The 45,328-nt window shown below is 65.1% G+C and carries 50 protein-coding genes and 1 pseudogene (1 of these 51 only partly in view); 20 read left to right on the forward strand and 31 right to left on the reverse strand.

Annotated features, from left to right (window positions below; genetic code table 11):
• Positions 1 to 217, reverse strand: the 5' portion of a protein-coding gene (gene aspA, locus H292_RS0120325; RefSeq protein WP_020112574.1) for an aspartate ammonia-lyase. 1,223 nt of this gene lie to the left of the window's left edge; 217 of the gene's 1,440 nt are visible here — the first part of the coding sequence; its start codon is at positions 215 to 217; the stop codon falls past the left edge of the window.
• A 121-nt stretch (positions 218 to 338) separates the two neighbouring features.
• Between aspA and H292_RS0120330 the strand changes: the two genes are divergently transcribed.
• Positions 339 to 1,034: a FadR/GntR family transcriptional regulator gene (locus tag H292_RS0120330; protein ID WP_020112575.1), complete on the forward strand. Its 696-nt coding sequence runs from the start codon at positions 339 to 341 to the stop codon at positions 1,032 to 1,034.
• Here H292_RS0120330 and H292_RS0120335 read toward each other — a convergent pair.
• The 3 genes from H292_RS0120335 to groL all read right to left on the reverse strand — a co-directional run bounded on the left by H292_RS0120335 (position 1,031) and on the right by groL (position 4,586).
• Positions 1,031 to 1,723, reverse strand: coding sequence for a hypothetical protein (locus tag H292_RS0120335; protein WP_231383880.1), 693 nt, complete (start codon positions 1,721 to 1,723; stop codon positions 1,031 to 1,033). The genes H292_RS0120330 and H292_RS0120335 overlap by 4 nt on opposite strands.
• A gap of 109 nt (positions 1,724 to 1,832) precedes the next feature.
• On the reverse strand, positions 1,833 to 2,786 hold the full coding sequence (ligD, locus tag H292_RS0120340; protein WP_020112577.1) for a non-homologous end-joining DNA ligase: 954 nt from the start codon (positions 2,784 to 2,786) through the stop codon (positions 1,833 to 1,835).
• A 174-nt stretch (positions 2,787 to 2,960) separates the two neighbouring features.
• Positions 2,961 to 4,586, reverse strand: a complete 1,626-nt coding sequence (gene groL / locus H292_RS0120345) for a chaperonin GroEL (RefSeq protein WP_026348058.1) — start codon at positions 4,584 to 4,586, stop codon at positions 2,961 to 2,963.
• Between the two features lie 432 nt (positions 4,587 to 5,018).
• On the opposite strand from groL, the gene H292_RS0120350 reads away from it, so the two are divergent.
• On the forward strand, positions 5,019 to 6,506 hold the full coding sequence (locus H292_RS0120350; protein ID WP_019666610.1) for an amino acid permease: 1,488 nt from the start codon (positions 5,019 to 5,021) through the stop codon (positions 6,504 to 6,506).
• A 12-nt stretch (positions 6,507 to 6,518) separates the two neighbouring features.
• Here H292_RS0120350 and H292_RS0120355 read toward each other — a convergent pair whose 3' ends face one another.
• Both H292_RS0120355 and H292_RS0120360 read right to left on the reverse strand, forming a co-directional pair.
• On the reverse strand, positions 6,519 to 7,415 hold the full coding sequence (locus H292_RS0120355; protein ID WP_019666611.1) for a serine/threonine-protein kinase: 897 nt from the start codon (positions 7,413 to 7,415) through the stop codon (positions 6,519 to 6,521).
• Positions 7,412 to 8,287, reverse strand: a complete 876-nt coding sequence (locus H292_RS0120360) for a DMT family transporter (RefSeq protein WP_033188683.1) — start codon at positions 8,285 to 8,287, stop codon at positions 7,412 to 7,414. The genes H292_RS0120355 and H292_RS0120360 overlap by 4 nt, the downstream gene beginning before the upstream one ends.
• A 210-nt stretch (positions 8,288 to 8,497) precedes the next feature.
• Between H292_RS0120360 and H292_RS0120365 the strand changes: the two genes are divergently transcribed.
• Complete coding sequence (locus H292_RS0120365) at positions 8,498 to 10,366, forward strand: BCCT family transporter (RefSeq protein WP_020112579.1); 1,869 nt, start codon at positions 8,498 to 8,500, stop codon at positions 10,364 to 10,366.
• Positions 10,367 to 10,463: 97 nt separating this feature from the next.
• Here the strand turns inward: H292_RS0120365 and H292_RS0120370 are convergent, their stop codons facing one another.
• From H292_RS0120370 to H292_RS28220, 7 genes are all read right to left on the reverse strand, one after another.
• A complete protein-coding gene (locus H292_RS0120370; protein ID WP_019666614.1) occupies positions 10,464 to 11,057 on the reverse strand; it encodes a DJ-1/PfpI family protein in 594 nt (197 codons plus the stop codon).
• A gap of 33 nt (positions 11,058 to 11,090) precedes the next feature.
• Positions 11,091 to 11,765: a GOLPH3/VPS74 family protein gene (locus H292_RS0120375; protein ID WP_019666615.1), complete on the reverse strand. Its 675-nt coding sequence runs from the start codon at positions 11,763 to 11,765 to the stop codon at positions 11,091 to 11,093.
• Complete coding sequence (locus H292_RS0120380) at positions 11,762 to 12,181, reverse strand: DUF1801 domain-containing protein (RefSeq protein WP_019666616.1); 420 nt, start codon at positions 12,179 to 12,181, stop codon at positions 11,762 to 11,764. Before H292_RS0120380 ends, H292_RS0120375 begins: the two co-directional genes overlap by 4 nt.
• A 1-nt stretch (position 12,182) precedes the next feature.
• On the reverse strand, positions 12,183 to 12,533 hold the full coding sequence (locus tag H292_RS0120385) for a UBP-type zinc finger domain-containing protein (protein ID WP_019666617.1): 351 nt from the start codon (positions 12,531 to 12,533) through the stop codon (positions 12,183 to 12,185).
• Positions 12,530 to 14,008, reverse strand: coding sequence for an ATP-binding protein (locus H292_RS0120390; protein ID WP_019666618.1), 1,479 nt, complete (start codon positions 14,006 to 14,008; stop codon positions 12,530 to 12,532). The genes H292_RS0120385 and H292_RS0120390 overlap by 4 nt, the downstream gene beginning before the upstream one ends.
• Positions 14,005 to 15,660, reverse strand: a complete 1,656-nt coding sequence (locus H292_RS0120395; protein ID WP_020112580.1) for an FAD-dependent oxidoreductase — start codon at positions 15,658 to 15,660, stop codon at positions 14,005 to 14,007. Before H292_RS0120395 ends, H292_RS0120390 begins: the two co-directional genes overlap by 4 nt.
• Before the next feature lie 91 nt (positions 15,661 to 15,751).
• Positions 15,752 to 15,907, reverse strand: coding sequence for a hypothetical protein (locus H292_RS28220; RefSeq protein WP_155290417.1), 156 nt, complete (start codon positions 15,905 to 15,907; stop codon positions 15,752 to 15,754).
• A 183-nt stretch (positions 15,908 to 16,090) separates the two neighbouring features.
• Here H292_RS28220 and H292_RS0120405 point away from each other — a divergent pair, with 183 nt between their 5' ends.
• Positions 16,091 to 16,882 (forward strand): DUF1206 domain-containing protein, encoded by a 792-nt coding sequence (locus tag H292_RS0120405; protein WP_019666621.1) that lies wholly within the window; start codon positions 16,091 to 16,093, stop codon positions 16,880 to 16,882.
• A gap of 6 nt (positions 16,883 to 16,888) precedes the next feature.
• Here the strand turns inward: H292_RS0120405 and H292_RS0120410 are convergent, their stop codons facing one another.
• Positions 16,889 to 17,830 (reverse strand): helix-turn-helix transcriptional regulator, encoded by a 942-nt coding sequence (locus H292_RS0120410; RefSeq protein WP_020112581.1) that lies wholly within the window; start codon positions 17,828 to 17,830, stop codon positions 16,889 to 16,891.
• Between the two features lie 88 nt (positions 17,831 to 17,918).
• Between H292_RS0120410 and H292_RS0120415 the strand changes: the two genes are divergently transcribed.
• The 6 genes from H292_RS0120415 (at position 17,919) to H292_RS0120440 (ending at position 23,115) form a co-directional block, all read left to right on the forward strand.
• Positions 17,919 to 18,323, forward strand: coding sequence for a VOC family protein (locus H292_RS0120415; RefSeq protein WP_020112582.1), 405 nt, complete (start codon positions 17,919 to 17,921; stop codon positions 18,321 to 18,323).
• Positions 18,324 to 18,442: 119 nt separating this feature from the next.
• Entirely contained in the window at positions 18,443 to 18,901 is a 459-nt protein-coding gene (locus tag H292_RS0120420) for an SRPBCC family protein (protein ID WP_020112583.1), read from the forward strand.
• 69 nt (positions 18,902 to 18,970) lie between these two features.
• Positions 18,971 to 19,243 carry a GlsB/YeaQ/YmgE family stress response membrane protein gene (locus tag H292_RS0120425; RefSeq protein ID WP_019666625.1) on the forward strand — a complete coding sequence of 91 codons (273 nt, stop codon included), beginning with the start codon at positions 18,971 to 18,973 and terminating at the stop codon, positions 19,241 to 19,243.
• A 103-nt stretch (positions 19,244 to 19,346) separates the two neighbouring features.
• A complete protein-coding gene (locus tag H292_RS0120430; RefSeq protein WP_026348061.1) occupies positions 19,347 to 20,063 on the forward strand; it encodes a phosphatidylserine decarboxylase in 717 nt (238 codons plus the stop codon).
• A 6-nt stretch (positions 20,064 to 20,069) separates the two neighbouring features.
• The gene (gene pssA, locus H292_RS0120435) at positions 20,070 to 20,930 is read left to right on the forward strand and encodes a CDP-diacylglycerol--serine O-phosphatidyltransferase (protein ID WP_019666627.1); all 861 of its coding nucleotides are present in this window, start codon (positions 20,070 to 20,072) and stop codon (positions 20,928 to 20,930) included.
• A 13-nt stretch (positions 20,931 to 20,943) separates the two neighbouring features.
• Positions 20,944 to 23,115, forward strand: coding sequence for an AAA family ATPase (locus tag H292_RS0120440; RefSeq protein ID WP_020112584.1), 2,172 nt, complete (start codon positions 20,944 to 20,946; stop codon positions 23,113 to 23,115).
• Positions 23,116 to 23,119: 4 nt separating this feature from the next.
• On the opposite strand, the gene H292_RS0120445 is transcribed toward H292_RS0120440, so the two are convergent.
• The 5 genes from H292_RS0120445 to H292_RS0120465 form a co-directional block, all read right to left on the reverse strand.
• Positions 23,120 to 23,872 carry an isocitrate lyase/PEP mutase family protein gene (locus H292_RS0120445; RefSeq protein ID WP_019666629.1) on the reverse strand — a complete coding sequence of 251 codons (753 nt, stop codon included), beginning with the start codon at positions 23,870 to 23,872 and terminating at the stop codon, positions 23,120 to 23,122.
• Between the two features lie 61 nt (positions 23,873 to 23,933).
• The gene (locus H292_RS0120450; RefSeq protein WP_019666630.1) at positions 23,934 to 24,287 is read right to left on the reverse strand and encodes an NUDIX hydrolase; all 354 of its coding nucleotides are present in this window, start codon (positions 24,285 to 24,287) and stop codon (positions 23,934 to 23,936) included.
• Positions 24,288 to 24,325: 38 nt separating this feature from the next.
• Entirely contained in the window at positions 24,326 to 24,736 is a 411-nt protein-coding gene (locus tag H292_RS0120455; RefSeq protein ID WP_020112585.1) for a VOC family protein, read from the reverse strand.
• A 5-nt stretch (positions 24,737 to 24,741) separates the two neighbouring features.
• Entirely contained in the window at positions 24,742 to 25,218 is a 477-nt protein-coding gene (locus tag H292_RS0120460; protein WP_020112586.1) for an SRPBCC family protein, read from the reverse strand.
• A gap of 102 nt (positions 25,219 to 25,320) precedes the next feature.
• Complete coding sequence (locus tag H292_RS0120465) at positions 25,321 to 25,650, reverse strand: ArsR/SmtB family transcription factor (RefSeq protein ID WP_020112587.1); 330 nt, start codon at positions 25,648 to 25,650, stop codon at positions 25,321 to 25,323.
• Positions 25,651 to 25,902: 252 nt separating this feature from the next.
• On the opposite strand from H292_RS0120465, the gene H292_RS0120470 reads away from it, so the two are divergent.
• The 6 genes from H292_RS0120470 to mnhG are packed head-to-tail and all read left to right on the forward strand — an operon-like array spanning position 25,903 to position 32,260.
• Entirely contained in the window at positions 25,903 to 28,746 is a 2,844-nt protein-coding gene (locus H292_RS0120470) for a Na+/H+ antiporter subunit A (protein WP_026348063.1), read from the forward strand.
• Positions 28,743 to 29,375: a Na(+)/H(+) antiporter subunit C gene (locus H292_RS0120475; protein ID WP_019666635.1), complete on the forward strand. Its 633-nt coding sequence runs from the start codon at positions 28,743 to 28,745 to the stop codon at positions 29,373 to 29,375. Before H292_RS0120470 ends, H292_RS0120475 begins: the two co-directional genes overlap by 4 nt.
• Positions 29,372 to 31,012 carry a Na+/H+ antiporter subunit D gene (locus tag H292_RS0120480; RefSeq protein WP_019666636.1) on the forward strand — a complete coding sequence of 547 codons (1,641 nt, stop codon included), beginning with the start codon at positions 29,372 to 29,374 and terminating at the stop codon, positions 31,010 to 31,012. The genes H292_RS0120475 and H292_RS0120480 overlap by 4 nt, the downstream gene beginning before the upstream one ends.
• 5 nt (positions 31,013 to 31,017) lie before the next feature.
• On the forward strand, positions 31,018 to 31,665 hold the full coding sequence (locus tag H292_RS0120485; protein WP_230594354.1) for a Na+/H+ antiporter subunit E: 648 nt from the start codon (positions 31,018 to 31,020) through the stop codon (positions 31,663 to 31,665).
• Positions 31,662 to 31,919, forward strand: a complete 258-nt coding sequence (locus H292_RS0120490) for a monovalent cation/H+ antiporter complex subunit F (protein WP_019666638.1) — start codon at positions 31,662 to 31,664, stop codon at positions 31,917 to 31,919. The genes H292_RS0120485 and H292_RS0120490 overlap by 4 nt, the downstream gene beginning before the upstream one ends.
• Positions 31,916 to 32,260, forward strand: coding sequence for a monovalent cation/H(+) antiporter subunit G (mnhG, locus tag H292_RS0120495; RefSeq protein WP_019666639.1), 345 nt, complete (start codon positions 31,916 to 31,918; stop codon positions 32,258 to 32,260). The genes H292_RS0120490 and mnhG overlap by 4 nt, the downstream gene beginning before the upstream one ends.
• Here the strand turns inward: mnhG and H292_RS0120500 are convergent.
• The 5 genes from H292_RS0120500 to H292_RS0120520 form a co-directional block, all read right to left on the reverse strand.
• Positions 32,223 to 33,542 carry a phosphatase PAP2 family protein gene (locus tag H292_RS0120500; RefSeq protein ID WP_020112588.1) on the reverse strand — a complete coding sequence of 440 codons (1,320 nt, stop codon included), beginning with the start codon at positions 33,540 to 33,542 and terminating at the stop codon, positions 32,223 to 32,225. The two genes, mnhG and H292_RS0120500, sit on opposite strands and share 38 nt — an antisense overlap.
• Positions 33,543 to 33,597: 55 nt before the next feature.
• The gene (locus H292_RS0120505) at positions 33,598 to 34,857 is read right to left on the reverse strand and encodes a glutamate--cysteine ligase (protein WP_179278491.1); all 1,260 of its coding nucleotides are present in this window, start codon (positions 34,855 to 34,857) and stop codon (positions 33,598 to 33,600) included.
• Between the two features lie 13 nt (positions 34,858 to 34,870).
• Complete coding sequence (gene sodC / locus H292_RS0120510) at positions 34,871 to 35,566, reverse strand: superoxide dismutase[Cu-Zn] (RefSeq protein ID WP_027498950.1); 696 nt, start codon at positions 35,564 to 35,566, stop codon at positions 34,871 to 34,873.
• A 106-nt stretch (positions 35,567 to 35,672) separates the two neighbouring features.
• Positions 35,673 to 36,128 (reverse strand): LytR C-terminal domain-containing protein, encoded by a 456-nt coding sequence (locus H292_RS0120515; RefSeq protein ID WP_019666643.1) that lies wholly within the window; start codon positions 36,126 to 36,128, stop codon positions 35,673 to 35,675.
• A gap of 73 nt (positions 36,129 to 36,201) precedes the next feature.
• Positions 36,202 to 36,531: a DUF3263 domain-containing protein gene (locus H292_RS0120520; protein WP_019666644.1), complete on the reverse strand. Its 330-nt coding sequence runs from the start codon at positions 36,529 to 36,531 to the stop codon at positions 36,202 to 36,204.
• Positions 36,532 to 36,810: 279 nt separating this feature from the next.
• Between H292_RS0120520 and H292_RS0120530 the strand changes: the two genes are divergently transcribed.
• From H292_RS0120530 to H292_RS0120540, 3 genes are read left to right on the forward strand one after another with little or no spacing between them, the layout of a single operon-like run.
• Complete coding sequence (locus tag H292_RS0120530) at positions 36,811 to 37,401, forward strand: peptide deformylase (RefSeq protein ID WP_019666645.1); 591 nt, start codon at positions 36,811 to 36,813, stop codon at positions 37,399 to 37,401.
• Between the two features lie 4 nt (positions 37,402 to 37,405).
• Positions 37,406 to 38,320, forward strand: a complete 915-nt coding sequence (locus tag H292_RS0120535) for an N-acetylglutamate synthase, CG3035 family (protein WP_020112590.1) — start codon at positions 37,406 to 37,408, stop codon at positions 38,318 to 38,320.
• A 21-nt stretch (positions 38,321 to 38,341) separates the two neighbouring features.
• On the forward strand, positions 38,342 to 39,142 hold the full coding sequence (locus tag H292_RS0120540) for an exodeoxyribonuclease III (RefSeq protein ID WP_026348066.1): 801 nt from the start codon (positions 38,342 to 38,344) through the stop codon (positions 39,140 to 39,142).
• Here H292_RS0120540 and H292_RS0120545 read toward each other — a convergent pair.
• The 3 genes from H292_RS0120545 to H292_RS0120555 all read right to left on the reverse strand — a co-directional run bounded on the left by H292_RS0120545 (position 39,112) and on the right by H292_RS0120555 (position 40,540).
• Positions 39,112 to 39,711, reverse strand: a complete 600-nt coding sequence (locus tag H292_RS0120545; RefSeq protein ID WP_020112591.1) for a hypothetical protein — start codon at positions 39,709 to 39,711, stop codon at positions 39,112 to 39,114. The genes H292_RS0120540 and H292_RS0120545 overlap by 31 nt on opposite strands.
• 87 nt (positions 39,712 to 39,798) lie before the next feature.
• Positions 39,799 to 40,116, reverse strand: a complete 318-nt coding sequence (locus H292_RS0120550) for a GNAT family N-acetyltransferase (RefSeq protein ID WP_020112592.1) — start codon at positions 40,114 to 40,116, stop codon at positions 39,799 to 39,801.
• Between the two features lie 97 nt (positions 40,117 to 40,213).
• Positions 40,214 to 40,540 carry a GNAT family N-acetyltransferase gene (locus H292_RS0120555; protein WP_019666650.1) on the reverse strand — a complete coding sequence of 109 codons (327 nt, stop codon included), beginning with the start codon at positions 40,538 to 40,540 and terminating at the stop codon, positions 40,214 to 40,216.
• 278 nt (positions 40,541 to 40,818) lie between these two features.
• Between H292_RS0120555 and thiD the strand changes: the two genes are divergently transcribed.
• Positions 40,819 to 41,670, forward strand: a complete 852-nt coding sequence (gene thiD, locus H292_RS0120560; protein ID WP_019666651.1) for a bifunctional hydroxymethylpyrimidine kinase/phosphomethylpyrimidine kinase — start codon at positions 40,819 to 40,821, stop codon at positions 41,668 to 41,670.
• A gap of 17 nt (positions 41,671 to 41,687) precedes the next feature.
• Here the strand turns inward: thiD and H292_RS0120565 are convergent, their stop codons facing one another.
• The 4 genes and pseudogenes from H292_RS0120565 to H292_RS27275 all read right to left on the reverse strand — a co-directional run.
• Positions 41,688 to 42,467 carry an adenylate/guanylate cyclase domain-containing protein gene (locus tag H292_RS0120565; RefSeq protein WP_230595877.1) on the reverse strand — a complete coding sequence of 260 codons (780 nt, stop codon included), beginning with the start codon at positions 42,465 to 42,467 and terminating at the stop codon, positions 41,688 to 41,690.
• A 76-nt stretch (positions 42,468 to 42,543) separates the two neighbouring features.
• Positions 42,544 to 44,034, reverse strand: coding sequence for a M28 family peptidase (locus tag H292_RS0120570; protein ID WP_020112593.1), 1,491 nt, complete (start codon positions 44,032 to 44,034; stop codon positions 42,544 to 42,546).
• Positions 44,035 to 44,059: 25 nt separating this feature from the next.
• On the reverse strand, positions 44,060 to 44,857 hold the full coding sequence (locus H292_RS0120575; protein WP_020112594.1) for an ABC transporter permease: 798 nt from the start codon (positions 44,855 to 44,857) through the stop codon (positions 44,060 to 44,062).
• A pseudogene (locus H292_RS27275) lies at positions 44,857 to 45,328 on the reverse strand (ABC transporter ATP-binding protein); the annotation flags it as partial. The gene H292_RS0120575 and the pseudogene H292_RS27275, both read right to left, overlap by 1 nt.

Genomic DNA, 45,328 nt, shown 5'->3' on the forward strand with positions numbered 1-45,328 from the left:
CGCTTCGGGTGGCGTCGAGAATCCCCAGATCCTCGTTGGCGGAGGCCGCGGCCCATTTCACGGCGGCCAGGCCGCGGATCAGATGAGCGTTGGTACCGATCGAACGGCCCGTGATGGGGAAGTTCTCCAGGGCGCGCAGGGTGTGTATGCCCCAGTACGCCTCCGCGGGTATCTCGCGTTCACCGAGAAGGTCCTTCTCGATTCGAGTCTCCACCACGTCCTGCTCCTTCTGATGTCCGGCTGTCCGGCTGTCTGACAGGTTAGAGTGTGAACCAAGACACGTCCGCCCGTCAACCGTCACCTTGACTCGCCCGCCGCAGGAAGAGGACTATTCAGACATGAACCTGTCGGACAGCTGGGCGGTCAGTCAGCCGACCGCAACGAGACTGAGCGCGGCAGAAGCAGTCTTCGCCGACATCCGCGACGCGATCGTCGCCGGCCACATCGCCATCGGCGAACGACTTCCCGCCGAGAGCGCACTGGCCACCCGATACGCCGTCAGCCGATCCGTGATCCGCGAGGCACTTCGATCGTGCAATGCACTCGGACTCACCGAAACCAAAACGGGCCGAGGCACTTTCGTCACCCGAGATCGCGTCACCGGCGATCTCGACATCGGCAACTACGACGCCCGCGAACTGATGGAAGCCCGCCCCCACGTCGAAATCCCGTCGGCCGGCTGGGCAGCCGAGCGCCGAACCGACGAAGACCTGGCCGTCCTCGAAGGGCTCACCGACGAAATGCGAAGCGAGGACGACCACCACGCCTGGGTACTGCTCGACGGCCAATTCCACACCGCCATCGCCCGAGCCAGCAAGAACCGCGTGTTCGAAGCGATCATCGTCGACATCCGCGGCGCGCTCACCCGCCAATCGGAGACGCTCAACCTCGTCGCCCGACGCCAGCAGAAGTCCAACACCGAACACGACCTCATCGTCGAGGGCATTCGGTCCGGCAGCTACGAGAAGGCCGCCGAGGCCATGGCCGCGCACCTCGACGCCGTCCGGGGCGCCGTGGAATCGCTACGCCGTTAGCTCCAGCTCTCGTTCCAGTCACGCGCGAACATGAACGCGCCTTCGGTTCCCCAGCAGGTGACGCCGAACATCTCGTCGGATTCGCACACCACGCCGACCGCGGACAACACCTGACCGTATTCGAGCACTCGAGGTTCGTCGGCCGTGTAGATCCCTTGCGTCGTGCAGATGTGTTGCGCCCCAACGTCGTTGACCCGCACTGCGTACTTGTCGTTCTCGGCATTGGTGCATGTGCGGCCTTCGAACGGCGCGACACTCGTCTTGGCCTGACAACCGACCTGGCCTGCGGGTGATCCCCCGGCCCAGATCCCGCACTGAATATTTCCCGACGGGGTGGTGAAGTTGTACCGGCCGAGATCGGTCGCGAACAGTGCCGGGTCGACATTGCCGGAATCCAGGCTCGGTCGGGGCTGATTCCACGGGAACAGATCCGACGCTTCCTCCGGGGCAGGCGCCGTGGGAACGATGACGATCTCCTGCTCGGGCTGCGCAGGTCCGGACGGCGGCTGATCGGACGTCGGCTGGTCGGACGTCGGCTGTTCCGACGTCGGCTGTTCCGACGTCGACTGGGGCGCTACGCTCGTCGTTTCCGACGCTGCAGCGCCATCCGGCTCCTCGCTACTGCAGCCGCTCACGGCCAGAACAGCAGCCACAGCGGCAACGACGACGGCAGACCGTGCGGCGATCATGAACACTCCTCGTCCCAAGACAACCGGGCGCCGTCTCGTCTACCCGTCCTATCGGTCTGCTTTACGAAGCCATTAACCGATCACGGATAACGATGACGACTCGAATCGGTTACTCCTCGGGTTCCGTCAGCCCTTCCCGCTCGTCCCGCTCCGCCCATTCCAGCAACGGATCGAGCGAGAACACCGCCTCGTCGATGCCGTCGTGCAGGTCGCCGAGTTTCGCGAACCTGTCCGGCACAGTGAAGATCGTGAAGTCACGCGGATCGACGTCCGGAACCTCGTTCCAGGAAATCGGCGTCGACACCGTCGCTTGCTGATTGCCTCGCACCGAGTAGGCGCTGGCAATGGTGTGGTCCCGCGCGTTCTGGTTGTAGTCGACGAACAGCTTCGTCGGATCGCGGTCCTTGCGCCACCACACCGTCGTCACGTCGTCGGGGGCGCGGCGTTCCACCTCACGGGCGAACGCGAGCGCAGCGCGTCGAACATCCTTGAATCCGTACTCCGGCGCAATCCGCACGTAGATGTGAAGCCCATGTCCGCCAGATGTTTTCGGCCAGCCCGTCGCACCCAGGTCTTCGAGGACCTCGGCGGCGACGCCGGCGACTCGGCGAACCCGATCGAACGGGCAGTCCGGCATGGGATCGAGATCGATGCGCCACTCGTCGGGCATCTCCACGTCCGCGCGCCTGGAGTTCCAGGGGTGGAACTCCACCGTCGACATCTGCACAGCCCACACGACGTGCGCCAACTCGGTGACGCACAGTTCGTCGGCGGTTCGGTTGTAGCGCGGGAACGTCACGCGCACGGTCTCGAGCCAGTCCGGGGCGCCGTTCGGCACACGCTTCTGGTGAACCTTGTCCCCCGCCAGACCCTTCGGGAACCGATGCATCATGCACGGCCGCTCCCGTAGAGCACGGACGATGCCATCGCCGACGCCGAGGTAGTAGTTCACCAGATCGAGCTTGGTGGCCCCGCTCTCGGGGAAATACACCCGGTCGGGGTTGGAGACACGCACGATGCGCTCCCCCACCTCGAGTTCGATCGCCTCCGACGCTGCTGCCATTCCACGAGCCTAGACATCCAGGGCCGGACTGCACACAAACCGCCGCCCGACGCCACATCCGGCCCTGCGAACCCGATTTGTGTGCATCCAGGGCACACGTACACCCGGGCCACCGCGAGCACGAAAAAGCCCGACCCCACCGAAGTGGAGTCGGGCCTGTTCGAGAGAGACGGACTAGAAGTCCATGCCGCCCATGCCACCGGTCGGGTCGCCTGCGGGCGCTCCGGCCTTCTCGGGCTTGTCGGCGACGACGGCCTCGGTCGTCAGGAACAGAGCCGCGATGGACGCTGCGTTCTGCAGTGCCGAGCGGGTGACCTTGACCGGGTCGTTGATGCCTGCAGCGAGCAGGTCCTCGTACTCGTTGGTCGAGGCGTTGAGGCCGTGACCGGACGGGAGGTTGCGGACCTTCTCTGCGACGACGCCGGGCTCGAGGCCTGCGTTGAACGCGATCTGCTTGAGCGGTGCTTCGAGGGCGACGCGGACGATGTTCACGCCGGTTGCCTCGTCGCCGTCGAGCTTCAGGTTGTCGAGTGCGGGCGAAGCCTGCAGCAGCGCGACGCCACCACCGGCGACGATGCCCTCTTCGACGGCAGCCTTGGCGTTACGCACTGCATCTTCGATGCGGTGCTTGCGCTCCTTGAGCTCGACCTCGGTCGCTGCTCCGGCCTTGATGACTGCAACGCCACCGGCCAGCTTGGCCAGGCGCTCCTGCAGCTTCTCGCGGTCGTAGTCGGAATCGGAGTTCTCGATCTCGGCGCGGATCTGGCTGACGCGTCCGGCGATGGCGTCGGAGTCGCCCGAGCCCTCGACGATGGTGGTCTCGTCCTTGGTGATGACGACCTTGCGTGCCTGACCGAGGAGCTCGAGGCCTGCGGTCTCCAGCGAGAGGCCGACCTCTTCGCTGATGACCTCGCCGCCCGTGAGGATGGCGATGTCGGCGAGCTGAGCCTTGCGGCGGTCACCGAAGCCGGGAGCCTTGACGGCAACGGACTTGAAGGTGCCACGGATCTTGTTCACGACGAGGGTGGAGAGAGCTTCGCCCTCGACGTCCTCGGCGATGATGACGAGCGGCTTGCCCGACTGGATGACCTTCTCGAGCAGCGGCAGCAGGTCCTTGACCGTGGAGATCTTGGAGCTGACGAGCAGGATGTACGCGTCTTCGAGGACGGCTTCCTGGCGCTCTGCATCGGTGGCGAAGTACGCCGAGATGTAGCCCTTGTCGAAGCGCATGCCCTCGGTGAGCTCGAGCTGCAGGCCGAAGGTGTTGGACTCCTCGACCGTGATGACGCCTTCCTTGCCGACCTTGTCCATGGCCTCGGCGATGAGCTCGCCGATGGACGGGTCGCCTGCGGAGATACCAGCGGTAGCAGCGATCTGCTCCTTGGTGTCGATCTCCTTGGCGGAAGCGAGCAGCGACTCGGTGACGGCTGCGACAGCCTTCTCGATGCCGCGCTTCAGGCCGAGCGGGTTCGCGCCGGCCGCGACGTTGCGCAGGCCTTCACGAACGAGTGCCTGAGCGAGAACGGTAGCGGTGGTGGTGCCGTCGCCTGCGACGTCGTCGGTCTTCTTGGCGACCTCTTTGACGAGCTCGGCGCCGATCTTCTCGTAGGGATCCTCGAGCTCGATCTCCTTGGCGATGGAGACGCCGTCGTTGGTGATCGTGGGGGCGCCCCACTTCTTCTCGAGCACGACGTTGCGACCCTTGGGGCCCAACGTCACCTTTACTGCGTCGGCGAGGGCGTTGAGGCCTCGCTCGAGGCCACGGCGTGCCTCTTCGTCGAACGCGATGATCTTGGCCATTGCGAAGTGATCCTCCGGATTGGGGGTGACACGCAGAGCGACCGTGTTCAGTCGCTCTTCTGCACTTGCTCGGCCGAGTTCGGTGCCCGCGACGGACGACCAGGGGTGTCGATGATTCCCAGCCTCACCGTCCCGACCTGGCACTCACAAGGCGCGAGTGCCAACTGCATTTCTAGCACTCGACCATGGCGAGTGCAAGGTCGTCACCGAAGTGTTCGCCTACGGCGCAGAAGACCGGCCGAGTCCGACGCCGGGGCGAAGCTCGAGCAGATGCTCACCCTTTCACGCACTGTTTACATGCAGGCGCGTTGTTTACATTGCACGCCTTTCGGCTCGATGCGATCCGGAAATAACGTTCGGAGACAGCAACATTCGCCACTAGCTCATTTCGGACAAAACACCCATACACGCATCGACAGCAAGGATCGTCACATGTCCGATTCGGTCGACACGAAGTACGACAACTCCGCCATGGACCACGAGGAGGAGGGCTACCACAAGGGTCTCAAACCTCGCCAGCTCCAGATGATCGCCATCGGTGGCGCCATCGGCACCGGGCTGTTCCTCGGCGCGGGTGGACGACTCGCCAGCGCAGGCCCCGGCCTGTTCCTCGCCTACGCCCTGTGCGGCATCTTCGTCTTCTTCATCCTCCGCGCCCTCGGCGAACTGGTGCTGCACCGCCCGTCGTCGGGATCGTTCGTCTCGTACGCCCGTGAGTTCTTCGGCGAGAAAGCCGCATTCGTCGCAGGCTGGATGTACTTCCTCAACTGGGCCATGACGGCCATCGTCGACGTGACGGCCATCGCCACCTACATGCACTACTGGGGATCGTTCGAGGTGATCCCGCAGTGGGTCATCGCACTGATCGCGCTCGTGCTGGTCATGAGCCTCAACCTGGTCTCGGTGAAGTGGTTCGGCGAGATGGAGTTCTGGGCCGCGATGATCAAGGTCGTCGCACTCGTGACGTTCCTGATCGTCGGCATCGTCTTCCTCGCCGGACGCATCCCCGTCGGCAGCGAGATGCCCGGCATCAGCCTCATCACCGACAACGGCGGGCTGTTCCCGTCGGGCGCGTGGCCGCTGGTCATCGTCATCTCCGGCGTCGTGTTCGCGTACGCCGCCGTCGAGCTGGTCGGCACCGCCGCCGGTGAGACCGAGAACCCGGCGAAGATCATGCCGCGCGCGATCAACTCGGTGATCGCGCGTATCGCGCTGTTCTACGTCGGCTCGCTCGTCCTGCTGGCGCTATTGCTCCCCTACACGGCATACGCAGCAGGAACATCGCCTTTCGTGACGTTCTTCTCGAGCATCGGTCTCGGCGGCGCGGGCACGATCATGAACATCGTCGTGCTCACTGCTGCTCTGTCCTCACTGAATGCCGGCCTCTACTCGACGGGTCGCATCCTGCGCTCGATGGCCATGAACGGCAGCGCTCCCGAGTTCACCAAGAAGATGACCAAGGGCGGCGTTCCGTTCGGCGGCATTCTGCTCACCTGCTTCATCACGCTGTTCGGCGTCGCACTCAACGCCATCGCCCCGGGTGAGGCCTTCGAGATCGTGCTGAACATGTCCGCCCTCGGCATCATCGCGAGCTGGGCGACGATCGTGCTGTGCCAGATCCAGCTCTACCGCTGGTCCAAGAAGGGCATCCTCGAACGTCCGAAATTCCGTCTGTTCGGCGCCCCGTACACGAGCTACGCGACGCTGGTGTTCCTCTTCGGGGTGCTGGTTCTGATGGCCTTCGACGCCCCGATCGGGTCCTGGACGATCGCCACCCTCGTCGTCATCATCCCGGCACTGATCGGCGGATGGTTCCTGGTGCGGACGAAGGTCCTCGCCGTCGCCGAGGAACGTCTCGGCTACACCGGGCAGTACCCCGTCGTCGCCAACAGACCACTCGACGACGATCCGGACAACTGACGGGCCGGACAATCAGAACCTCCGACGCCACCCGGCCCCGAAGGGCGACTTTCGAGGCGGGGGCTCCGGAGCGGGAGCAGCAAGGGCGTCGGCGACGGCGTTGCTGAGTTCCGTGCACGTCGCGAATCGATCTTCCGGCTTCTTGGCCAGCGCGGTCGCGACGACGCCGTCGAGACCCTTCCGTAGGTCTCGTCGGCGCGCGGTCACCGACGGAGGCGACGCGTTCAGCTGAGCGTCCGTGATCGCGAGCGGCGTCGCGAGGGGATACGGGGGCTTGCCGGTGAGCAATTCCACGAGCGTTGCGCCCAACGCGTAGACATCGGTTCGAGCGGACAGACGCTCACCGCGAAGCAGTTCCGGTGCGGCGTACTGAATGGACGCGAAGACCGACCCTCCTCGCGCCACCGGTCCGGCGTCGAGGAATCGCGCGATCCCCCAGTCCGACACCATCACCTGCTCGAAACCGCCACGCGGTTCGGTACTGATCAGGATGTTCGACGGTTTCACGTCGCGGTGCAGTACGCCCTGAGTGTGGGCGTAGTCCAGACCTTTCGCCACTTCGCTGACGATGCGGGCAGCTCGGTCGACGTCGAGGGCGATCTGGCCGCGTGCGACGAGCCGCGCTGCGCTGTATCCCTCGACGTAGTGCATCGTCATCCACAGTCGACCGCCGAACTCACCGTGGGCGTGCACGGACACGATGTTCGGATGGTGCAGCCGCGCCGCGATCTTCGCCTCCATGACGAATTTCGCCCGGAGCTGCTCGTCTCCCGAGGCGTCCTCGTCGAGAATCTTGAGTGTCTCGCGCCCTTCGACGAGGTAGACCTCACTCATCCCACCCACCCCGAGCAGCCGCTCGACCGTGTACCCGGCGAACGTCCGTCCCGGCGACAGGCGGCCGGTGGTCATGGCGAGATCGGCACCGACGGCTCGTCTCGCGCCGATGACCGGGCGAGTGCAACAGTGGCCGCGACCATCGCGACGAGAGCGACCACGAGGACCACACTGCCGCCTCTTCCGGTGGCGAGGTACTCGCCGAGGACCACGAACCCGAGAGCCGACGCCACCACCGGTTCCATCACCGTGGTGGCGGGAAGCGAGGCCTGCAGAGCGCCGGCTTGAAATGCGGACTGCTGCAGGGTGATCGCCGCGACCGCCACGGCTATCAGCGCGTACAACTCGACGGAGGTCAACAGAGGAACGACTCCGCGGCTCACGAGGTGGACCACGCCCTTGGTCAGCACGGCGGCGACGCCGAACAATGCACCCCCGGAGATGCCGAGCAGCAATGCTTTTCGAGGACCGCTCGCCTTACGTGACGCAAGGACGCACAGCGCGACGAACGGTAGTCCGATCAGGCAGACGACGATCCAGTGCCGAGCCTCGGCCCTCTCCACTCCGGGCTTCGGGTCCCCGACCACGACGAGGATCGCCACCGAGGCGGTCAGTGCTGCGGCCCACATCCACTCGGTGGCGGAGATCGTCCGATGTGCAAACCGTGCGCCGAGCGGAAGCGCGAACAGCAACGACAGCACCAGCAGAGGCTGGACCAGGAGCAGCGATCCCATCCCGAGCGCGGCCGCCTGGAGCGCGTAGCCGAGGATTCCGACGACGGTCCCCACCCACCAGATCGGCTGCTTGACCAGCGACCCGATGGGCCCCAGTGCACCGTTGGACTCCACCGGGACCTGCGCTGCCGTGCGCTGCCGAACCACTGTCCCGACTGCGATGCACAGCGCTGCACCGAGTGCGAGGACCACCACCGTCGTTGTTTGCGGCACGACGAAACATTAACGGCAGATCGCCACGTCAGCGAGTTCTCGGTCGAACGCCGAATTCGCTCGAGTCGAACAGGTCGGTTATCGTGTTTACCGGCACTTGACCAATAGAACGCATAAGTAAGAGAAACGACATGTGGTCGGCCCGGTCTCGACTGCATCGGTAGCCGCCCATGATTCGGATACGAAAATCGTGAGGACGGAAGACTCGACGTGAATCTGGACAAGAAGCCCAACGCGGTGAAGGAAGCGTGGGACGGGCTTCGAAAGCCCGTCTTCATCCCCGCCTCCATCGTCATCTTCGTGATGATCGCCTTCGCCGTGATCTACTCCAGCACTGCTGCCGACGCGTTCTCGACGCTGAATTCGGCGATCACCGACGGCGTCGGCTGGTGGTACATACTCGCGACGACAGGATTCGTCGTCTTCGCCGTGTACTGCGGTGTCAGCCGCGTCGGAAACATCCGACTCGGACGCGACGACGAGAAGCCCGAGTTCGGGGTGCTGTCCTGGTTCGCGATGCTGTTCAGCGCGGGCATGGGCATCGGCCTCGTCTTCTACGGTGTCGCCGAGCCCCTGTCGCACTACGTCGTTCCACCGGAGGCCGGTGGAGTCGCCGGGTCGACGGACGCCGCAGCGAATCAGGCCATGGAACTGACACTGTTCCACTGGGGCCTGCACGCGTGGGCGATCTACGTGGTCGTCGGCCTCGGCCTGGCGTACATGACCTACCGCAAGGGCCGGCCGTTGTCGGTGCGTTGGCTGCTCGAGCCGTTGCTGGGGCGTAAGCGGATCGAAGGCGGTATCGGCCATGCCATCGATGCGGTCGCGATCATCGGAACACTGTTCGGCGTCGCGACGTCCCTCGGCTTCGGCGTTCAGCAGATCTCGGCCGGCCTCGAGTACCTGGGCTGGGTCGACACCAGCAACTGGGTCACCGTCCTGCTCATCGCAGGCATCACCGGCATCGCCACGTACTCGGTGGTCTCCGGCGTCAAGCGTGGCCTGAAGTGGCTGTCCAACATCAACATGGCACTCGCCGCCGGGTTGGCCGTCTTCGTGCTGATCGCAGGCCCGACGCTGTTTCTCATGCAGTCCTGGGTGCAGAACCTCGGCGGGTACATCCAGGCCATGCCGGAGCTGATGCTGCGCACCTCCCCCTTCTCCGACGACGGCTGGGCCGGCGCGTGGACCATCTTCTACTGGGGTTGGTGGATGAGCTGGGCGCCCTTCGTCGGCATGTTCATCGCGCGCATCTCGCGTGGACGCACCATCCGTGAGTTCGTCTTCGGTGTTCTGCTGGCCCCGACGATCATCGGTTCGCTGTGGTTCACCATCTTCGGCGACGCAGGCATTCTTCGTCAGCGCGAGCAGGGCGATCTCCTCGTCGACGGCGCGGTGAACACCAACACCTCGCTCTTCCAGTTGCTCGACGGCTTGCCTCTGGCCACGATCAGCAGCTTGCTCGCGATCTTCGTCATCGTGTTCTTCTTCGTCACGTCCTCGGACTCGGGATCGCTCGTCATCGACATCCTGTCCACCGGAGGCGATCTGGAACCGCCGAAGATCACGCGCGTCTACTGGTCGATCCTCGAAGGCACCGCGGCGACGATTCTGCTTCTCGTCGGCGGCGCCGGGTCACTGACCGCACTGCAGACGATGTCCATCGCGACGGCCGTTCCGTTCTCGATAATCCTCGTGCTGGCGTGCGTGTCCATGTTGAAGGCGTTCCGATACGACGTCGCGACGACCCCGCGGTACGTCCGGGTCACCGCGACACCCACTGCAGACGGCGACAGCTCCGGTACGAACTCGGACACACAGAATCGTCGTCGGGGAGCCGGTATCTCGTCGACGTTCTCGGGCCTCGGACCGTCGCAGATCGGTTTGGCCACGCCGACCGACGGCGCAGTCGTCCTCGCCGTGCACGAAGTGTCGACGGAATCGCTCGAGGTCGATCCCGACACCGGCGCAGTGGAGTACTCGGCGGACAGCGGTCCCGTCGACCCGCTCGGAGGCGAAGTGTTCGACACTCCCGAATTCGCCGATTCCCACGAGGGACAGACGCAGTCGAATTCCTGAGCGAGAAGTAGAAAAAGGGGCCCGGTTCGACCGGGCCCCTTTTTCGTGTCGTCCTCGGCTCACTTTTGCACTGCCTGTCGCAGCACTGGTCCTGCGTTTACTGACCGTCTGACCATTCGTACTGCATCTGCCGAGCGGTGCTCGTTGCGACGTCCGGACTCACCAGTCGCGAGACCAGGTGCAGCGCCAGGTCCAGTCCTGCACTGATGCCCGCGGACGTCGCGATGTCGCCGTGATCGAGATACCGGACACCCTCGCGGACATCGAGACTCGGCCACCGCCGCCGGAGGTCGTCGACGTCTTCCCAGTGCGTCGTCACCGGACGTGCATCCAGCACCCCGGCGTCGGCCAGCAGAAACGCACCGGTGCACACCGACGCGGTCACTTCCGTTGTGCCGAACTGCGTGTGGATCCACGCCGCAGCGGCCGCAGGTACCTCGTCGACGACACCACCGGGCACGAGCACCACGTCGTAACGCCTGGTGTCGTCGATCGTGGTGTCCACCGCGATGCGCATGCCACCGCGGGCATGCACCGGACCGTCGTCGACTCCGACGAGCACCACGTCGAACGCGCGCACTCCCCCGTCGCGCGTGGTGATTCGGTTCGCCACCGAGAAGACTTCGAACGGCCCGCATGCGTCGAGCACCTCGACGTCGTCGAACATCAGAATGGCGAGAGATCGCGTCATCGCACGATCATCGCAGGACCTGCTGCCCAGTGCTCAGCTACCGGACGCAGCGATGGCGGGGACGACGATCGCCACCGCCAGCGCGGCGTTCACATCCTGCACTGCCTTCCGGACGGCCTCGCCCGCCCAGTCGCCCTCGGCGATGTCCTTCGCTCGACGTTTCGCCGCTCGCTTGTCGGCGGCAGGCAACACCTTGTGGACCGCGTCGATCGCGGACAACATCGACACGACAGCCGATATCTCCGGCAACGGCGTCGTACCGTCGACGATCGCGCTGTGAATCCACTGGATCAGCCATGCTGTGCGTGTGGTGTCACGGGCAGGCCAGGACGTCGTCGGGAACAGGCCGAGGATTCTGTCCTCGTGCTGTGTGACCGCACCTCGATGCGCCAGGCGGAGACCGATCTCCTGTTTCAGGTTCTTGTGGAGCTTCTCGATGACTTTCTGCGGTTTCGGCGGGTTGTTCTCGGTTCCGATGAACGCGTGGACCCGCGCGAGAAGCGGATCCTGCGGGGGCGGCCCCGACACCACGAGCCTGCCGTCCTTGACCGCTTCACCCTTCGCGGTGATGCGTACGGCGCCGTTCATGGCCAGCTCGAGCACCAACGCACCCGCCAGCACACGCGGGAATTTCGTACTGTCGACGATCGGCTTACCCGTCACGTCGTCGACCAGAACCAGAAACAGATCCTCCGCGATCAGAGTCATGTGCCGAGCGTACCCACCACGTACGGATACGACAGCTCGATCATCTTCTCCAACACCGCCGAGTCGACGTCGGCGAGCTTGTTGACGTACAGGCATCCGGCCCCGGGCTTGTGTTTGCCCAGTTCGTTCAGCAGTGCCTGGGATTCGGGAGCGTACGTCAACCCGTACAGCACGAGAGAGGTCCTACGGGGCGAGAAGCCGACCGCGAGTGCGTCGCCTTCCCGGCCACTGTCGTATCGGTAGTGGTACCGGCCGTAACCCACCATCGACGGACCCCACATGACGGCAGGTTCCCCGGTGACACGTGTGAACAGCCGGTGCAACGCCAACCCGTCGGCGCGGCGCACCGGATGCTCGACGCTCTCGAGCCACGCGACCACGTCCGTCGCCGTCGGCCCGGTCTTGCTCTCGCTCATGTCAGTTGAGGTAGTTCTGCCACCCCGACGGCACGCGGTCCGCGGGCCCCGGCGTCGACTGATCGAGCGGATGATGCTGCGGCGGAGCAAGTTCCGGCCCGTCGTACATCTGCTCGTCGGCGTAGCTGTAGTACCAGCTCTCCCCCGGTTCGAAGCTTCTGATGAACTGATGGCCGGTGCTTTCGGCGTGCTTGCTCGCATGCTGCGACGGAGACGAATCGCAACACCCGACGTGCCCGCACTGCGCGCACCGACGAAGGTGGAACCACCAACCGTCGCTGGTCGAACATTCGAGACACCCCGGTCCCGACGGCTCGGCGGTGACATCGATTCCAGGAATCGGCTCGGTCATGACTCCCCCTCTGTCGCTTCGGTTGTGGGCTCTGCTTCGGTTGCCGGCTCGATGGGAAGCCTGACGACGAAACGCGTGTTTCCCGGCTCGGATTCGACACGTAGGTCGCCGTGATGCTTCTTGACGACGATGCGCCACGAGATGTCGAGGCCGAGGCCGGTTCCCTCACCGACCGGTTTGGTGGTGAAGAAGGGCTCGAAGATTCGTGAACGGATGTTCTCCGGCACTCCGGGCCCGGTGTCGCCGATCTCGACCAATACGTGGTCGTGATCGAGTCTCGTTGCCACGGTCAGTGTTCCGGCCCCGTTCATCGCCTGCACGGCGTTGTCGACGAGGTTGGTCCACACCTGATTCAGTTCCGCCGCGTAGGCGGGAATCGGAGGCACTGCCGGGTCGTAGTCCTTGACCACCGAAATGTCGTCGCCGATCTTCCGTGCGAGCATCACCAGAGTGCTGTCGAGCAGTTCACGTAAGTCGATCGTCTGGTACGGCGCTCGATCCATCTGCGAATACTGTTTGGCCGCACCGACGAGCGTCGACACCCGGGTCGTCGAATCGGCGATCTCGTTCATCAGCAATTCGGTCTCGACGGTGTAGTTGAGCCAGCGGATCGCACCTTCGAGCGTCTTGGACTCGTCGACGGTGGCCGCGACCTTGTCCAGCCACGCGATGTCGAGGCCCGCCTGCACGAACGTCGGAGCCAGATCCCACCCACCCGCGATGCCGTGATCGTCGAACCAGTCCCCCAGTTCGTCCTCCGCATCCGACGCCTCGAGCGGCGACAGCTTGGGGGCCTTCGCGACCAGCTCGACGGCTTCCTCCTGCAATCCGACGAGGGAAGTCAGCGACGCCGGGTCGAGCGAACCGTTCGCGATCATCTTCAGCTTCTGGCGCATGTGGGCGACCCGATCGCGCAGCGCATCCGTCGCCCGTACCGCTGCCGCGGCCGGATTGTTCAGCTCGTGCGTCAGGCCGGCGGACAACGACCCGAGCGCCAGCAGTCGCTCACGCTGGTCGACGATCTGCTTGGTGTTGAGCGCACCGACGAACAAGCCCTCGAGCAGATGCAGCGCCATCGGAAACCATTCCTCGACGATCTCCGCGAAACACGCCGCGTCGAGCACGAAGAACCGCGATGTCTCGGTCACACGCATCGAACTCGGGTACGTCTGCGGCACCCGATCACGCAGATACGCCTGCCACGCACCGGCGTACACCCCGCGCTGAGACGTCCGGCTGATCACCATCTCCTCGCCGCTGGAGTTCTTCGTCAGCACCAACGAACCGTCCATCAGCACGTAGAAGCACGTGGCAGGTTCACCCTCGCTGAACACGGGCCCTGGCTCGATGATCTCGATGTGCCCCTCGTGGCACAGCTTCTCCACCTGCTCGTCCGACAACTTCTCGAACAGGAACAGCGTCTTCAGCTCCTCCGGACTACACCGCAGCGATCCGGGGTCGCTCTGCACGCTCACGGGTTCGCCAGGTATCTGTGCACCAGCATCACGGCCATCGCTCCCTCTCCCACAGCCGACGCGACGCGTTTCGCCGAGTCGGATCGCACGTCACCGGCCGCGAACACGCCGGGGACACTGGTCTCGAGATGGTGCGGCAACCTGTCGCGATCCCATCCCGTCGGTCCCTTGCCGTCGACCACCAGATCTGGTCCCGTGACGACGAAGCCGTGCTCGTCGCGCACCACGACACCGTCGAGCCACTCCGTCCGAGGTGCCGCACCGATGAACAGGAACAGGTACTGCCCGGGAACCGTCTCGTCGGTGTCCGTCACACGGTTGTGCAGGGTGATGGCCTCCAGGTGATCGTCGCCGCCGACGCCCACGACCTCGGTGCACGTCCGTACCGTGATTCGCGGATGATCCTCGATCTGCTTGATCAGGTAGTACGACATCGATGCTTCGAGCGACTGCCCACGGATCAGAATTGTCACCGACTTCGCTCCGCGGGCCAGGTACACCGCTGCCTGACCGGCCGAGTTGGCGCCGCCGACGATGTAGACGTCCTGCTCCGCGCAGCGCGCGGCCTCCGTCATCGCCGATCCGTAGAACACTCCGCGGCCGGTGAACTTCTCGATGCCGGGCGTCGCCAACTGCCGGTACGCCACCCCCGTCGACAGGATCACGGTCTGAGCGTCGATGCTCCGACCGTCCGCGAACCGAATCGTCCGGGCCGAACCGTTGGCCTCGAGCCCGACGACGTCCTGCGTCGTCACCACCTCGGCGCCGAACTTCAACGCTTGCCGACGCGCACGCTCGGCCAACTGAGCACCGGACACGCCGTCGGGAAATCCCAGGTAGTTCTCGATACGGGAACTCTGTCCTGCCTGCCCACCCGTCGCGGTGCGCTCGATGAGCGTCGTGCGCAGTCCTTCCGACGCGCCGTACAGCGCCGCACCCAGACCTGCCGGTCCACCACCGATGACGACCAGGTCGTAGAACTCACCGGACGGTGTCGTCGTGAGGCCGAGATGATTGCCGAGTTCCGAGTCGGACGGCGCACACAGTGCTGTGCCGTCCGCAGTCACGATCACCGGGCACACGGTGTCGTCGACACCGGCCGACGTCAGCAGCCGCACCCCTTCGGGGTCGTCGGCCATGTACCAGCGATACGGCAGCTGATTGCGAGCCAGGAATTCCCGAACCTCCGACGACCTCGCGGACCAGCGGTGGCCGATCACCTTGGTTTCCTCCACCGGCCGGTGATCGCTGGACGCCCAAGCCTCGAGCTGAGCGTCGAGCACCGGGTAGAGCTTCTCCTCCGGCGGATCCCACGGCTTGAGGAGGTAATAATCGAGGTCGATGACGTTGATGGCATCGATGGCCGCGTCGGTGTCGGCGTACGCGGTCAGCAGGACCCGGCGAGCCGCCGGATACAGGTCCATCGCCTGCTCGAGAAATTCCATGCCGTTCATCTGCGGCATCCGGTAATCGGCCAGCAGGATCGCGACCGGCTGGCCGCGCAGTTTCAGTTCTTTCAACGCATCGAGCGCCTGACCACCGGACTCGGCCCTGATGATGCGGTAGTTCTCGCCGTAGTGGCGACGAAGATCGCGTGCGACGGATCTGGATACACCCGGATCGTCGTCGACGCTGAGAATTGCAGGCTTCATGACCCTCCCGGTCGGGCAGCTACTTGAAGACAAGTATGCCGCGCCGGACGTCACCGCGCCTTGGTGCCAGCAGGGGTGCCGGCAGGGGGTGTCAGACCTGCCCGCGCCGGATGAGGTCGATTTCCTGGGCGGTCAACAAGCGCTCGAGCTTTTCGCTCGGCCACTTCCTTGGACTTCCGCTCATCCGCGCCGATTCGAGCAGCGGCACGCCCGAGCCTGGACGACGCAAGATCGAATGAAGGTTCACGATCGATCACTCCGAACAAAATTCGTTTTGGCCTGATTCCTCGTTCGTTGCATCGCCCAGTCTTCGCCTCTCGTTACCGTTCGCGGGTGAGGCGCGCTGAAGAAGTTTCGACGCATGTGCGTTTCGTCGGGTTCGCAGCCGGGTAAAAAGATGGATTACCAATCGACAAGTCGGGGGCACGAAATGAGCGCAACAGGCGCCGCGGAAACGGTCCAGAACAACACGTGGTTCGAACGAGCAGCCCGGGCCGGTCACTTCGTCAGCGGGCTGCTGCACATCCTCATCGGCTACATCGCCGTTCGACTCGCCTTCGGGCAGGGCGGCAACGCCGACCAGTCCGGTGCGCTCGCCGAACTGGGCAGCAAACCCGGAGGTGCCATCGCACTGTGGGTCGCCGTCGTCGCGTTCGTCGCACTCGCACTGTGGCGAGTCATGGAAGCCGTCGTCGGCAAGAAGTCGGATCAGGACGAAGGCAGCGCGATGGACCGGCTCAAAGCCGCCGCCCTCGCCGTCGTCTACCTGGCGTTCGCCTGGTCCACCTTCGGCTTCGCCAAGGGCTCCGGACAATCGAGCGGTCAACAGAACGCAGGCATGACCGCGCGATTGATGGAGAACGGATTCGGCAAGATCGTGCTGATCGTCGTCGGACTCGTCGTGATCGGTGTCGGCGGCTACCACGTCTACAAGGGCGTATCGAAGAACTTCCTCGACGACCTGGAAGGCAACCAGAGTAAAGGCGTCGAATATCTCGGCATCGCCGGGTACGCCGCCAAGGGTGCCGCATTGATCGGCGCCGGAGCACTGGTCGTCGTCGCGGTGTTCACCTCCGACCCCAGTAAGGCCACCGGCATCGACGGTGCCGTCAAGACGCTCGGTGAACAACCGTTCGGCCAGATACTCCTGGTCCTCGCCGGCGTCGGCATCGCGCTCTACGGCCTGTACGCCTTCGTCCTCGCTCGTCACGCACGCATGTGAGGGCCTCTACCCGTAGAGGGAGGTGAGTTCGGATCCGATTCGCGCGAGCTCGGCTCGCACCGAATCGGATTCGACGACCGCGAGCTCGGCACCCCAGCCCGCCAGGTGCTGGGCGATCATCACCGGCGCAGGCGCGGAGACCGTCGCCCTCAGCCGTCCGTCGACGACGTTCTGCACCACGCAATGTTTGCCGAACTGCGCCTGCAGCACCGACAGCAATCTCTCCGGGATCTCGACGACCGCCGACGTCGCGCGCTGCCGGTCTTCCACGGTCTCGACGACGGACGCCCACGCGTCGGCGAGATCGAAACCCGCCGGACGCGAGAACACCGTGTCGGTGGGCGCGACCTCGGACATCCGGTCGAGGCGGAACGTCCGCAGGCCGTGAGCCGTCGATGCGATCAGATACCAGTGCCCGTTCTTGTCCACCAGCCCGAGTGGACCGACCTCGCGGTGCCCGGGCCCGGTGTGCCCGAACGTCTTGTAACCGAACCTCACGTTCACTCGCCGAACCACCGCGCGCTGCAGCAGTCCGACATGCTCCGACCCTGCGGACAACTCCTGCCCCCAGCTGGCCGGATCGATCGTCGTCGCATCGGCCGCGGCTTGCGCGTCGACCCTGAAGGGTTCGGGTAACGCCTTCACCAGCTTGCGCACCGCGGCCTTGGCGTCCGGCGACAATGCGGCGCCCGGACCGACCAACGTGAACAACGCCTGCGCTTCCGTGGAACTCAGTCCGGTCAGGTCCGTTCGTGCGCCACCGATCAGTTGCCATCCGCCGTTCCGACCCGGTTGCGGATAGACCGGGATACCGGCGGACGACAGCGATTCCAGGTCCCGGCGTGCTGTCGAGGCCGACACCTCCAGTTCTTCGGCGACCTCGGCTGCGGTGATCCGCCCACGGGTCTGCATCAGGAGAAGTGTCGCCACGAGCCGGTCTGCGCGCATGCAGGAAAGTATCCCTCCGAAAGTGCTCAGAAGATGAGCACTTTCGCGTGCATAGTCGACTCCACAACCACGAGAGAGGGAGAACGCAATGCTCAGAGGACTCAGCAACATCAGCTTCTACGCAGACGACGTCGACGCGGCAGGCCACTGGTACACCGACATCCTCGGAATCGCTCCGTACTTTCGCCGCGACAACCCGGACGGAACACCGGGCTACATCGAGTTCCGAGTCGGCGACTTCCAGCACGAACTGGGCATCGTCGACCGCAAGTACGCGATCCCGGGAACCTCGAAGTCCGAATCCATCACCTTCTGGCACGTCGACGACCTCGCCGGATCGCTCGAGAAGCTCCTCGCCGCAGGCGCAACACTGCACGACGAGATCCGAGCCCGCGGCGAAGGCTTCGACACCGCATCCGTGGTCGACCCTTTCGGCAACGTCCTCGGCATCATGACCAACCCTCACTACCTGGAGATGCTCGGGCGGGCGTGACGTTCCCCGTGCTCGGTTACCGTCGGGGATCCCCGACGGAACGGGCGGAAGTGCCACGCCACACCTACCCTGTCGACTACGTTTACCTGTAACTATCGGTTGCATCTACGGAGGAACACGTGAGCAAGACCCTCGAAGCCAGCATCGACGTCGACGCCAGTCCCGAGCAGGTGTGGAAGGTCGTCTCGGATCTGAAGCGCATGGGTGAGTGGAGTCCTCAGTGCAAGAAGATGAAGGTCTTCGGTGGCGATGTCCGCAAGGGCACGACGACGCTCAACATCAATCGGAAGGGCCTGCTGGTCTGGCCGACCACGGCGAAGGTCGTCGAATTCCAGCCGAACAAGGCCATCGCGTTCCGCATCGCGGAGAACAAGACGATCTGGTCCTACACACTCACCCCGTCGGCAACGGGAACCACCGTGGTGGAGAAGCGTGAGGCCCCGACGGGCACGAGCGCCGTGTCCGGCTTCCTCGTCAAGAACGTTCTCGGCGGCATCGAGCAGTTCGACGTCGAACTCGTCGACGGAATGAACAAGACCCTGCAGCGCATCAAGTCGGAAAGCGAGCGCGCTCGGTAAAATGTTTGACGAGTGAAGTTTCTGGGCAGCCCCAGTTGTCAAACGGCAACAAACAAAAAGGGGCATGACATGACACCCGCACTCGGTTTCATCGGTTGGATCGTCATCGGCGGCTTGGCCGGATGGATCGGTAGCAAGATCATGAAGACGGACGCATCGATGGGCATCATCTTGAACATCGTCGTCGGCATCATCGGAGGATTCCTCGGCGGCTGGTTGCTCAGCGTCTTCGGAGTCGATGTCAAGGGCGGCGGCCTGATCTTCAGCTTCCTCACCTGCCTGCTGGGCGCAGTGATTCTGCTGTTCATCGTCAAGGCTGTGACGGGTCGCTCGAGGACCTGACGGTCACTGCTCGTTCCCGGCTGCCGGGGCTTCTCACGTACTGTGTGAAGCCTCGGCAGTGTCCGTTTCAGGCACTGCCCCCAGAGATGTTCTAAGGAGCGAAGTGGCCCGCCGTCCAGCCCCGATCGGTCAACCACCCAGCAGCGGCATAGCGCATGTCGCCGAGCTGGTGAAAAACACCGTTCCGCCGCTGCATCCAGCAGGCCTTCCCTTCGTCGCCGGGCCGCTCGCGGTCGCTGCACTCGGCCGCAGGCACAAGTGGATCCGCCGGGCCGGACTCACCGCGGCCGGCGCGTGCGCCACGTTCTTCCGCCACCCCAGCCGCGTTCCGCCGAACCGTCAGGGCGTCGTCGTCGCACCTGCGGACGGGCTGATCACACTCGTCGACACCGCGGTGCCGCCCGCCGAGCTCGATCTCGGAACCGAGGCCGTTCCCCGCGTCAGCATCTTCCTCTCGGTCCTGGACGTGCACGTGCAACGCGTGCCCGTCGCCGGCGAGGTCGTCGAGGTCGTGCACCGCAAGGGCCAGTTCAAATCCGCGGACCTCGCCGAGGCGAGCGAGGTCAACGAACGCAACAGCATGCACATCCGCACCCCGTCGGGACACGATCTCGGAGTCGTGCAGATCGCCGGGTTGATCGCTCGACGCATCGTCAACAACGCGAAGGTCGGCGACGCCTTGACCATCGGTGACACCTACGGCCTCATCCGGTTCGGCTCCCGGGTGGACACGTACTTCCCTTCCGGTTCGACTCTGCTGGTCGAACCGGGCCAGCGGGCAGTCGGAGCCGAGACGGTGCTCGGCGAGCTTCCCCGATAGCCGGCGATGATCACCAGACGCGCCCGCCCGCCCGCAGCCGTCCGATTGCTGCCGTCCGTCGTCACCATTCTGGCGTTGTGCGCCGGCTTGTCCGCGGTGAAGTTCGCCCTGGACGGTCAGCTGGGAACCTCGCTGGCGATGATCGGCGCGGCCGCGATTCTCGATGCACTCGACGGCAGAATCGCCCGGTTGCTCGACGCCACCAGCCGCATCGGCGCCGAACTCGACTCACTCGCCGACGCCATCTCCTTCGGCGTGGCACCGGCTCTCGTGCTGTACGTGACGCTGTTGGAAGGTTCGAGCAGTGGATGGATCATCGCGTTGGTGTACGCGGTGGCGATGGTGCTGCGTCTGGCACGGTTCAACACTCTTCTCGACGAGGACGACTCACCCGGTTACGCCAGTGAGTTCTTCACCGGCGTCCCGGCGCCCGCCGGTGCGCTGATCGTGCTCACCCCGATCGCGGCGTTCCAGGAATGGGGTGACGGCTGGTGGTCGTCGTTCTACGTCGTCGTCGGCTGGACCGTGTTCACCGCGGGCCTCGCAGTCAGCCGCATCCCGACTCTCGCCCTCAAAACAGTCTCGGTTCCGCCGCGAATGGCAGCCGCGCTTCTGATTCTGGTGGCGCTGGCCGCTGCCGCGTTGATCACGTATCCGCTGGTTCTGCTGATGGTTCTCGTCGCGATGTACCTGGCGCACATTCCGTTCGCCGTTCGGTCGCAGCGCTGGGTCGCCGCCCGCCCCTACACCTGGGACGCCAAGCCCGCGGAGCGTCGAGCGGAGCGCCGGGCCATCCGCCGGGCGCCGGGCAACAACCGTAGGTCCGCAGCCAGGCTCGGCCTTCGTCGCCCGAAGAGCCCCCGATGAGCGAGACGTCACGGTGACCGCACCGGAGTTGGTGCTGACCGCGCGGCTCAACACGTCGGCTGCGGATGCGCGCCGAGGAGTCGTCCGGCTGCACCCGGAGGTGTTGGCGGCCCTCGGCATTCGCGAGTGGGACGCTGTTGCACTGATCGGCGCGCGCCGGACCTCGGCTGTGGTGGGCACAGCACCCGACGGCACCCCGCAGGGCACAGCACTGCTCGACGACGTCACGCTGTCCAACGCGGGCATCAAGGAGGACGGCTCCATCGCCGTCGCTCCCGTCACTGTGTACGGGGCCAGGACGGTGACGCTGTCCGGTTCGACGCTGGCCGTCGGATCCATTCCCGACGCGACGCTGCGCAAGGCCCTTCTCGGGAAGGTTCTGACTGCGGGCGACACCGTCTCGCTGCTGCCACGGGATCTCGGTCCCGGTACCAGCACGAGCGCCGCGACCCAGGCATTGTCACGTTCGTTCGGGGTTGCGTGGACCAGCGAGCTGTTGACGGTCTCGGCCACCGATCCGAGCGGAGGTCCGGTCAGCGTGCAACCCAACTCGGCCGTCAGCTGGGGCACCGGAGCGCGAACACCTGTGTCGGACAGGAACGAACAGCCACCCGCCGCAGCCGAGCCCGCGCCGGTCAAGGTCAAGGAGCTGGTCGGGGTGGCCGCTCAGCAGTCGAAGTTGACCGAGTGGCTTCGGTTGGCCCTCGACGAATCGGAACTGCTGGCTACGTTGGGTGCGTCGCCGCATCTGGGAGTCCTGATCACCGGTCCGGCGGGAGTCGGAAAGTCGACGCTCGCACGTGCGGTTCTCGCCGGCCGGCCGGTCGTCGAACTGGACGGTCCGTCGATCGGGGCACTGGAAGCCTCCGCGCGCGTCGACGCCGTGGCGTCCGCGTTCGAGCGGTTGCGCGCCGGCGGGGTTCTGCTCGTCACCGACATCGACGCGTTGCTGCCGGCGACTGCGGAACCGGTGTCCACTCTGGTGCTCGAGAAACTGAAACGGGGTGTCGACACGCCCGGAATTGCCTTGGTGGCCACCACCGCTCACCCCGAGGCGACCGACGCACGCCTGAGGTCGCAGGACCTGTGCGATCGAGAACTGACGCTCTCGCTTCCCGACGGCGCAGGCCGAACCGCACTACTGGAACATCTACTGCGCGCCTCCCCCACCGAGGGTCTGATCCTGGGTGACATCGCTCTGCGCACACCGGGATTCGTCGTCGCAGATCTGGCGGCGCTGGTGCGCGAGGCAGCTCTGCGTGCAGCATCGCGAGCCAGCGCCGACAAGGCGGATCCGAAGATCCTGCAGAGCGATCTGCTCGGCGCCCTCGACGTCATCCGCCCACTGTCTCGTTCGGGTTCCGAAGAACTGGCGATCGGCAGCATCACGCTGGACGACGTCGGCGACATGGTGGAAACCAAGCAAGCCCTCACCGAAGCCGTACTGTGGCCCCTTCGGCATCCGGACTCGTTCTCGCGGCTGGGAATCGAACCTCCCCGCGGGGTTCTCCTCTACGGGCCTCCGGGATGCGGAAAGACGTTCCTGGTTCGCGCTCTCGCCAGTTCCGGCCAGCTGAGCGTGCACGCCGTCAAGGGTGCTGAGCTGATGGACAAGTGGGTCGGATCCTCGGAGAAGGCGGTGCGAGAGCTGTTTCAGCGCGCCCGCGACTCGGCGCCGTCGTTGATTTTTCTCGACGAGGTAGACGCGCTCGCACCCCGACGCGGACAATCGTCGGACTCCGGCGTCGGAGATCGCGTCGTCGCGGCACTGCTCACCGAACTCGACGGCGTCGAACCTCTGCGTGACGTCGTCGTACTCGGCGCAACCAACCGACCGGATCTGATCGACCCGGCGCTGCTGCGACCGGGCCGACTGGAGCGTCTCGTGTTCGTGCCGCCCCCGGATGCCGACGCGCGCAAGGACATTCTGCGTGCCACCGGCAAAGCAGTCCCCCTCGCCGACGACGTCGATCTCGATGCCCTCGCCGAGGATCTGGACGGATACTCGGCGGCGGACTGCGCGGCACTCCTGCGCGAGGCCGCTCTGACGGCCATGCGCCGGTCGATGGATGCGGCCGACGTCACCGCAGCAGACGTGGCGACCGCACGCGCGACGGTGCGCCCCTCGCTCGATCCCGAGCAAGTGGCGCACCTCGAGGCCTACGGCTCGCGCACTTCGCCGTGAGTGCCTAGTTCCAGCGCGCGAGGATCTTGCTTGCCTCTCCGGCCAGCGCACCCTGGAAGAGCGGTCCGAAGCTGATCCGGCCGACTCCGAGCGAGGCGAAGTGCTTCAGATCGCCGTCCGCGGGGTTGGCGATGGCATTGATGGGCAGCGGAAGCTCCTCGGCCAGACGCTTGTAGTCCGCGTCGTTGTGGAAGCCGACAGGGTAGAGCGAGTCGGCGCCGGCGTCGGCGGCGAGCTTCAACCGGGCGATCGCGCGGTCGACGCGGTCGTTCTCGTCACCGATCTGCTTGACGAACAGGTCGGTTCGGGCGTTGAGGACGACGTGAACGTCGGTGGCGTCCGATGCTGCACGCAGCGCGCCCACGAAGTCGGCGTGCTCCTGAGCTTCACGCAGACGTCCACCTTCGCTGTGCACCGTGTCCTCCACGTTGAGGCCGACGGCGCCCGCGGAGACGAGGCCCTCGATGAGGCGCTTGGGGTCCTCGCCGTATCCGGACTCGATGTCGACGGACAGCGGGACGTCGACGGCGGAGGTGATCTGGGAGATGCGTGTGAGCAGCTCGTCGAAGGTGATGCCCTCGTTGTCGGGCTTACCGATGGAGTCGGACACCGGGTGGCTTCCGACGGTGAGTGCTGTGAATCCAGCCGAGACCGCGAGGTTGGCCGACCATGCGTCCCACACCGTCGGCAGCACGACGGGGTTTCCGGGCTGGTGGAGTTCGAGGAGGGTTGTTGCCTTCTGGGACAAGCTCGTCATGGAGACTCCTAATGCGTCGAGGCGGGAGAACGTGCGTTCTCCTACCGACAACGTACCCGCATCAGTCGATCAAATCGAGCGCTTGCATCCGGTCGAACACCATGAGCGACCCCGGAGCGACATCCGGCATCGACGCGTACTCGTCGCGAGTGAAGAAGCGAATTTCCGCGATCTCGCTGGTCGGCGTCGGTTCCGACGCCAATCCCGCGATGAAGCAATGGATCTCGAGCTCGGTTCCCGCGGGATGCCCCCACGCCTCGCACTCGAACACATCCAGCAGCCGAGCGTCGACCACCGCCGCGTCGAGCTCCTCGCGAATCTCACGGTGCAGCGCCGCGAGAGGCGTCTCGCCCGGATCGATCTTGCCTCCCGCCATGTAGAACGCCGACTTCCCCACCGAACGAGCCTGAATCATTCGTCGACCCCGGACGAACGCCAGCCCAGCAGTCCTGATCACTGGTTCCGCGGGATCAGCGGCTTGTCCGCCCGCACCTTCAACTGCTGCACCGCCCAGGTGTTGCCGTCGGGATCGGCGAACCCGAAGAAGGTGCCCCCGTCCCTGTCGTCGAACACGGTGATCTCACCGGCCTCGACACCGCGGGACAGCAACTCCTCACGGGCGGCGTGCGCGTCGGACACGACGAGTTGCAGCCCCTTCAACGAACCCGGTTCCATCTCACGATGCGACGCCAGCGACCCGACGACGATCGAGCATCCCGACCCTCGCGGCGTCAGCTGCGCAATGTGCATGTGCTCGTTGCGGGTGTCGTGGTCGAGATCGAACCCGACCTTGTCCCGGTAGAACTCGATCGACCGATCGAGGTCCGACACGGGTACGACGACCACTTCCAAAGTCCAGTCCACGACGGTCAGCTCCTTCCGAGGATCGCGTCGAGACGCTCGTACCCCTCGGAGACGCCTCTCTCCATTCCGCTCTGTGCCATTCCGTCGCGCGATTCGACGGACGGATAGGCCGACGCGATCTCGAGCCGAGTCCGACCGTCACCGAGGTCGACGAAGGTCAACGCCTCCAGGCTGACGACGTCGGGGAAATCCTCGTACTCGAACGTCTGGATGGCGAACTCGTTCTCCCGCACCACATGGAAGACGCCGCGGAATGCGAATGTCGCTCCTTCGGGGTTGGTGTGCACGTATCGGTAACTGCCGCCGGTCACGAACTCGTAGCGCTCGATCGCCATGTCGTATCCGTTGGGCCCGAGCCACTGCTCGATCAGCTCGGGTTCTTTGTGCGCCCGGAACACCGCCTCGACGGGAGCGTCGAATTCCCGGGTGATGGTGATGAACGGCAGGCCGTCGGGGACGGTGATGGCAACTGGATTCGTCATGACTTCTCCTTCTCGAACGAACGGCGTTTCGACTCGCCTCTTGCCTAAATTCGTTCCGCAGGCCCCACTCACTCCTGTTTGGATTCGTTCCGCAGGCTCCACTCACTCTGCGAGCAGCTTGTCGAGCTTGCGGAACTGCTGTTCGTGGATGATGCGGTACTTGTCGATCCACGCGGTGAGCTGTTCGAGCCGGTCGGGATTCAGGTGGACCGGCCGACGCTGTGCGTCTCGGGTCCTCGTCACCAGGCCTGCATTCTCGAGGACCTGGATGTGCCTGGACACCGCTTGCTTGCTGATCTCGAACGGCTCGGCGAGATCGTTGACCGTCTGCGGGCCGCGGCTCAAGCGGGCGACGAGTGCTCGACGGACCGGGTCGGCGAGGGCCGTGAAGGCTTCGTCGAGTCGATCGTCGTCGGCGGTTCGAGCGCCCATTGTCAACCACTTCCTTTATCAAGCAATCTGTTGATTACAGTACGACGCGAACGCCGAGTCAACGAAAAGGTGCAAACAGTACCGAATGGCAGCGCGTCGACCACGCAAAGTAGGATGGAGTGAACTTATACTCGCCGGCCGAGCACACGGCTCGCGAGCATATTTTCCGTTTGTTCGCCTACTCGACGCCGCCCCACGACCACCGCGTGATCCGCGCCAGGATCACGCGACCCGAGACGACGGAGTACGTTTTTGCTCGCTATTTTGCTCGCGCACACGGTTGCGGCCGTGTTCGCGCCCTTGTTGGTCCGCTGGTGGGGCCGTAACGCATTCTTTCCGCTTGCACTGGTGCCACTCGTCAGCCTGGTGTGGGTGTTCGCCAATTGGAACACCGAACAGTCTCTGAACATCGAGTGGGTCCCCGGCCTGTCGATGGACCTGGACATGCGGTTCGATTCACTGGCCGCGATCATGTCGCTGCTCGTGCTCGGTATCGGCGCGCTGATCCTCGTCTACTGCGCCCGGTACTTCGAGGACGACGAACCACGTCTCGGCATCTTCGCCGCCGAGATGGTCGCGTTCGCCGGCGCCATGTTCGGACTCATCACCGCCGACAACATGTTGGTGCTCTACATCTTCTGGGAGATAACGACAGTTCTGTCGTTCCTGCTCGTCGGGCATTACGCCGAGCGCGCATCCTCGAGACGCGCCGCCACCCAGGCGCTGTTGGTCACCACCGCGGGCGGTCTCGCGATGCTCGTCGGAATCATCGTCCTCGGTCAGGTGGCCGGCAGTTACAACCTGTCCGACGTGGTCGCCGACGCCCCGTCGGGATGGCTTGCCGGCGTTGCCATCGTGCTGATCCTCATCGGTGCGCTGTCGAAGTCCGCCATCGTGCCACTGCATTTCTGGCTGCCGGGCGCCATGGCCGCACCGACACCCGTCAGTGGGTATCTGCACGCGGCGGCGATGGTGAAGGCGGGCATCTACCTCGTCGCTCGCCTCGCCCCGGGATTCGCCGATTCCGGCCCCTGGCGCGCGACGGTGATCACCCTCGGTCTGTTGTCGATGATCCTGGCGGGATGGCGTGCGCTGCGCGCATTCGATCTCAAGCTGATCCTCGCGTTCGGCACGGTCAGTCAGCTCGGCTTCCTGATGGTGCTGGTGGGCATCGGTTCCGAGAAGGCGATGCTCGCCGGTCTGACCATGGTCATCGCCCATGCGATGTTCAAGGCCGCACTGTTCATGGTGGTCGGCATCATCGACCACACGACGCACACTCGCGACATCCGCAAGCTCGCGCACCTGGGCAAGAAGGCACCGCTGTTGGGCGCCGTCGCCGCACTTGCCGCGGCCAGCATGGCGGGGCTGCCCCCGTTCCTCGGGTTCGTCGGCAAGGAAACCGCACTGTCGGCGGTCATCGACACTCCGACGCTCAATCCTGCCGTCGCCTGGATCGTCGTGGCGGGCATGGTCGTCGGGTCCATCCTGACCGTCACCTACAGCATCAGGTTCGTGTGGGGAGCGTTCGGGCGCAAGCAACTCAAGCGACCGAGCCCCGCGGTGAAGAACATGCACGAGCCCACGGCGCTCTTCCTCGCAGCACCGGCCTTCCTCGCTCTTCTGGGTGCAGCCGCAGGAATCTTCTCGCCCGTCGTCGACGCCATCGTCAGTCCGTACGCGGCCACCGTCGATTCCTACGGGCAGGCTCCGTACCACCTCGCCCTGTGGCACGGCGTCAACCTGCCGCTCGGGTTGACGGTCGTCGTCGTCACCGGCGGTGTCGGTCTGTTCATCGCGCACCGCATGGTCAACCGCCTCAAGTTCGAGCATCCGCCGCTCGGCAACGCGGACCGGGTCTACGACGCGGTGCTCAAGTCGATGGACACCATCTCGCTCCGTCTGACCGGCACCACCCAGCGAGGATCGCTGCCTCTGACGCAGGGAACGATCCTGCTGACGCTGGTGCTGCTTCCGATGGCGGTGCTGGCGTTCGGACGCGAACCCGGACTGGATTTCGTCCTGTTCGACACTCCACTTCAGGTCATCGTCTCGCTCATCATGATCTCCGGGGCGCTCGGCGCGACGGTGATGCGCAACCGCCTCGCCAGCGTCATCCTCGTCGGCCTCACCGGCTACGGCTGCGGCGTCATCTTCGCGGTGCACGGTGCACCGGATCTGGCGTTGACCCAGTTCCTGGTGGAGACGTTGACTCTGGTCGTCTTCGTGCTCGTGCTGCGGAAACTGCCCGCCGAGGTCGACGACCGGGGCGCAGCCGGGTCGAGGTTGCCTCGCGCAGCCCTCGCGATCGCCGTCGGCGCGACGGTCACCGTCCTCGGAGCGTTCGCGATGAACGCGCGCAGCACCGACCCGATCTCCCTGCAACTTCCCGACGCCGCCTACCTGCTGGGCGACGGCAAGAACATCGTCAACGTTCTCCTGGTGGACATTCGTGCGTGGGACACGCTCGGTGAGATCTCGGTGCTGCTCGTCGCGGCCACCGGCGTCGCATCGCTGGTGTTCCGCAACCGACGCTTCGGCAGCGCACCCCGCGTCTCGGATGCGCCGGCAACCGATTCCGACAGCCCCTCCGGCACCGACACGACGTGGTTGCTGGGCGGAGACCTGATCGATCCTCGGCATCGGTCGTTGATCCTCGAGGTCACGACTCGCCTGATCTTCCCGACGATCATGGTGCTGTCGGTGTACTTCTTCTTCTCCGGACACAATGCGCCGGGCGGCGGATTCGCCGGTGGACTGACCGCGGGTCTCGCGCTCGTACTGAGGTACCTCGCAGGCGGCCGATACGAACTCGGCGAAGCCGTTCCGATCGACGCAGGCAAGATCCTCGGCCTCGGCCTGATACTCGCGTCGGGCACCGCGATCGCGTCGATGTTCCTCGGCGCCCCGGCGTTGTCGTCGGCGACCCTCGAGGTGACCCTGCCGATACTCGGTGACATCAAGTTGGTCACCGCATTGTTCTTCGATCTCGGTGTCTACCTCATCGTGGTCGGTCTCGTACTCGACGTCCTCCGAAGCCTCGGTGCACGTCTCGACGCACAGGTGGAGATGCAGAGCCAGGTGAAGGCCCGATGACCGCGAACCTCGGCATGCTGATAGTCGTCGGCATCCTCGTCGCGACGGGGGTGTACCTGCTTCTGGAACGCTCGATCACGAAGATGCTGCTCGGACTCCTGTTGTTCGGCAACGGAATCAACATCCTGCTGCTGACCGTCGGTGGCCCGACGGGCAATCCCCCGATCGTCGGCAGAACGACGTCGATCCACGAGACCATGGCGGATCCGTTGGCGCAGGCCATGATTCTGACCGCCATCGTCATCACGATGGGTATCGCGGCGTTCGTGCTGGCACTCGCGTACCGCTCGTTCACGCTCAACACCAAGGACGACGTCGAGAACGACCCGGAGGACACCAAGGTCTCCAAGCGCCGATCCATGGCCGACATGCCGGACCGCGACCGGTCCGACGACCCGGTCACCGGTGAGCCGAGTTTCAGTGGCGACGCCTTCGACAGCCAGGGCAACCCGATTCCGATCGAGGAACTCAAGAACATCGAGGACCTCGAGTGCTACGAAGACTTGCACGAGGGTGACTTCGACGACGACGACGAACCGGACTTGAAGGGCCTCGACGGCATCGACAGCGCAGTGAAGGACACATCCAAACCCAGCGCCAAGAAGCGCAAGAAGGGAGGCTCCGAATGAGCATCCCCGCAAGCACCATCAGCGCTCTCACCCCGCTACCGGTCCTGATCCCCTTGTTCGCCGCAGCGTTGACACTCGTGGCGGGCAGGAGGCCACGGGCCCAACGCGTCATCACGATGGTCTCGCTGACGGCCATCGTCGTCGTGTCGGCATTCCTGCTGTACCTGGCCGACCGCGACGGAACGTTCGCGCTGCAGGTCGGTGGTTGGGACTCCCCGATCGGCATCTCACTGGTCGTCGACCGCCTCTCCGCACTGATGCTGCTGGTCAGCGCGATCGTGCTGCTGGCGGTCATGGTGTATTCCATCGGTCAGGGCATTCGCGACGGCAACGAGAACCAGCCCGTCTCGATCTTCCTTCCGACGTATCTGGCGTTGAGCGCAGGCGTGTGCAACGCGTTCCTCGCCGGCGACCTGTTCAATCTGTTCGTCGGATTCGAGGTTCTGCTCGCCGCGTCGTTCGTGCTGCTCACTCTCGGAGCCAGCGCCGACCGCGTGCGCGCAGGCGTCTCGTACGTCATGGTGTCGATGGTCTCGTCGCTGATCTTCCTGTTCGGCATCGCGCTGGTCTACGCCGCGACCGGCACGCTGAATCTGGCGCACATCGCCACCCGCCTGGACGACGTACCGTCGGGCACCAGGACGGCGATCTTCGCGGTCCTGCTCGTCGCCTTCGGCATCAAGGCTGCGGTGTTCCCGCTGTCCACGTGGCTTCCGGACTCCTACCCCACCGCCCCGGCCCCCGTCACCGCGGTGTTCGCCGGTTTGCTCACCAAGGTCGGTGTGTACGCGATCATCCGTGCACACACGCTGCTGTTCCCCGACGGAGGCCTGGACAACGTCCTGCTCGTGTGCGGTCTGCTCACGATGCTCGTCGGTATCTTCGGTTCCATCGCACAGAGCGACATCAAACGACTGCTGTCGTTCACTCTCGTCAGCCACATCGGGTATATGGTGTTCGGCGTCGCACTGTCCACGCAGTCCGGACTGTCGGGAGCGATCTACTACGTGGCGCACCACATCATCGTGCAGACGACGCTGTTCCTGGTCGTCGGACTCATCGAGCGTCAGGCCGGGTCGTCCTCGCTGCGACGTCTCGGCGGCCTGGCCGCCGCGAGCCCCGTGTTGGCGATCATCTTCCTCGTGCCCGCGTTGAATCTCGGTGGTATTCCGCCGTTCTCGGGCTTCATCGGGAAGGTGGCGCTGTTGCAGGCCGGTAGCGCCGAGGGCAGCGTCCTCGCGTGGATCCTCGTTGCCGGCGGCACCATCACCAGCTTGCTGACGCTGTACGTGATGGCCCGCGTGTGGACGAAGGCGTTCTGGCGTGCGCGCGCCGACGCTCCCGAGGGAGACCTCGCGGACAACAGCCCGTCCGCTCTGCTCGACGATTCCAGCGACATCCAACTCGCGGACCGCGAGGACGTCGGCCGTATGCCCGCGTTCATGCTCATCCCGACGGTAGGGCTCGTCGCAGTCGGATTGGCGCTGACGGTCTTCGCGGGCCGCATCATCGACATCAGCGACCGCGCCGCCGCCGACCTTCGCGATCGCTCGGTCTACATCGACGCCGTACGAGGTGCCGAGTTCCTCGGAGACAAATCCATGGACCAGGTCGCCGGAGAAGAGGCTGGACGATGAAATATCTGAACCGCTTCGTCCTGCTGCGCCTGTGGATTCTCGGCTGGCTCACCGCCGTGTGGGTGTTGTTGTGGGGCAACGTCAGTGCCGCCAACGTCCTGGGCGGAATCGTCGTCGGCCTCGGGATCATGATCCTGCTTCCGTTGCCGAAGGTGCCCGTCGAAGGTCGAATTCACCTGTGGTCCTTGCTGAAGCTGACCTTCTGGTTCTTCTACTACGCCGCCGAGTCGTCGGTGAACGTCGCCTGGCTTGCGGTCCGCCCCAAGGCTCCGCCGGTCACCGGTGTTCTCCGCTGCCGCATCGCCATCAAGTCCGATCTGGTTCTCACGTTGTTCGTCGACGCCATGAATCTCGTTCCGGGAACCATGGTTCTGGAGATCGATCAGACCAGGCGCCTGCTCTACGTACACGTGCTGGACATGGGCAGCCAGAAGGCAGTCGATTCGTTCTACGCCTACGTACGTCACCTGGAGAAACTGTTCATCGCCGCGTTCGAGCGTGATTCCGACTGGAAGCCGAGCCCGCTTCACTTCCAGGAGTACGAGCGGTACCACGGAGTCCTGGGCGACGACATCGCGTCGGCACCGGGTACGGACGGCACTTTCCGGGACGACAAGAAGACCGACGACGAACGAAAGGGTGAGTGGAAGTGACCGTCGTACTTGCCGTTTCCGGCATCCTGCTCATCGCTGCAGCCGTCGTGACTGCCTACCGTCTGCTCGACGGGCCGAGCACACTCGACCGCCTCGTCGCCATGGACACCATCCTCGCGGTGTCGATGTGCGGGCTGGCGGTGTGGGCTGTCTACAGCGCCGACACCACCATCGTGCCCGCGATCGTTGCACTGTCGCTGGTGAGTTTCATCGGATCCGTCAGTGTCGCGAGGTTCAGGGTGAGGGACGAATGAACACGGTATTGGAAGTAATCTCGGGCATTCTGATTCTGCTGGGCGCGATCCTCGCGTTCACCGCGGCCGTCGGGATCGTGCGCTTCCCGGACACGCTGTCACGCATGCACGCCGCGACGAAGCCTCAGGTCGTCGGCCTGCTACTGGTGCTGGCGGGCGCCGTGATCCAACTGCGAGGCAACGTCGACATCTGGATGCTGGTGCTCGTCGGGGTGTTCACCCTGGTGACGGCTCCGGTCATCGCGCACACCGTCGGACGTGTCGCCTACCGCGAGCAGCGTGGTCGCGACGGACTGCTGATCGTCAACGAGATGGAGACGAACGAAGGGGACGATCGCTGACGGTGCTGTTCGCGAAGAACGTCGCGTAGAACATCCCGATCACCGATCCCATCGCGATCAGGATCAGCGGCCCGAACAGCTCCGGATACGTTCCCATGGGGACGGCGAGGTAGCGGTAACAGAGCAACAACCCCACCATCGTCGCGACGCCGAACGCGACCATCCGGATGCGGGCAGGATCTTTCAGCCCGCGCTCGGGGTCGCGCAGCACCGATTCGAGGGTCAGGCACAGTACGACGCCTGCGACCAGGTCGATACCGTAGTGATAGCCGAAGCCGAGCGTGGCGGCCAGGGTGCACACCAGCCACACCGTTCCACCCCATCGGAGCCACCACGGACCACGCCTCGAGTGGATGAACAAGCTGAGCGCCCAGGCGGTGTGCAGCGACGGCATGCAGTTACGGGGAGTCAGTTCGTCGAAACCGATGGCCGACGGCGATGCGTCGAACGGGACCAGCGTCGGCCAGTAGTTTCCGAGCTGGAACCCCTCGCCGGCCGAACCGAATGCGAATACCGGGCCGACGACGGGGAACAGCACGTAGAAGACAGGTCCGACGAGGCCGATGAGAAGAAATGTTCTGACCAGGTAGTGCGACGGCCACAGTCCGGTGCGCGAGACGCCACGGAGTTGGTAGATCGCGATGGCGATGGCGGCGACCGGGAGCTGGATGTAGACCCAGTGCAGCACCGCGTAGACGATCGGGCCGAGCGCATCGAGCCAGCTTCCGACGATCCACGACGGGTTGCCGAGCGCGTGGTCGGCTAGTTGCGCGTACTCGTCCAGGACGTAGGGCCGGACGATGGTGGTGATCTGCAACCATGCGTCGCCGCCCTTGGTGGCGAGGATGAGCAGTCCGCCGAGGCAGACTGCTCGGATGCCGCCGGCGTCGCGGCGCCAGATGGTGAACACGGCCAATCCGGCCAGTGCGATCACGGCTCCGTTGCCGACGACGAACGGGTGACCGGCTTCCAACCGAGCGAGCGCGCCCACGGCATCGATCAGTACGGCGATTCCGAGTGCCCACAGCCGAATCGGCATGCGTACGCCGACGAGGGCCAACGCCAGACCGCCCCACGGCACGGCCATCGACTTGGGGGTGCCGAAGAAGTCGTTCCAGATACTCGGAAGCGGGCCGGGGAAACCCTTCCAGAACGCGACGACCTGCAGCGATGCGAGGAAAATCAGAACGACGACAGCGCCGACACCGTAGACGCGTAGTGCGCCCGGCGCCGCTCTCTCGACGTGTGACGTTCGCTCTTCCCCCTGAAGCACGTCGTTCATAGTAAACGGAGCATGAACGAAGAATTACATCCAGAAGGTCACGATCGAAGGTCGATCACCGGCGCAGTTCGTCCACCAGCGACTGCACCACGGTGCGAAGGTTTCCGTCGGAATCTGCCGCGACCTTGCGTTGACGTTGATACGACGCGCCCCGCCGGGGAATGTCGGCGACCGACGCCAACTCGTCGGCGCATCCGAGCCGCACCGCGGTGGGCGCGAGTCGTTCGAGGAGATCGTCAAGGTCGTCGGTGACGAGGCGCTCGTTGCTGTCCGCGTCGAGGATGATCTCGGCGTCGAGCCCGTACCGGGCCGCACGCCACTTGTTTTCCTGAACGTGCCACGGGGGCATGCTCGGCAGTGTCTCGCCTGCTTCGAGACGCTGGTCGAGGTCGACGATCAGGCAATGCGTCAGTGCGACCAGCGCGGCGAGCTCACGCTTGGTGGACGCGCCGTCGCACACTCGCACCTCGATGGTTCCCCACTTCGGCGCCGGCCGGATGTCCCAGTGCATTCCGCCGAGCTGTTCGATGACGCCGGTCTTCATCTGGTCTCGAACGAAGCCTTCGAACTGACCCCAGTCCTCGAACTGAAACGGCAGGCCCGCCGTGGGGAGCTGCTGGAACATCAGCGCCCGGTTGCTGGCGTATCCGGTGTCGTTTCCGGACCAGATCGGCGACGACGCCGACAGTGCCAGCAGGTGCGGATACTGCAGCAGCAGCGAGTTGAGAATCGGAAACACCTTGTCCGGCGAGGACACGCCGACGTGGACGTGCACGCCCCAGATCAGCATCTGCCTCCCCCACCACTGCGTGCGAGCGATCAACTCGTCGTAGCTCGGGGTGCTGGTGAGTACCTGCGTCGACCATTCCGCGAAGGGATGCGTGCCGGCACTGAACAGGTCGATGTTCAGCGGGGCCGCAGCGCGCCTGACCAGATCGAGCGACTCGCCCAGGTCGTCCATCGCTTCACCGACGTTCTCGCACACTCCGGTGACGAGCTCGACGGTGTTGCGCAGCAACTCCTTCGTCACGCGCGGAGTCTCCGCGCCCGCCAGCTCGGTCACGCCGTCCATGACGTCGGCGGCCGAGTTGACGAGATCCAGCGAATCCTTGTCCACCAGCGCGATCTCCCACTCCACGCCGAGGGTCGGGCGCGGGGAGGAATTGAACGCTATGGCAGGAGCGGAGCCTGCGGAGTGACCCGATGCCGCAGGAGCGGAGCCTGCGGAGTGACCCGATGCCGCAGGAGCGGAGCCTGCGGAGTGACCCGATGCCGCAGGAGCGGAGCCTGCGGAGTGGGTGGGGCGGCCCGGCATGTGCGGGAACCGCTTATTCCAGGACCGCGCAGGCGGCGCGGCCACCCGCGTCGCCGGTCATGAGGGTGTTCATGTCGGGAACGGCGCCGCCGTCGGGCAGGGTGTAGCGCGGCGGGATGTTGGCGAAGTTGTCCGGGCCCTCGTGGATGATGACGGATCGTCCGCCGTCGGCGCGGAGGTCGTCGAGGGTGACGGCGTCGGTCGTGGTGACCAGCATGGCCGTTCCGTCCTCGCCGACCTGCAGCGATGTCAGGTCACCGCTGGAGGGGTGTTCGGTGCGGCCGTCGACCTGCAGGTGCCCGCCGGCGGACAGGAAGTTGCCGGGCTCGCCGCCTGCAGGTGCCACGGAGTTGGGCTCGCAGACGCCCGCGGTGTGGATGTGCAGACCGTGGAATCCGGGAGTGAGGCCTTCTGCTTCGACGGTGACGACGAGGTGGTCGCCCTCTTCGACGAACGAGACGGTGCCGACGGTGGTGCCTGCGGCGTTCTCGAACTCGGCTTCGACGGTGCCCTCAGGGCTGTCGGCGGCGACGCCGTGACCGGAGGGATCCTCGTGGCCGGTCCAGACGGGAGGCGTCGTGCCCGCTACGTCGGACGGGGTTTCCGGGGCCGTGCATGCGACCAGTCCGAATGCGGCGACAGCGACGACGGGAGTAGCGATGCGCCACGACCTGATCGTCCGGGATCGGGCTGTGCTGGTCGATGCCATGGAAAATGCTCCTTCGTCGGACAGGCTGGGCGTTGCGTAGATCATAACTATCCCCGGTAGTAGTCCAGTCGGCAGTAGCCCGGTCGACACGTGGTCGGTCGGGGCTCTACTGGGTGACCATCACGACGACGCTGTCTCCGAACCCGGTCAGTGTGGCCGGCATGGCTTCGGCGGTGGCGCCCAGTTGTTGGGCTATCTCCTGCGCCGCGGCCTCCGCGCCGGAGGCGTCTCCGTAGTACACCGTGGTGGCGGGGACCTGGGTCTGGGCGTAGTTGCCCGTTTCGGCGATCGTCCAGCCCTGGGCGGTGAGCGTGTCCGCAGTGGTGGCTGCCAGACCGGAGACGTCGCTGTTGTTCAGCACGCGTACCTCGACCTCGGCCGGTGCGACGGACGTCGTCGGGGCGCTGGTGGTCGAGGCCGCCGGCGCCTGAGCTGCCGGGGAGGTCGCTTCCGCGACTTCGCTGGTGGCCTCGGGGGCGGCCGCTTCTTCACTGTCTCCGGAACCGGTCAACGACAGTGCACCGATCGCTGCGAACAGAATCGCGAGCGAAATGAGAACCATTGCCAAGGCGCGGAGCGGAGGGCCGGACGATTCCGGGTTGGGACTGCTCACACTGGAAGACACTAGTTGACGGCTAGACCTCGAAGCCGAGTCGCCTCGCAGCCCTTGCCTTCTGACGGCTCGCGCGGAGCCTGCGCAGACGCTTCACCAGCATGGGATCGGCTGCCAGTGATTCCGGGCGGTCGACGAGTGCGTTCAACACCTGGTAGTAGCGAGTCGCGGACATCGAGAAGAGTTCCTTGATGGCTTCTTCCTTTGCGCCTGCGTACTTCCACCACTGGCGCTCGAAGGACAGGATGTCGTGTTCACGACGGGTCAGGCCGTCTGCTCCGACCTCGTTGATGTCCCCCGTGTTTCCCGGTTGCTGAGACTGGTTCGAGTCACGCGCTGCTGCGCCGTCCATCTCACTCCTCGACTTCGCGGATCCGTGTCGACGGATCCCGATCCTGTGCCGTGATGCTGTCCTGTGCCGTCATGCCGGTCCCCACCTTTTGCCACGAGCCCCAGACCCGCGTCGACGCACCCGAGGGGCGGGCAGTCGGCACGAAATTACACACGTGTGTTTCGGTTGTTATTGAACCACGGTGCGCAGTGCTTGGGCACAGCTCGCAGGACGTGCGGCGAGTCGCGCCCCCTCACCGTGTGCACGGAGAGGGGCTTCACGCCAGTATTCTTGTCGACCATGGCAATTCTCCCGATCCGGATCGTCGGCGACCCGGTACTGCACACCCCCACCCGGCCCGTCACCGAGACGCCCGCCGAACTCGCCGACCTTATCGCGAACATGTACGACACGCTCGCCGCCGCCAACGGCGTCGGACTCGCCGCCAACCAGGTCGGCGAACCCCTTCGGCTGTTCATCTACGACTGCCCCGACGAGGGCGAGGACGGCAAGGTCGTCCGTCGCCGCGGCGAGGTGATCAACCCGGTTCTGGAGACGTCGGAGATCCCCGAGACGATGCCGGATCCCGAGGACGACGACGAGGGCTGCCTTTCGGTTCCCGGCGAGCAGTACCCCACCGGACGTGCGGACTGGGCACGCGTCACGGGCACCGACGCCGCGGGCGAGCCCGTCGACATCGAAGGAACGGGTTTCTTCGCTCGCATGCTGCAGCACGAGGTCGGGCACCTCGACGGTTTCCTGTACGTCGACGTTCTCATCGGCCGCAATGCGCGTGCCGCGAAGAAGGCGATCAAACGCGCCGGTTGGGGCAAGCCGGGTCTGTCCTGGGTCCCCGGCACCGTCGAAGATCCGTTCGGCCACGAGGACTGACGCGGTGGGACCGCGGGTCATGCTGCGCTACCGGCTGCCACCCGGCCACAGCCACCCGATGACGGACGTCATCGGCGAACTGATCGAGCACAGCCGGTCGGTGGTCGCGGTGCAGTCCGCGGACGGTCGCGAAGTGAGAGTCGCGCCCGATCGTGTCGTCGCGCTGAAGGAGCTCGGGCCGCGTCCGATTCGCACGTCGGAGATTCGATCGCTGGAACGTGCTGCCGCCGACGGCTGGCCCGGCGTCGAACAGGCCTGGATCGACGGCTGGCTCCTGCGCGCCGGGCACGGGTTCACCGGCCGGGCGAACTCCGCGTTGCCGGTGGAACCGTCGGCCGGTCATGTGTCCCTCGACGACATCGTCCGATGGTTCTCCGAGCGCGGCCTACCTGCCGTGCTCCTGCTGCCCGACCGACTGGGTTCACTGCCCGCCGGGTGGGTGACGCGGGACGAAACACTGGTCATGGCCGCGGACATCTCCCGGTTGGAGCTGCCCGTCGAAACTCTGTCGGTCTTCTCCGACGTGCCCGACGCCGACTGGCTCGGCGTGTACCGCTACCGCGGGCGACCCCTGCCCGACGCTGCGCTCGAGGTCATCTCGTCGGTGCGTGACGGTGTGGCGGCGTTCGGCCGGATCGGCTCGGCGTCCAGCGAGATGCTGGCGATCGGGCGTGCAGCGGTGACGGACGCGCCCGACGGTCGACGCTGGGTCGGTCTGACGGCCATCGAGGTCGCGGAGGCGCATCGACGGAACGGCCTCGGAACGAGGATCTGCGGCGAACTGGTCGCCTGGGGTCGCACGCAGGGTGCGACGCACGCGTACCTGCAGGTCTCGGCGGCCAATGCAGGCGCCGTGGCCATGTACGAGGGCCTCGGCTTCACCGAGCATCATCGCTATCGCTACGCCGACCTTATGTGAGCACCCGTTAGTCTGATCGCCGTGCGATTGGCTACCTGGAATGTGAACTCCGTCCGCTCTCGTCAGGATCGGATCGTGGATTGGCTGCAGCGATCCGATGTCGACGTGCTGGCGATGCAGGAAACCAAGTGCAAGGACGCGCAGTTTCCGTACGAGCGGTTCACCGAGATCGGGTACGAGGTCGCCCATGTCGGCCTCAGCCAGTGGAACGGTGTCGCCTTGCTGTCGCGGGTCGGGTTGGACGACGTGCAGATCGGCTTCGAGGATCAGCCCGGGTTCAGCAAGGACCCGGAGGTCGAGGCGGTGCGCGAGGCGCGGGCCATCGGAGCCACGTGCGGCGGGGTTCGCGTGTGGAGCCTGTACGTACCCAACGGGCGCGAGCTGGCGGATCCGCATTACACGTACAAGCTCGAGTGGCTCGCCAAGCTGCGGGCCGACGCTCAGGCCTGGGTGTCGGCGGACCCGGACGCGCAGATCGCGCTCGTCGGGGACTGGAACATCGCGCCTACCGACGACGATGTCTGGGATCCGGCGTTGTTCGAGGGCAAGACCCACACGTCGCAGCCGGAGCGGGATGCGTTCGAGTCGTTCGCGGAGGTCGGATTCACCGAGGTGACTCGGCAGTTCACGCCCGAGCCGCGGACGTTCACCTACTGGGACTACACGCAGCTTCGCTTCCCGAAGAAGCAGGGACTTCGTATCGACATGGCTCTGGCTTCCCCGGCTCTTGCGTCCCGGGTGACGGGCGCCTCGATCGATCGTGAGGAGCGCAAGGGCAAGGGTGCCAGCGATCACGCACCCGTCGTCGTCGATATTTCCTGACGATCACGCCCCGCAGCGACGTGGACCGCCAGCGCTGCTGCGCCGGCGAGAACGAGCAGTCCGTGCGCAACACGCAACCACGGGGGCGCGAAGAACTGCGGAAGAAACAGGACGAAGCCCGACGCGAAGAGCGCGGACTGCCAGCCGGGCACGCGCCGCGCAAGTGCAACGGTACCGATGGCCACGAGGATCAGTCCGGCACCGAACATCACCGTTTGTGTGGGGCCGTATCGGATGGGTTCGGCGAGGTCGATCAGCCGAAGATCGCCGGTGCTCAGCGCGTCGGATCCCAGCACGTGGAGTGCGAACGTCTCGGCGCCGTAGTACGGCAGTGTCAGTCCGACGCCGACCCACGTCGTCACTTCGGCGACGGCGCCGACGTTCATCGTGCGTACTGCGAGAGCGAGCGTGATGAACCCGAGCATCGCGCTGACGTGCGCCGCTACCCACAGTCCGGACCCGAACGCGTCGGCGCCGGCCTGCCCTGAATCGGAGGAGTAGGGCCTCAGAACGGGATAGACGGCGAACAGAACGCCCGTGGCGACCAGAAGCCCGACAGTCGATCGCATGCGTGCCCTCCTTCAGGATGCGAGAGCGGTGCTCTCGTTCTGAAGTGAGTATTCACCAGGCACACGGAGAAAACAAGAGCACTGCTCTCAGTCCGGTGCGACGAGATCGAGGAATTCCGGGTTCCGGGCCAGATAGCGCTGGACGTAGGTGCATACCGGAAGAATGGACCAGCCCCGGTCGCGTGCGGTGTTGAGTGCACCCCTGACGAGTACACCCGCCCAGCCGCGGTCACCGAAATCTTCCGTGACGACCGTGTGCATGAACGCCACGGAGGCGTCACTGCCTGAACGGCGGTAACCGAGGATGCCAATGAGATCGCCCCCGACGAAGAGGTCGAATCGGTGATGCTCGGCGTTGTCCACTATGCGAACCGACGCTGCCAGCGTGCTCGACGTGTGATCCATCCCCCGAGTAGAGCGGAGGTCGGCCCGTCACGAGGGACAGTCGGCTACTTGGATAGCAATTCGACGTCGCGCCGAACCCGGACCGTTACCGGACGACTCAGAGCGGAACGACCACGTCGGAGTAATCCGGATTGGCGGCGAGGAACCGCTGTACGTACGTACACACCGGCTTCACCTTCCATCCATACGAGCGCGCACTGTCGAGGGATCGGCGGACGAGGATAGCCGCGAGGCCCTGATGGCCGAAGTCCTCGGTGACGACGGTGTGCATGAACGACACGACGTGCGTACGGGCTCCGCGCTTCTGCGTGTTCTCGACTTCGAAGTAGCCGACGATTCCCACCAGATCACCGTTGAGCCGCAACTCGAAACGATTCTGGTCGGTGTTGATGGAGACATCAGCACTGGGAGTACTGGCAAGCATGGGTCACCTCCTTTGCATTTCCGGGATGTGCAGTGAAGCAATTACATGTGACGTGCACCACTATTAAACATGCGATCAGATAGCTTGTCACCCGTTTGTAGCAACAAACCTTCGGTTCCGTAGGTATGCAACCTCCATGCAACACAGACCCTGGTATCGGTCATACAGAGTTTCCATCACCGTTGTGATGCAACAACATTCATGCACTACCGTGCATCTCCCGAAGGTGCGGTAAAACCGGGCGTCCTCCACACCGGCCGTGCCGGTACTGTCGCGATGTGAAGTTCCTACCGCTGCCCCCCAACGGCTCCACGCCGGTTCGCGCTCTGACCATTGCCGGGACCGATTCCGGCGGCGGTGCGGGCATCCAAGCGGACAGCCGCACCATGGCGATGTGCGGGGTGCACGCGTGCGTCGCCGTCGCCGCGGTGACCGTGCAGAACACCGTCGGCGTCAGTGGCTTCCACGAAATCCCGCCGGCCGTCGTCGCAGACCAGGTCCGCACCGTCGTCGGCGACATCGGAATCAGCGCCGCCAAGACCGGCATGCTGGCGTCGACAGCCATCATCGAAGCCGTCACCGATGTCTGCACCGAGGTCGGCATCGGTAAGAACGGCACGATCCCGCTCGTCGTCGATCCGGTGTGCGCGTCGATGCACGGTGATCCGCTTCTGCACGCGGAGGCGTTGGACGCCATCCGGAACGTTCTGATCCCCATCGCCACTGTCGTCACCCCCAATCTCGACGAGGTTCGCCTCATCACCGGCATCGACGTGATCGACGACGCCACCGCCCGCCGGGCGGCCGAAGCGCTGCATGCGTTGGGCGCGGGGTGGGCGATAGTGAAGGGCGGTCACCTACGCACGTCGACGACCAGCACGGACATCCTGTTCGACGGCGATACCTTCACCGAATTCTCCCGGCCGCGAATCGACACGGGCAACGATCACGGAGGTGGAGACACGTTGGCTGCCGCCATCGCCAGCGCGCTGGCCAACGGGTATTCGGTGCCGGACGCGGTCGCGTTCGGCAAGGACTGGGTCACCGAGTGCCTCGCGGCGTCGTACGACCTGGGCGCAGGCCACGGTCCCGTCTCTCCGCTGTGGAGGCTGCACGTCCAAAGCTCGTAGGGCGCGCTGGACCCCGGTCAGCGGTGGCGTACCAGCCGGAGAATCTTCAGGTCCTCGGGTACGCCGGTGAGTTTGGGGGCGAAGAATCCGCGACGGTAGGGCCGCGGAACCAATCCGAGTGCGTCGACCGTGTCGGGGTGTACTGCGTCGAACGCGTTCCGGGAGATCATCAGGTTGCCGTTACCGCCGGTTTGCATGACGCGGGCGGCGATGGTGACGTCGACGCCGAGCCAGTCGGATCCGATCTGTCGCGGATTTCCGGTGTGAATCCCGACCCTCATGGTCGGTGTGTATCCGTCGACGTCGACCTCCGACAGCGCCGTCCGTGCCGCGACCACTGCTTCGAGCGCCTGGTCGGGTCGGTAGAAGACCGCCATGATGCCGTCGCCCAGCCTCTTGACGACGTGTCCACCGCCCGCGGCGACGGCCGGCTCGACTGCCTGGGACACCTTCCTCAGCAGGGTCAGAGTCGCGGCGTCGCCTGCGACGAGGGACCACGACGAGAATCCCACCAGATCGGTGAAGACGATGGTCACGTCGCGTTCTCCCCGGCCTCGGCCGGTTCTCTCGAGCACTGCCTGCCACACCTGAAGTGCTCCGAGTCCGATTTCTCGGGTGGCACCAGGCTCGTCACCGCGGAACTTGTCGGCTACGCGGGCCACGGCGAGTGCCGACCCTTCGCCTGCCAGGGACAGCGGATCACCGAACGTGGGGTCGCCCGGCAGAACCCGTCGGAATCTCCGCACCACGTCGACGACCCCTGGGCTGCGGTTGACATCCTGCACCCAGCCGACCATCGACGACAGTTTCACGACACGAAGCGTAACCGAGGGTTACAGACACTTCGTAGCCCGAAGATCCCCGGTTCGTGGGTCACTGGCCCGAACGCGCCTGGGTGCGGGCGTCCCCGACCGGAACGCCGTTGGGTCCTTCGACCGACTGCGCGTACGTGCCGATTCCGAAACCGATCGCCGACGCGTTCTTCGCGAGTGCCTCGCGATCGACGTTCGCGAGTGTGTCCTCGGCGGTGTGGTAGTTCTCGTCGTAGGTCTCCCCGGCCGTGCCGCCCCACTTCTCTGCTTGTTCGGGGGTCTTCTCGTCGTCGGCGCCGCTGAACACTCCGCCTGCCGGGATGCCGGCGGCAATGAACGGGCCGTAGTCGGATCGGCCGTCGAAATCGGTTCCGTCGACGGCGATTCCTTCTCCGCCGAGGTAGTCGACGAACACACGCTCGATGGCGTCGGACCCTGCCGGTCCAGCCGGTTCGCCGACTTTGTCGGAGTCGTCTCCGTCGTACGCGAGGTATCCGGCGTTGTGCGAGCCGATCATGTCGAAGTTGAGGTACAACGCGATGTCGGCCTTGTCCTCGTCGCTCAGGCCCTCGACGTAGGCAGTCGATCCGACGAGTCCGTTCTCTTCCGCGCCCCAGAACGTGAACCGGACGGCGTTGGTCACGTCCGGCTCGCTGCCGAGTTGCAGCGCGGATTCCAACACCGCCGCGGTGCCGCTGCCGTTGTCGTTGATGCCCGGGCCTTCCTCGACGCTGTCCAGGTGGGCGCCCGCGACCACGACGTTCGAGGTGTCTCCCGTCGAGGTCTGCGCGATGATGTTGCGGCTCTTGGTCGTTGTGGTGACCGTGTCCAGCGTGAGCGTCAGTTCCGGCGCCGACGCGACGGCCGCGCCGTCCTCCTGCGAGACGCCGCCCGTCGGGATCTTGGCGTCGTCCTTGCTGCCGAGAGTGCCGTTGTCCACGGGCCCGGGGACGTTGTTGACCACGACGACCGCGACGGCGCCGAGGTCCGCCGCGACGGTTTGTTTGGCGACGAAGGGACACAGACCCCGGTTCACGACAACGATGGCACCGCTGACGTCGAGTCCTTCGTAATCGGTTGCCTCGCAACCGGGTGACTCGTCGGCGGGAGCTGCGACGACGCGTGCGGTGATGCCGTCCTCGGGGGTGGCTGGAGAGTATCCGAGGGCTTTGACCGAGATCTGCTCGTCTCCGGCCGACAGCAACTCGGTGTCCACCGTGAACTGGTCGAAGTCGAATTCCGGTGTCTCGACGTCGAATCCGGCTGCCTGCAGTTTTCCGCTCACGTAGTCGACGCTGGCGTCGTATCCGGAGGTGCCGGCGGCGCGGTTGCCGTTGTTCTCCGACGCGATCCGTTCGAGCTCCTCGAGGTGAGCGACCACGGCGTCGCCGGTGACGGCGTCCGCGAGCCCTGGGCCGTCGGGACTGGAGATCGGCGTCGGAACCGACACGGCCGGCTGCTCCTCGGCCCCGGAGTTGTCCGAGGACGTGGAGCAACCGGCCAGGACGAGCGCGCCGACTGCGAAACTTGCAAGCAAGGTCTTCCGTGGCATGGAAGCACCCTAGCTTCTCCGGCCGTCAGGCGTCTCGATGATCGGTGACGAACACTGCGGCGCCGAACACGATGGCGGTGAAGACCACGAAGTAGACCAGGCTCCCCCACGGTCCCCAGTGGAAGTCGACTCCGCCGTCGGATCCGAGGAAGTGAGAGGCATTGAGCCAGGGCAGGAACGGTTGCACCGCGCGACCGAAGGATCCGAACAGGCCGAAGAGGTTCTCGACCACCAGCGGCCACAGCAACAGCAGTGCGATGGCGCCTGCGGACTGGCGAAGAAGGGCACCGACTCCGACGGCGACGACGATCTGCAGGAAGGCGAGGATCGCGGTCCCGTAGATGACGCGCCACGTGCCGTCGATGTCGAAGCTCAGCAGTTCGCCTGCCTCGGCGCCTGCGAACACCTTGGCGATGTAGAACGCGCCGAGACCGAGGACGAAGCTCAGCACCAGCCCCAGAACACCGATCAGAAATGCCTTGGCGACGAGAACCGATGCGCGATTGGGCATCGCCTGGAACGTCGTACGGATGACGCCGAAGCGATACTCGCTGGTCACCGTCAAGGCGGCCAGGATCATCAACACCATGACTCCGAAACCTCCGACGCCGCTGCCGACCGCGTCGTAGACGGTGGGGAGGTACGGATCGTAGTCCGGTGTGTCACCCTGAGCCACTTGATCTTTGTAGGATTCGAGGCCGAGTTCGGAGGTGAATCCGACGATTCCCGCGAGGCCCAATCCGAGGACGATCACCGCGATCGTGCACCACCAGGGTGACTTCGTCGAGGTGATCTTGATACGTTCCGCAGCCAACACACCCATCAGAGAGCACCACCCATCGCCTTGTAATCCGACCCCTGACCGTCCACACCATCAGCACCCGCACCGTGATACTGAACATCCTCACCCGTCAGCTTCATGAACGCCTCCTCCAAAGACCCACGCTGCGAGGACAACTCATGCAACACGATCTGATGCCGAGCAGCGATATCACCGATCACCTCGGTCGTCGAATCCGTCACCACGATCGCCGGCTGCAACTGATCCACCCCCGCAGGCTCACGCACCGTCAACCCCGCCGACGTCAACGCACTCCGCAACGCATCCAACTGAGGACTACGCACCTTCACCGACGCCTCCGACGCATGATCGATGAAATCCTGCACCGACGTATCCGACACCAACCGACCCCGACCGATCACCACCAGATGCTCCGCCGTCTGCGCCATCTCCGACAACAGATGACTCGACACCAACACCGTCCGACCCTCCGCCGCCAAACGCTGCATGAAC

It is taken from the genome of Rhodococcus sp. 114MFTsu3.1, from assembly GCF_000383555.1.
Classification (GTDB): domain Bacteria; phylum Actinomycetota; class Actinomycetes; order Mycobacteriales; family Mycobacteriaceae; genus Rhodococcoides; species Rhodococcoides fascians_E.

Bases quoted from the DNA above. Each gene is read 5' to 3' on its own strand.
- H292_RS0120410 (WP_020112581.1), bottom strand. From the start codon at position 17,830: ATGCGCGCAGACCGGCTCGTGGCGACACTTCTCCTGATGCAGACCCGT.
- H292_RS0120550 (WP_020112592.1), bottom strand. From the start codon at position 40,116: ATGGATCACACGTCGAGCACGCTGGCAGCGTCGGTTCGCATAGTGGAC.
- H292_RS0120350 (WP_019666610.1), top strand. From the start codon at position 5,019: ATGTCCGATTCGGTCGACACGAAGTACGACAACTCCGCCATGGACCAC.
- H292_RS0120330 (WP_020112575.1), top strand. From the start codon at position 339: ATGAACCTGTCGGACAGCTGGGCGGTCAGTCAGCCGACCGCAACGAGA.
- pssA (WP_019666627.1), top strand. From the start codon at position 20,070: ATGATCACCAGACGCGCCCGCCCGCCCGCAGCCGTCCGATTGCTGCCG.
- H292_RS0120335 (WP_231383880.1), bottom strand. From the start codon at position 1,723: ATGATCGCCGCACGGTCTGCCGTCGTCGTTGCCGCTGTGGCTGCTGTT.
- H292_RS0120375 (WP_019666615.1), bottom strand. From the start codon at position 11,765: ATGACTCTGATCGCGGAGGATCTGTTTCTGGTTCTGGTCGACGACGTG.
- H292_RS0120425 (WP_019666625.1), top strand. From the start codon at position 18,971: ATGACACCCGCACTCGGTTTCATCGGTTGGATCGTCATCGGCGGCTTG.
- H292_RS0120465 (WP_020112587.1), bottom strand. From the start codon at position 25,650: ATGGGCGCTCGAACCGCCGACGACGATCGACTCGACGAAGCCTTCACG.
- H292_RS0120520 (WP_019666644.1), bottom strand. From the start codon at position 36,531: ATGGACGGCGCAGCAGCGCGTGACTCGAACCAGTCTCAGCAACCGGGA.
- H292_RS0120475 (WP_019666635.1), top strand. From the start codon at position 28,743: ATGACCGCGAACCTCGGCATGCTGATAGTCGTCGGCATCCTCGTCGCG.
- H292_RS0120405 (WP_019666621.1), top strand. From the start codon at position 16,091: ATGAGCGCAACAGGCGCCGCGGAAACGGTCCAGAACAACACGTGGTTC.
- H292_RS0120505 (WP_179278491.1), bottom strand. From the start codon at position 34,857: ATGCCGGGCCGCCCCACCCACTCCGCAGGCTCCGCTCCTGCGGCATCG.
- H292_RS0120370 (WP_019666614.1), bottom strand. From the start codon at position 11,057: ATGACGCGATCTCTCGCCATTCTGATGTTCGACGACGTCGAGGTGCTC.
- H292_RS0120385 (WP_019666617.1), bottom strand. From the start codon at position 12,533: ATGACCGAGCCGATTCCTGGAATCGATGTCACCGCCGAGCCGTCGGGA.
- H292_RS0120415 (WP_020112582.1), top strand. From the start codon at position 17,919: ATGCTCAGAGGACTCAGCAACATCAGCTTCTACGCAGACGACGTCGAC.
- groL (WP_026348058.1), bottom strand. From the start codon at position 4,586: ATGGCCAAGATCATCGCGTTCGACGAAGAGGCACGCCGTGGCCTCGAG.
- H292_RS0120355 (WP_019666611.1), bottom strand. From the start codon at position 7,415: ATGACCACCGGCCGCCTGTCGCCGGGACGGACGTTCGCCGGGTACACG.
- sodC (WP_027498950.1), bottom strand. From the start codon at position 35,566: ATGGCATCGACCAGCACAGCCCGATCCCGGACGATCAGGTCGTGGCGC.
- H292_RS0120515 (WP_019666643.1), bottom strand. From the start codon at position 36,128: ATGGTTCTCATTTCGCTCGCGATTCTGTTCGCAGCGATCGGTGCACTG.
- H292_RS0120565 (WP_230595877.1), bottom strand. From the start codon at position 42,467: ATGGTCGGCTGGGTGCAGGATGTCAACCGCAGCCCAGGGGTCGTCGAC.
- H292_RS0120530 (WP_019666645.1), top strand. From the start codon at position 36,811: ATGGCAATTCTCCCGATCCGGATCGTCGGCGACCCGGTACTGCACACC.
- H292_RS0120500 (WP_020112588.1), bottom strand. From the start codon at position 33,542: ATGAACGACGTGCTTCAGGGGGAAGAGCGAACGTCACACGTCGAGAGA.
- H292_RS0120545 (WP_020112591.1), bottom strand. From the start codon at position 39,711: ATGCGATCGACTGTCGGGCTTCTGGTCGCCACGGGCGTTCTGTTCGCC.
- H292_RS0120555 (WP_019666650.1), bottom strand. From the start codon at position 40,540: ATGCTTGCCAGTACTCCCAGTGCTGATGTCTCCATCAACACCGACCAG.
- mnhG (WP_019666639.1), top strand. From the start codon at position 31,916: ATGAACACGGTATTGGAAGTAATCTCGGGCATTCTGATTCTGCTGGGC.
- H292_RS0120380 (WP_019666616.1), bottom strand. From the start codon at position 12,181: ATGAGCGAGAGCAAGACCGGGCCGACGGCGACGGACGTGGTCGCGTGG.
- ligD (WP_020112577.1), bottom strand. From the start codon at position 2,786: ATGGCAGCAGCGTCGGAGGCGATCGAACTCGAGGTGGGGGAGCGCATC.
- H292_RS0120395 (WP_020112580.1), bottom strand. From the start codon at position 15,660: ATGAAGCCTGCAATTCTCAGCGTCGACGACGATCCGGGTGTATCCAGA.
- H292_RS0120575 (WP_020112594.1), bottom strand. From the start codon at position 44,857: ATGGGTGTGTTGGCTGCGGAACGTATCAAGATCACCTCGACGAAGTCA.
- H292_RS0120570 (WP_020112593.1), bottom strand. From the start codon at position 44,034: ATGCCACGGAAGACCTTGCTTGCAAGTTTCGCAGTCGGCGCGCTCGTC.
- H292_RS0120480 (WP_019666636.1), top strand. From the start codon at position 29,372: ATGAGCATCCCCGCAAGCACCATCAGCGCTCTCACCCCGCTACCGGTC.
- H292_RS0120460 (WP_020112586.1), bottom strand. From the start codon at position 25,218: ATGACGAATCCAGTTGCCATCACCGTCCCCGACGGCCTGCCGTTCATC.
- H292_RS0120450 (WP_019666630.1), bottom strand. From the start codon at position 24,287: ATGATTCAGGCTCGTTCGGTGGGGAAGTCGGCGTTCTACATGGCGGGA.
- H292_RS0120445 (WP_019666629.1), bottom strand. From the start codon at position 23,872: ATGACGAGCTTGTCCCAGAAGGCAACAACCCTCCTCGAACTCCACCAG.